The organism is Alloyangia pacifica, from assembly GCF_900116195.1.
Lineage (GTDB): Bacteria > Pseudomonadota > Alphaproteobacteria > Rhodobacterales > Rhodobacteraceae > Salipiger > Salipiger pacificus.
The window spans coordinates 169,646-227,316 of the sequence record NZ_FOZW01000003.1 but is presented as its reverse complement, the minus strand read 5'-3'; the positions used below and the strand labels follow the sequence as shown (position 1 = coordinate 227,316).

The following is a 57,671-nucleotide window of genomic DNA, read 5'->3' as shown; positions in this document are numbered from 1 at the left end:
GGCGTTGGAGGAAGCGGGGTTCGCGCTTCTGAGCGATGATATCGTGCTGCTGTCGCCGCAGGGCGAGGTGTCCGCGCTGCCGTTCCCGGTGACCCTGAAGGAAGGGTCGTGGGCGCTGCTCGGCCATCGTCACGATGAGATCGCGGGTGCGGGCGAACACCTGCGGCCGGATGCTCTCAACGTGCGCTATCTCGGGCTGGTGGGCGATGGCGGCTGGAAGCCGGTGGCCTGGCTGCTGAAACTGGACCGGCAGGAGGACAGCGCGGCCACGATCGCGGATCTGGACCTGTCGGGGGCGTTTGCGGCGCTTTTGGCGGCCGCCTGGTCCGGTGAAGACTCCATGTCGCCCGAGGTTTTCGGAGCCATGGCGGGCTGCCTGCAGGGCGCGCACTACGGCACCCTGACATACTCTGATCTGCCGCGCGCCCTCATCGAGGTGTCGCGGTATTGCGAAGACTGAACGCGGTTCCCCAAGCGGAGGTAGGGTATTAGGAATTCAAGTTTGAAGTGATTTTTTCTAAGTGATTGTTTCACATATTTTTCATCGCCGCGTTCAATTTTCTGTTCGCATTTTGCCGATCTTGCGGCAGCTATTCAGACCGGCACTGGAGCCGCCACATGAGAGCAGGGTTCGCTGCATCTTCGCCGCTGGAAATCCTGGGTCGCGCGCTTTGCGGCGACCTTGGCCATGTGACCGACTGGGAGGGTCTGATAGGGGCCGCGAATGACCAGTTCGTCACCCCGGCGCTGTTTCACAGGCTGCGCCAAGGCGACATCCCGGCCGCTGAACCCGAGGCCATGGCCTATCTCGGAGAACTCGATTCCCTCAATTGCCGTCGGAATCGCGGCCTCTGGTCCATGGTCGCGGAGTGCACGGGCTTGCTCAACGCAGCGGGGATCGTGCCGACCCTGATCAAGGGCGCCAGCGAGTTGGCCCTGCAGGACGACCCTGCCGAGTTCTACCGCCTGATGATCGACGTGGACCTCCTCGTCGAACCCGAAGAGGCGGCAAGGGCGCTGAGCGTGCTGACCGGCGCGGGGTTCACCCGGCTCGAGGAGAGCGAATACGCGCATTCCCCCGGGAGCTTCTGGAAGCAAGGCTGTGTCGGGACGCTGGATCTGCACGCGGGTCTGCAGTCGGACATCGCACGGTTTCTGGCGGCGGACGACTGGCAGCGCCGCCGCCTGCTGTGCGAACGCGACGGGGTGCGGTTCTTCATTCCAGATCCGTCCCTGCGTCTTCTGATCAATGTCAGCCACGACATGCTGCACCATTCCGGGCTGTCGAAAGGCGGCATCAGCCTGCGGTATCTTCTGCCGCTCCGGCAGCAGCTCCAGCAGGCTGATGCCGGACTGGACTGGCCCTGGCTGCTTGGGCTGCGTCGCGACCGCAGGTTCCGCCTCGCCTTCGACTTGCAGATGCTGATGCTCCAGGAGTTGTTCGAAATGCCCTTGCCGGAAGCGGTGCGGCCCGATCTCGCCACCCGCTTCCTGCACCGTCGCCGCCTGATCAAGGCGCGCCACCCCCGGCTGGCGGAGATCGAATGGGCCGTGGTGAAGCCGCTCTACTCACGATTGAACGGTCAGTGATGGATTCTGGACACCACGCGCGGCTGCCTCCCAGATATCATTTTTCTCCGGCATGATGCCAAAAGGTCTCTTGGGGCTAAATCTGCTTTGAGTTGTGAGCCGGAGACGGTAAACCACAGGTATTGTTTTATTATTCTAAGGATTTTTGTGATGAAGATTGCCATTATCGGCACCGGCTACGTGGGGCTTGTCTCCGGGGTCTGTTTCTCGGATTTCGGCCACGAGGTGGTCTGCGTCGACAAGGACCCGCGCAAGATCGAGATGCTCGAGCGCGGCGAGGTGCCGATCTACGAGCCGGGTCTCGACACGCTTATGGCCAAGAACGTCGAGGCCGGGCGGCTGTCGTTCACGCTCGACCTGCAGTCGGCGATCGACGGCGCCGAGGCGGTGTTCATCGCCGTCGGCACGCCGACCCGCCGCGGGGACGGCCACGCCGATCTGAGCTACGTCATGGCCGCCGCCGAGGAGATCGCGAAAGCCGCCGATCACTACATCGTCGTGGTGACCAAATCGACCGTCCCCGTCGGCACCAACCGCAAGGTGCAGGAGGTGGTCGCCGCCGCCAACCCTGGCCTCGAGTTCGACGTCGCCTCCAACCCCGAGTTCCTGCGCGAGGGCGCGGCGATCGACGATTTCATGAAGCCCGACCGGGTGGTCGTCGGCGTCGAGACCGAGCGTGCCGCCAAGGTGATGGAAGACATCTACCGGCCGCTCTACCTGCGCGATTTCCCGATCGTCACCACCGATCTCGAGTCGGCCGAGATGATCAAATACGCCGCCAACGCCTTCCTCGCGACGAAGATCACCTTCATCAACGAGATCGCCGCGCTCTGCGAGAAGGTCGGGGCGAACGTGAAGCAGGTCTCCAAGGGCATGGGGCTCGACGGCCGCATCGGCAACAAGTTCCTGCACGCCGGGCCGGGCTATGGCGGCTCGTGTTTCCCCAAGGATACCAAGGCGCTGGCCCGCATCGGCCAGGAGCACGCGGCGCCGATCTCGATCGTCGAGACGGTGATCAAGGTCAATGAGGACACCAAGCGTCGGATGACCGACAAGCTGCTCGACCTTTGCGGCGGCAGCTTCAACGGCAAGAAGGTCGCGGTGCTCGGTGTGACCTTCAAGCCCAACACCGACGACATGCGCGACGCGCCGGCGCTGACCATCGTGCCGGCGCTGGTGGGCGGCGGGGCGAGCGTGTCGGTGGTCGACCCGCAGGGCCGCCGCGAGGGCGAGGCGCTGCTGCCCGGGGTGACCTGGGAGGAAGACCCCTATGCCGCCGCCGCGGGCGCCGACCTGCTGGTCATCCTCACCGAGTGGAACGAGTTCCGCGCGCTGGATCTGAAGCGCCTGGCGGGCGGCATGGCCACCGCCCGGCTCGCCGACCTGCGCAACATCTACGCCGTGGAGGACGCCGCGGCGGCGGGCTTCACCGCCTATGAGAGCATCGGCCGGGCAGGGTTTTCCGCCGCCTGAGGACGGATCCCCGGACAGCGAAGACGGGCGCGGCAGATGCCGCGCCCGTCTTGCGTTGCGGGTCCGACTGGCCGGCGGGGCTCAGCAGCGCTCCCAGAGCGGGCCGTGCATCTGCGCTTCCTGCGAGCCGAGGATGATCGCGCAGAACTGCGCCGCCTGCTCCACCGAGCCCTCGGGGTGTTTCAGGATCTCGGCGTTCAGCGCCTCGAGATCCTGCCGGGTCGGCCGGCGCCGGAGGGCGATGCCGAAGAGGAAGGTGAGCAGCTGCTCGGCGCTCGCCAGCGAGATGTCGACCATCAGCAGCGGCCCCTCGGGCGCGGCGCCCGGGGCCGAGGTCTTCTGCCACAGCAGCAGCAGCCTGTGCCCGGCGGCCTGCTGCGCCAGGCGGGAGACCTGCTGCTCGGGCGGGCCGCCCTCTGCGGCAGGCTCGGGCAGGCCGAGCTCGCCGCTGGCGATGGCCGGCCAGCCGCGCAGGAAGCTCGCGGCGGTAGGGAAGTACCAGAAGGGCACGCCGAGGAAGTTGTGGGTGTTGCGCGGGGAATCCCGTTCGGCCAGCAGAGTGGAGGCGAAGGCCAGCGCCGCCTCGGCGGCCTCGCGCAGCTCGGCCTCGTCGCGGGCCTGCGCGAGACCGCGCGCCAGGGCCACGTGCTCCGTGCGCAGCAGCTCGCGCAGGAAATCCATCTGGGAGGTCATGGGGGTCTCCTTCTTGTCAGGCTGAAACGTGGAGCCGCGCGAGCTGCCGCAGGATTTCCCGCGTGTAGCTCTCGATCGAGGCGGCCTCGGAGATATGCAGCCGGGCCCGGGCGGCGAGCGCGGCGCGGCGGGAGGGATCGGTCAGCAGGCCCTCGATCTTCTGCGCCAGCTCGGCGGCCACATGCGGCGTGTCCTGCACCTTGACCACCGCGTCGTCGGGCAGCTCGGCGAAGCTGCCGCCGTTGCTCACCACCACCGGCACGCCGATCCGCATCGCGTCGAAGACGACGCCGGAGGATTCGCCATGCGTCGGGTGCCGCAGGTTGATCACCGCGTCGCACTCCGAGATGTGCCGCTCGAAGGCCTCGCTGTCGGCGTAGCCGATCAGCGTGACCTGCTCGGCAAGTGCCATGCGGGTGATCTGCCGCTGCACCGTCTCGGCCTCGTCGCCGAGGTTGCCGACGATGCGCAGCTCCACCGGCAGGCCGCGCAGCAGCAGCTGCTGCAGCGCCTGCAGCACCTGCCCCGGCAGCTTGAAGCGGGTGACATGGCCGAACATGCCGATGGTGAAGCGCCCCGGGTCGGGCGCGGCGCCGGCGCTGCGCGGCGGGGCGGAGCTCATCACCAGCGGCGCGGTGCTGATGCGCGCCGCGGCGGCGGGCAGCTCGCGCAGCAGGCAGCTGCGGGCGAAGCTGCTGTGCAGGTGCAGCCCGCCGGCGTGGCGGGCGATCTGCGACAGGCCGGTGATCTCGAGCACGCCGACCCCGGCGAAATCGCTGGCTTCCAGCCGGCCGATGTCCTCGGCCTCGAAGTGGTTGGCGAGCATCGCCCGGTACTGCGGCACCAGCCGGCCCTGCCGGTGGCCGTGCTGCAGGAAGGGGTGGATGAAGGTGTCATGCACGATGGCCAGGGCGTTGCGGGCGAGCGCGTGGTCGTAGATCCAGTCGTGCATCTCGAGGTTGTTGCCCAGCTGGCAGATCAGCAGCTCGTATTCCGCCGGATCGAAGTCCCCGGCAGAGACCAGGCGCATTCCCCCGGGGGCGGCGGCCTCCTCGGCATTGGTGCAGACGATGGTCAGGTCGAGATGCGGCGCGAGCGCCTCGGCGAGGGTCCTGGCGCTGACCGCGATGCCGCTCCTGTGCGGCGGCCAGGGGGTGAGCATCGCCACCTTCGTGCCCGCCGGCAGATCCGGCAGCTGCCGGTCCAGGATGTCCTGGATGCGCCGCCGGTAGGCGATGCCGGCGCGCTGCCAGGTGAACTCCCGGGCGCGCTGCTGCAGCGCGTCGCGGCCCGGGGTGGCCTGCAGCGCCTGTTCCAGAGCCGCGGCCATGCTCTGTTGGCTGGTGGGATCGAAGTAGACGACGAGATCGCCGCCGATCTCCCGACTCGGGGGGATGTCGGAACAGGCCACCGGCACGCCGCAGGCCATGGCCTCGAGGATCGGCAGGCCGAAGCCCTCGTCCAGCGAGGGCATCACCGCGAGCCTTGCGTGGCGGGTCAGCCGGCCGAGTTCCTGGTCGGACACGTAGCCGGAGATCTCCACCGCCCCAGGATCGCCGTGCCCAGCGAGGATCGTCTCGATTTCGGCGCGGGTCTCCGGGCCGAGTTCGCAGACGATCTTCAGGAGCGCCGTGCCACCAGCCCGTCGCCAGGTGCAGAAGGCACGCACGAAACCGGCGATGTTCTTGCGTGGGTCGTCGCCGCTGACCAGCAACACGTAGTCCGGCCCCACCCCGGCGGCGGCACGCGGCGCGGGTGGGCGGAAGATCGACTGGTTGTAGCCGTTCGCGATGCCCCGGGTCCGGGCGGCGGCCATCGGCAGCAGCGCCGCGACCTGGGTGGCCACCGTCTGCGAGACCGGGGCCAGGAAGACGTTGGAGCGGCGGAAGAAATCGAGGCGGTGCAGGTAGTCCCGCCTGAGCTCCTTCGGCCAATGTGAAAAATACAGATCCTTGTGGGTGAAGGGGATCAGGTCATGCACCGTGAGCAGGCTGGGGAGTGTGACGTGATAGGGGAGGATCTGGTCCGACATCAGCGGGTTCGGGTGCCAGAACAGCGTGGTGTCGCCGGGTCGGTGCAGCGACTCGATCTCGGCCGAATAGGCCGCGGCGCGCGGCGCGGGGGACAGCGACAGGAGGGCCGGATCCACGATGTGAACGCCCACGTGGTCCATGTTCTGCGGAAAGGCGTCGCGCCAGCTCGTGTCCATGCAGGTGACCAGGATGTCGGCCTGGCGGTGGTGGAAGAGGACTTCCCGCAGGAGGCTCTGGAACACGCGTCCGATGCCGCGCCGCCAGGTCGGGGTGGACGCGGTGAGCCCGTCGATGATCAGCTTCATTGTGCGAGCTCCAGCACCTGGGTGAGACGTTCGAGAAAGCGGTCGGGGTCGCAGACCTCTTCGGCGTAGTTGCGGCCGTTCTGGCCAAGGACCCGCCTCAGCGCGGGCTGCTCGAAGCTGTCGATCGCCTTCCTGTATTCCGCCAAGGTACGGCAGGAATAGCCGCCCTTGCCGGTCTCGATATGGTCGCGCATCACCTTGCAGTCGCCGTGCACGATCACCGGCACGTCGTTCTGCCAGGCCTCGAAGAGCACGAAGCTGAAGCTCTCGTTCAGGCTCAGGTTCACCAGCCCCAGTGCATCCGACAGCAATTGCCGCTTGGCCTCGGTGTCGACGTAGCCGAGCTGTTTCACGTGCGGGCTGCGGAAGCCGGTCTCGACGCCCTTGCCGACCATGAGCAGCGGGATCGCCGGCAGGCCGTCGCGCAGCCGCTCCTCGCAGGTCTGGTTGTGCCAGTCCATCAGCTGGCGGATGTTCTTGCCCTCGTCGATGCGCCCGACGTAGAGGAGGTATTTCTCGAACACCCGGCCAAGCAGGCCCGGTGCCTCCTGCCGCCGCGCCGGGGCCGCGTCGATGAAGGGCAGCGAGACCGGCGGCGCCTCGAACTTGGCGCGGGTCATGGCCTCGCCATGGGCGTCGATGGCCAGCTGCTTCTCCGCCTCGGTGAGAAACAGCAGGGATCGCGCGTCGCGCACCAGGCGACCGACCGCGGGAAAGTAGAACGGCGGCTCGTCGTGGAAGGCCGGCATGACGTTCACCCGGCCGGGCAGGGCGGCCACCAGGTTGTGCACCATCGCCTGATAGTAGGGGCCGCCGAGGATCAGCGTCTCCTCCGGCAGCTGGCAGGCCGCCTCGACCAGCGCCGAGCTGGTCATGCCGTAGCGGAAGAACGCCTCCTTGAAGCGGTGCCCCACCGCGCCGCCGGCGAGCGCCTGGCTCGCCGCGGCGAAGCGGTCGTGGCCGGCCTCGTCCACCGGGAAGCGGCGGATGGGAAAGCCCATGTAGGCCTCGGGCCCGTCCTGCGGCGTGTTCTCCAGCCAGCTGCGGTAGGGGGCCATGGATTGCGACGTGTAGACCTCCACGTCGTATCCGCTGTCCCGCAGCGCCTCGCCGATCTTGAGCAGGGCGATCTCGGCACCCCCGGAACTCACCCCGAACCATGGGGCGACAATGACTGCGTTTCGACTCAAATGTCCGTCCCTCGAAAAATCTCCCCGACGCTGCCGGGTTTTTAATTAAATTGTGTCAAATATTTCTTAGGGCCCAATCGTAGAGCTCTTGGTCGGCCTGGTTTCTCGAAATGAGAATGTTTCTTACGTCTTCCGAAATGGCATAGTCCGACCCGACCTTCTTGTCGGGATTTGCGTTCCGGTTCGCCTCGTTGACCAGCGCCGTGCCGAGATGGTCCGACAGGCGCGCCAGGGAGTCCGAGAAGGTCTCGGAGAATCCTATGAAGTTCAGCCGGTCCCGCCCGATCGGGGCGATCATGCGGCTCTGCAGGTTGCTCTGCCCGGGCAGTTGCGCGAACTCCGCGAGGCTCATGTTCCGGGACTTGACCAGCGTCGCCACGTCGCCCGTCACGTCCGGCTTGGTGTGGTAATGGTAGCTGCTGACCACCCTTTGCACCGGGTCCCGCAGGAAGGTGACGATTTTCGTGTCGTCATCGATGATGCCTTTCAGGCGGGACAGGTCGAGGTGCCCGTGAATGACGTCGTATCTCTCCTCCAGGTCTCGTTTCGAGGTCTCGTAGACGATGTCGGGGTGGGCGTTGTGATACAGGGTTCTGGGCCCGAAGGCGCCGCGGTAGGCCGAAACAAGCGTGGATCCTGCGGTCTTGGGAATGTGTAGTGAAAGTATGAGTGCCATTTTCGGTTCCGTTTTGGTTCGCATGGACCCTATGTCGGAGACGGTTAATCCTTTGTTTACCAATAAAACTTGCCGATATTGAAATTCTGGCAGGGTCCATTCCGGCTTGATCAATTCTGGCCGGGCCCATGTTCCGATCAGTATGCGGAACCCGCGCCTTCCGACAAGCTCAACGCAAGAGAAAACCTGTAAGAGACTGCTTTTTGGTCATGCCCGGCACTTCGCCCGGTATCTAAGCTGTGCCGGGAGGCCCGTGGCCGGACCGGGAACGCCTCCGCCGGCCGCCGTGCGAGAGGGCACACGAGGGGATACGCGGAAGGCTGCAGGGGCCGGCGGTGCGAAGATATTTGAAATCCGGAAGCAACCTCTTAAGGTCACCTTGACGCAAGGGCAGTTGGTCTCGGCACGCAGCGGGGGCAGCACATAGATATCGGGTCTGACCGTTCGAAAGGGGCGCGGCTTGCAGGTCTTATATGAAGACGAGGCTACCAAAGTCGCGGCACGCCAAGGCGTCAACGATGAGACCAGTGGTTCGATCTTGCTGTCCTTCACCGGCATCGGCCACGGGATGGGCGGGCTCGACGTCCAGCGCCCCGAGTTCTTTGGCGCCGGTCGCGCTTTCGACAACATCATCTTCATCACCGACAAACGCCGGTCGTGGGGGAACGCCCTGGATTTCGGCGTTATAGCCGACGTCCTGTCGCCCTTCGTCGCCGGCAGGGAGGTCTACTCGATCGGGAACAGCATGGGGGGATTCATATCCATAATTTCGACGAGGTATATCGATACAAAGATTTCCATAGCCTTCGTCCCTCAATACAGCGTCAGTCCAGATCGGGTGCCCTGGGAAAAAAGGTGGCGAGATTACACCGCCAGTATCCAGACATACCGTTTCGAATGCGTGGAGGGATATTTTGCAGAGAGCACCAAGTATTTCATATTCTCCGGCGCAATCGGGGATGACTATCGCCACGCGAGACTTTTCCCGATCGGCGACAATATATTTCACTATGCCTTCCACGACATGGTGCATGAAGTCGCTGCGGATTTCAAACGGAGGAACGTCCTGGACGCCGCGGTGCAAAGCTGTTTCCGGGAGGATGCGCGCATGGATTTGGGGTTGAGCTACGAGAGGCTGAGCCCGCGCTGATCCGGGGGATTCCGCCCCCCTGCGTCTCGCCGCCCGCGGCAAGCGGTGCGCGGCGAGACGGCGCGGGATCACGAGATTGTCTGCACCAGAACCTCCCGGATACGGCCGCGTCCGGGAGGTTCTGGTGGGGTTTATTGAAAATTACGGATTTCATGATGAGGTGACGACCATGGGTAGAGATGAGATAATCGGGGCGTACCGCGGCCTGCTGGGCAGGCTGCCGACCGACGGTGAGGTCGCGTGGTGGCAGAGCGGGGGCGAAGACCCGTCGCAGAGACTGTATCGCGGTCTGCTGGACTCCCGTGAGTTCCGCAGCAAGTACCTGGACCCCAAGGCGGACGTCTACCGTGGCCACACCGAGCGGGACCTCGATGTCCTGGCCGAGATCGGCAGCCGGGTGGGGGAGATCACGCCGCATCCCGAGCGCATCTCGGACTTCCTGGGGGTGACGACCGACCCAGCATATTTCTCGGACAAGTCGCACATGAAGGGGAAGGTGACCCCCATTCCCTTCACCCCGGCCTTCCACGAGGGGATCGAATTTCTCGGCACGGCGCTCGCCGTCCTGCACGAGACGGACAAGCCATTCTGCGCCGTGGAGATCGGTGCCGGATGGGCGCCCTGGCTGGTGACCGGTGCGCGCATGGCCGAGCTCATGGGCCGCGGGATCGGTCGCCTCGTTGCGGTGGAGGCCGACCCCGAGCACGTGAAGTTCTGCGAGCGCCACGTCGCGGAAAACGGCTACGCGGGGTCTTTCACCATCCATCACGGGCTCGCCGGCATCGAGGATGGCACCGGCGAGTTCCCGGTCATCGACCCGCAGAGGCACTGGGGCGCCGGGGGCAACTACGACGGCACCTCCAGCGATCCGCGTCCGATGCAGCCGGTCGCGGTCTTCGATGTCGGGCGGATCTGCGAGGAGATCGCCGCCGAGCACGGCTATGTCGATCTGCTGCACGTCGATATCCAGGGCTACGAGGGCAGGCTGTTCCTCACCCTCGCGGAGCGTCTTGCCAAGACCGTGCACACCGTCGTCATCGGCACCCATGGCCGGCAAGAGGAGGCCGATATCCTGGCCGCGATGAAGGACACGCCGTTCCAGCTCCGGCACGAGAAGCCGGCGCGCTACCAGTGCTTCCCGCAGGAGCCGAAGGTCACCGTCGACGGCACGCAGATCTGGGTCAACACGGCGCTGTAGAGAGGCGCCGGCGCGGGGCAGGGCTCATGGTGCGCAGCATCTGGAGCAATTGCGCTTCGGTCGCTGACCACGTCGCCGCTGCACGCTTGTTCCTGCACCCTCGACGCGCTAGCAGAAGGTCGAAGGTCGAAGGTCGAAGGTCGGACAGAGAAATACGAGCGATGTCGAAAAAGATCGAAGTGCTGGAGGTCGGCGACGTACGGTTCTTGACCACACATCCCACCTTGGCGCTCGTCGCGCGCACATTGAGTGACAGCCTTGCGTCGGTGTCCAAGTCCTTCGGCCCCGTCGACATCTGGCTTGGTGCGCACCGGACACCTCGGGTCCCCCGCACCTCGGGGCGGCGGCTCGTGGTGGTGCAGACCGAACAGATACTGGATGTTGATGGGCGGCAAATCGATACCAGGATGACTCTCAGGCGCATCGCCCGGTTGGCATTGCGGGCAGATCTCTTCGTCGAGTGGAACCCGCACAACCGTGCGTTTTACGGGGTATTGCCGCGGCTTCTGCCACGCCGGTTCCTGTTCGGTCCTTATGTCTTCCCTTCGGACACGCGTACGCAGACCCCGGGCGAGGGACTGTCTTTCGTCGGGCATGTCACGCCAGAGCGACGGGCGAAGCTCGAGAATTTTCCAGACGTGCGATGCCTTCCGACCAAATCGGACATCGAGGAGATTGATCGGACCATCGCCGCGGGAGCCGCGATGCTGAACCTGCACGCCATGCCCGGCACCTATTCGGAGGTGCCGCGGGTGCTGTTGGCCTATCTGGCGGGCAAGCCCCTGGTGTCAGAAGAACTGGCCCCGCCCTTCAGCGCTGGCCATAGCTATCTGTTGCCGGACGCGCCGCGCACGCCCGAAGCACTGGCGCAGGTTTGGCAGGGGCTGAACACCGTGGCGGCCCGCTATCCGATCACCGAGATGCTCCGGTCGCGGTCCCGGCGGGTGCCCGCGGATCACGATGGAAACATGGCGCGACTGGCAGCCAGAAAAACGTGAAGATCGCACCCAGCTCGCGCCAGCACAGGAACGGGCCACGGCAAGGAACAGAGACTTGAAGAAACGCATCAGCATGTTCTGGGCCCAGGGCGAGGCCGGGGCCCCCGAGATCGTCCGGCGCTGCTGGGACGCCTGGGCGCGGCTGAACCCCGGGTGGTCGCTCGAGATCCGCAGCGATGCCGACGCCGGGGCCGCCTTCGACGCGCTCGGGCTGGCGCATGCGCCGGAGACCTTCCAGGGCCGGGCCGACGTGATCCGGGTGCAGGACATCGCCGCGCATGGCGGCGTCTACGTCGATTGCGGCACGATCCCCTGCCGGCCGCTCGACGACTGGCTGGAGCCGCTGATGGAAGAGGGCTTCTTCGCCTTCCACGATCCCTACCGCCGCCGCCCGATCGAGAACTGGTTCCTCGCCGCGACGCCGGGGCATCCGCTGGCCGAGGGCTGGCTGGCCGAAATGCGCCGCTACTGGGACCGGCCGCGGCGGCCGCAGGCGCAGCGCCGCGAGCTCGACCGCGGCGGCAAGGGCGCGCTGGCCTGCAGCCTTGCGGGGCTGCGCGCCGCGCCGCGCAGCAAGCGCGTGCTCGAGCCCAAGGACCGGGTCTGGTCGGTGCATCCCGAAGGCGGGGCGCAGCGGCCGGTGCACCCGTATTTCTGGCCGCATTACCTCTTTGCCCTGCGCCTGCAGCAGGCGCCGGACTTCCGCGAAGCCTGGGCACGGGTTCCCAAGCGTCCCTCCTACGAGAACCTGATGGTCCGCCACTGGAAGCGCGACTACGCCACGATGAGCGACACCGAGCTGCGCAGCCTGCTGGGCGCGCCGATGCAGAAGCTCTCGCTGAAATCGGTGCCGAAGCCGCCGCATCTGGACATGATCTTCGAGGCCGCGGAGCAGGGGTGATCCGGGGCGCCCGCGGGTCCGGTGGCGGCGCGCGGCAAAAATGGATCAGACCATGCGTCCCGAGGGCAGCGGCGGCTGCCAAGGTTGGACAAATTCGCCCCGGACCGCTATGCCGGATCGGACGGAACTTGGGACCCTGTATGCACGTTTTTTTCGAAACTTCCCGGCTTTTCGGCTAGGAAGCCAAGACCATGACCCGCGTAGTGATGAACGTCTCGTGCATGCCATGACAGACGACAGCGAAACCAGACAGGAAGTCGGGACCGGATCGGTCGCCGCGCCCCTCGTGTCCCTCGTGGTCATGAGCTACAATCAGGCCGGGTTCATCGCGGAGACCGTCGCCGGGGCGCTGGCGCAGGATTACCCCAACCTCGAGATCGTCTTCTCCGATGACGGCTCCGGTGACGACACCTTTGCGATCATCGAACGCGCCGTGGCGGGCTACGCCGGGCCACATGCGATCCGGCTCAACCGCAACACCCCCAACATGGGCTTCATCGGCCATCTCAACCACATTTTCTCGCTCTGCCGGGGGGAGCTCATCGTCTACAATGCCGGTGACGACATCTCGCTGCCGACGCGGGTCTCGCGACTGATGGCCGTGGCGCAGGAGACCCCCGCGCTGCTGATCCACTCCGACGCCTTCGAGATCGACGCCGCAGGCGCTCGCACGGGGGCGATCAACAGCCGCCGGGACGCGCTCGACACCATGCCGATCACCCAGGCTGCGAAGGCGATGGCGCTTTGTACCGGGGCGACCTGTGCCTGGCGCCCGGAGCTGATGACCCGATTTGGCCCGATCGTCGAGGCGCCGACCTTCGACGACCTGATCTTCTGCTTCCGGGCCCTTATGACCGGGGGCGTGGCGCATGTGCCCGAGCCGCTGATCGAGTACCGCGTGGGGGTCGGACTGTCGACCATGGAGAGCCTCCGCGACCTGCCGGCCAGTGCCCTGGAGGCGCGCACGCAAAGGCTGCTGAAGAAGCTCGACCTGCGCTCCGCCACGCTGCGCCAGCGGCTGCGCGACTGCCGCACCATCGGCGCTGCAGAGCTGGAAGACGTGGTCGCGGCAGAGCTGGCCAAGGTCGACTACGGCATCCGGATTCTGCGCGATCCCGGCTGTGACCGCTGGTCGCGCCTGCGTTCCTGGGCAGCGCTGCGGGAGTCGATGCGCGTGCGCGCCCGCTTGCGCAAGAAGCTCAATGTCGGGGTATGACAGCGAGAAGAAAAGACGCCGCCCACAGCAGAACTATCCCGCGGCCACCGTGGACGAATTTTGCACCGCCGTTCTCATCGCTCCGCATTCTACGTGAGGCGAAACCGTGGCGCGAGGGGATCATTGCACAAACTGTAGCGACCCGCTTAAACATCAACTGGCAGTGGCCGCGGCGGGATGAATGCTCGGTGTAACTCCACACATTGAGAGCTTCGCAGATACTGGCGTTCGCAAAACAGCAACTCGTTGAGCTTGGACCTGGAAAAAGAGTATGACGAATAAACACAATTCCCACGTAACCGCGAGTATTCCACCGGATGGAGAAAGACATTTGCCAGGGGTATTCTCTGGAACAATTGAGCTTGAGCATTTGCATAGATATCAACTGGCGCGCAGTATTGCGGAAGGCTTGGATGTTCTGGATATTGCCTGCGGAGAGGGGTACGGAACCGATATCTTAGCGACTCGCGCTAAATCGGTGATAGGGGTGGATATCAATGAAATTGCCGTGAAACACGCAAGTCTTTCATACCAAAATCCGCGCGCATCCTTCCGGCAGGGAAGTGCAACGAATATTCCACTGCCAGACGCATCGGTTGATTTGGTTGTATCCTTCGAGACGATCGAGCATCTAGAAGATCACGATCAGATGATGTCCGAGATTCGTCGGGTCCTGCGACCCAATGGGACCTTGATGATTTCAAGTCCCAACAAGTTAGAATACACCGACAAGCCTAAATATAACAATCCTTTCCACGTGCGCGAGCTCTATACAGACGAATTCATTGAGCTCGTTGGGCGAAACTTTTCAAATCACAGACACTATGGTCAACGACTTAGCGCTGCGTCCTTAATTGGAAACGATCAAACCTCAAAATTTCTTATATTTTCCGGTAATAGTGAGTGCGCCGGGGTGCCAGATGCCAGATATGACCTGATTGTAGCGTCAGATGGCGTACTTCCATCAATTCCGAACTCAGCTTTCGAAATTCCGGGCAATCCTTTGGAGCCGTACCTGGCTGAGGTCGAGATTAAAAAGGCTGACTCCGAGATTAAAAAGGCTGAGGCCGAGATTAAACTGGCTAAGGCCGCGATTGAAGAGGTGAAGGAGAGAAGTGCCCTCATTGCAGCGCAAAAGGATCAAACTATAATTCAATTGATCGGACACCTTCTGAACACGACCAAACAAGCAAACGACTTACTCCAAAGTAAATGGTGGCGCCGGACAGGTCCCTTCCGACACTGGTCCAATATCCTGAGGATGCGGCGTGGACGAAAAAAGAAACGTTGGCCAAAGTCGTTCGAAATTCCAGAGTTTGTTAAAAAAATTCAGTCTGATAATGAGCAGCTCAACGTTCTCAGTTCCGAGACGCGGGGAGCGCACGCTCATTTCTTGCCGACAAATGACTACCGTCATCCCGATGTTATTCCACCTTATGGAAAGTATGGTTTCGGAATTGACATGCCTGTAGTCAAGTATTCGGGCATTGAAGAAGGATTTCATGATTACGTGGCCCACGAGACTTTGGAATCGGTGGTTAGGACAATTGCCTTCTACCTTCCTCAGTTTCATCCTTTCCCGGAAAACGATGAGTGGTGGGGAAAAGGGTTCACAGAGTGGACCAACGTTGGAAAGGCAAACCCTCTGTTTCCAGGTCACCATCAGCCTCATTGTCCAATTCATCTAGGGTATTATGACCTACGCGTGCCTGATGTCATGGAAGAGCAAGCGAAATTAGCAAAAAATTATGGGATCTCCGGATTCGCGTATTATTTTTATTGGTTCGCGGGCAAACGTCTTATGGACGGACCCTTGGAAGCCATGCGGGACAATCCAAACATCGACATGCCGTTTTGCATGATTTGGGCTAATGAAAATTGGACGAGACGTTGGGATGGGCTCGACGAAGAGGTGCTGATCGCCCAAGATCATTCGCTCGATGATTCGGCTGCCATGCTGGATTACCTGAAGTCTTTCATGGAAGACCCCAGATATATCAAAATTGACGGAAAACCCTTGTTTATCGTGTATCGAGCACATCTCATACCCGACTTCAAGAAAACCGTTCAAATGTGGCGCGAACAGGCGGAACGTATGAACTTGGGTGGCCTCTACGTTGTGTCTGCTCAAATCTCTGCTGACCTGTCGCCTGAGGAACTTGGTCTTGACGCATTGATGGAGTTTCCACCACATGCAATCAAAGCGTCGAATGTGACCAAAGACGTGGCAGGCCTAAACCCCGACTTTAAGGGTGGAATCTTTGATTACGATGCTTTGGTCGCGAACGAGGTCAGAAAGCCTCCCTCGGAAACCACAGTCTTCCGGACAAGCATGCTTTCTTGGGACAACACGGCACGCCGCGGCTTGAAATCCTCTGTTTTCGAGGACTTTAGCCTTACGCGATATAGTCAGTGGCTTAGTTCTAATATGGAAGCCGCAGCAAAAGACGAAAACCGGACGGACGATGAGAGGATCGTCTTCGTCAATGCATGGAACGAGTGGGCAGAAGGAGCCCACCTTGAGCCTGATCAGAGATACGGATACGGCTATCTCGAAGCAACACGCCAAGTCATTGCGAAATATCCCGCCTCCGCAAAGCCATTTATCTCGCCATGTGTTCCGGAGAAAACCAATAGAAAATACGCTCTGGTTGCTCATATCCATTACGCCGAAACATGGAGCGACATTCAAAATTGCGTGGAAAAATTTTCAGAAGGCACCTTGGACGTGTACGTGACGACAACTAGCGAAGAAGTCGCGACCGTTGTCAAATCTTCGATGCCGGATGCGGTTGTTGAATTGGTGGACAATCGCGGTCGCGATGTACGCCCATTCTTGATGATGATGAAACGGATCGCACACCTGAAATATCGCGCCATCTGCAAGGTACATGGCAAGAAATCAGTTTATCGTGCGGATGGTGACACCCTACGGATTAACATGCTGACAGCGCTTATTGATCCGGATTTGACCGAACGTTTCGAACAAGATGCAAAGTTGGGTATCTTGGCGGCCCAAGATTCGATCGTTGACCACAACACGGCAAACATGTTTCTTAACAAGAGTAATGTTGAGTATGTTTCAGAAAAGATTGGCCTTCATTTCGAAGATGATAAGTTCATTGCTGGTACAATGTTCTGGGTCGATCCCTCAGCCATTTCCCCTCTTCTGACTTTGAAGGATAGTGTATTCGACATTGAGAGAGGGCTAGCAGATGGCACCGTGCCCCACGCAATAGAGCGCATATTTATTAATCTTGTTCGCAGGTCTGGCTATAAGCTAGGCGTTGTGTGACGACGCGACTTTGCGAGCTTAAAAGCTCGGCAGCTGTTGCCGACAAACGTCGGCGGCAGCTACCGGATTGGGCCAGGATTCATGACAAATAGATGAGGGTTTCAGATAGCACGATAACAATGGGGAAGACTATTGGGCAGCGATCGTAACGGCTCGCTACGCGCCTCCGATTCTTGAGCTTACCGAACATGATCTCGGTGCGGTTTTTCCGCCTCCAGCGGCGCTTATCATTTCTGACAGGTGTCTCGCGTGTCTTCAATGCCACCCACCAGCGCCGCCGCTATTCATTAGATGCGCAATGCCCTGGCACATGCTCCTGCCAAGTAGCGCACGGCGGTCGCGGCCATGCTGAAGACGATCTTCGCGAAGGAGACCAAGTCCGACGCCGAGGCGCAATGGGAGGTCGTGGCAGAGGCCCTGCGCGAGAAGAAACCTTCGCTCGGGGCCCGGACAATCCCATAGTCAGGTTGCCCGCCGTGGCAACCTGACAGACCCTGACCTCTCAGAAGGTCGGCGCTCCTACACCACTTAGCGTAATCGCCATGTCCCACCCGCTCCATACCGTGGGCAGGATGACCGCAGCTCAGCGTGTCGCTGAGTAGTGAACATGGAGGCGACGATGAACGTATTTGCGGCACTTGATGTCTCACAAGATCTGACGGCGATCTGCGTGGTCGAGGGCGCGGGAACCGTACTGGCAGAGGCCAACGTGCGGACCTGTCCAGACGCGATCTCGGCGTGGCTCGCAGGGCAACCGGTCGAGATGGAACGGGTAGGCATGGAGACGGGTCCGTTGGCCATCTGGCTCTGGAATGCACTGACCGAGCGCGGGCTGCCGGTCCTTTGCCTCGATGCCCGCCACGCCAATGTCGTGCTCAAAATGATGCCGAACAAGACGGACAGGCTGGATGCCCGAGGCTTGGTGCAGATCGTCCGGACCGGCTGGTTCCGGGCCGTGCAGATCAAGAGCCACGACGCCTATGTGACACGCGCCTTGCTGACTGCGCGGGATACGCTAGTCAGCATGCGCGTCCGGCTGGAGAATGAAGTCCGGGGCCGTTGAAGACCTTTGGCGTGATGTTCGGCAAGCAGGTCGGCGGCTCCAAGCGCCGTGCTGAGGAGATCATCGCACGCGATCTTGCGGTCTCGCCCGAGCTCGTGCCTGTATTCAAGGCCCTGATGCAGGCCCGGCGCGAAATCTTGGTCAGGATCGCCGATCTCGATCGCCGGATCCGTGTGATTGCCAGACGCCATCAGACGGTCCGCTTGCTGATGATCACACCGGGCGTCGGACCGATTACTGCGATGGCAGTCGTCGCGGCGTTCGACGATGCCGGATGGTTCCGTCGCTCGTCGAGTGCCGGGCCTACCTTGGCCTGACGCCGCGCCGTTACGAGACGGGCGAGATCAGCGGGAACGGTCGCATCTCGAAGCGCGGCAATACCTTCACCAGGAAATGCCTCTTCAAGAGGGCAAACGGGATCTACTGTCCGAAGCTCGGTGGCGGGCGCCTCCGCGACTGGGCCAAGGCAATCGCAGAACGCACCGGACCGCAGAAGGCAAAGGTAGCGCTGGCCAGGAAACGGGCTGACACGCTGCACGCCATGTGGCGCGCCGGCACACCCTTCCAGGAGGAAACCACCATCTGAACCAGCCAGATCCACGACGCCGAATTCGCCACACCCGAATGCGTCCAGCCGGGACGCGCGGCGAAGGCAAGATCGCTCCAAGGACAGCGGACTTGACCGCGCGCACCACTTCGATCTGCCCTACCCTGAACGCAAGCATGCGGCACCCATCGCGGTGATCCCGGAGAGAACCCAAGAGCCCGGCACGCAGGAGGACCAGGAATGAGATCAGCACTTGACCAAGGCGATTAGAAAACCTTCTGGGACATCATCGCCGAACATGACAGCGTCCCCCTGCATCAAGTAGCAAACATCAAGTAATAAACCAGACGGTCAGCGAATCTCACTGCCTCAGCGCCTGATTGTTGCTGCGATAGTTCGCGGTCTTGTACGTCATCTTCGCTGTCCTGCTTAGGCAGGCCAGCTACCACGCTGAGTTCACAACGTGGATCTTTCCGGAGCATTTGCGTAACAACGTCGAACAGTGACGGAAGCCTCAATCCTGCGTTGCGGAATATGAACCTGCGTCGCGCGGACCTGTATCGCGAACCACTCAACGCCGTGGTCGTCAGAATTAGCCCTGAGGGTCTTCGGGCACCTGAAACAGCGCGCGGAAGGCCGGGCACTCCTGCATCAGACGGTCTGCCACGTTGAAGCCGGCCACCTGCCCGTCGGCGAGCACGAGCACCCGATCCACATAAGCCAAGGTCGAAGCGCGGTGCGTCACGAAGATCAGCGTCGCGTCCTTCAGTTCCGACACCAGCGCTGCCATCACCGCGCGTTCGTTGGCGCCGTCCAGCGCGCTGGTGATCTCGTCGAAGATATAGACCTTGGCCTGCTTGGCGACACCGCGTGCGATGCTCAGGCGCTGACGCTGGCCGCCAGACAGGGCGCTGCCGTTCGGCCCGACCGGGCTGTCGAGCCCATCCGGAAGGCGCGCGATCAGGCTATCGAGCTGGGCAATCCGGGCGGCGCGCTCGAGCTGCGCGCGGGAGGCGCCGGGGTGGCCGTGGGCGATATTTTCCGCCAGCGAGCCATCAAACAGGAACACATCCTGCGAGATCAGCGCCACCGCATCATGCAGCCCCTCGCGCGACAGCTCCCGCAGGTCGATGCCGCCGAGGGCGACCTGCCCCTGTTGCGGATCGTAGAACCGTTGCAGGATGTCGATCAGCGTGGACTTTCCTGCTCCCGACCTGCCGACGACGGCGATCCGCTCCCCCGGTGCGATCGACAGGCTGACATCGCGCAGGGCCGGCGCTCCTTCACCGTAGCTGAACGAGACGTCGGTCAGGGTGACGGAGGGGGCAGCCCCGTCGAGCGTCCTCGTGCCATAGGGCTTTTCCTGCGGCGCGCGGTCCAGCTGGCCGTACATCTGCCGGACGAACATGAGACTTTTCTGCACCTCCACCCAAACCGCCGAAAGCCGTTCGGCCGGCTTGTAGGCCATCAGGAAGGCGGTGAGGAAGGCGGTGAATTCGCCGGCCGTGCGGTCCGTGCTCGCGATCAGCCAGGAGGCCAGCACCACGAAGCTGCCGATCATCAGCCCACCCAGGAACTCGATGATCGGAACCGTCGAGGCCGTGACCCGGGCAAATTGCAGTCCGCGCTCTTCCAGGGCCTCCATTGCCGTGTTGAACCGGGCCACGGACTTGCGTTCGAGCTGGAAACTTTTAACCGTCTTTATCCCGCGCAGCACCTCTGAACCGACGCTGAAGAACATTGCGGCAAGGCCTGCATCGGTGGTGGCGAGCGTACGAATGCGCTGCGACAGCCGCGAGACCAGCCAGAGGATCGGAGGCACACAGAGGCAGGCAAACAACGCCAGAACGGGGTCCTGCAACACCATGACCGTGAACAGCGCCAAAAGCGTCAGGATTTCGACCGTCATGCGGTTGCAAACGTCGACCACCGCCTGCCCCGCCGACTGACCGAGCATCTGCACCATGACCATTTGCGTCGCGGCATGCTGATTACTGAAGAACCCCAATTCCTGGCGAATGACCGTCGCAAAAAGCTGCTTTTGGTAGCCCACCGAAACCGAGCGTTTCAGGACGACGTTCATCACTTCAGTGAAGTATTGGAAGAAGCTCTTGCCAATAGCGACACCGATGATGATCAAGGCCACCCGCAGCGCGGCACCCTGATGACCGGCACCGAAGACATCGTCCACCACGAGCTTTGTCGAATTTGCCAGAGCCCCGGTAAAACCGGACACGCCGACGACACACAGGAGGGTCAGCGCGATGGCCTTCCAGCGCAGGGGCACGACTTCGCGCAGGAGCCGGGTGCCATGGCGCAGCGCCTCCCGAGTGGAGATCGGCACGTCTTTGGCGGGTTGCGCGGGTGCAGGGCTTTCGGGGAGGTCACTCATCCGGCATGTCCTGGCGTGGTGTCTTCGAACAAGCTGTTGAACGCGGGGTTGTCTTGCGCCAGCGCCGCGGGCGTATCACTCGCCACCAGCCGGCCTTCCGACATGACGATGACCCGCTCCACATAGGCCAGCGTCGACGGCCGGTGGGTCACGAAAATCAGCGTGGCCCCATCGAGCGCCGCGATGACCGAGGCCATGATGGCGCGCTCGTTCTCCGGGTCCAGGGCGCTGGTGATTTCGTCAAAGATGTAGATGCTCGCCTTCTTGGCGATGCCCCGCGCGATTGCGAGCCGCTGCCGCTGGCCGCCCGACAGCGCCTGTCCATTCGGCCCCACCGGGCTGTCGAGCCCCTTGGGCAGGGTCGCAATGACGTCCTCCAGGCAGGCGCGCCGGGCCGCCTGTTCGATATCCTCCCGCGAGGCATCCGGATTCCCGTCGGCGATGTTCTGGGCGAGCGTGCCGTCGAACAGGAAGACGTCCTGCGAAATGAAGGCGATCGAGCGGTGCAGGGCCTCGTGGCTGATGTCCCTGATGTCCGTGCCATCCAACGTGACCTTCCCCTCCTGCGGGTCGTAGAACCGCTGGAGGATGTCGATCAGCGTGGTCTTTCCCGCGCCGGAGGAGCCGACCACCGCCACGCGTTCGCCTGCGGGGATCACCGTGCTGACTCCCGTCAGAGCGGCCGCGTCCTCGCCATAGCGAAACGACACATCCTGCAGCGCGATCTCCGGGGTATGGGCGCGGGGCAGGTCGGCCGTGCCATAGCGCATCCGCACCGGTTCCCGATCAAGCACATCGTACATCTGCGTGACCAGAACCATCTGTTTCTGCATGTCCACCCAGATCCTGGACAGGCGTTCCGCCGGTTGGTAGGCCATCAGGAAGGCGGTGATGAAGGCGGCGAATTCTCCCGGCGTGCGGCTGCCGTCTGCTGTCTGCCAGGCCCCATAGACCACGAAAAGCCCGATCACCAGACCGCCCAGGAGCTCCATCATCGGCACGGTGGTGGCACTGATACGCGCCACATGCAGCACGCGTTTCTCCGCCTTGTCGACAGCGGCATCGAACCGCGCGATGGAGGCCTCTTCCATCTGGAAACTCTTGACGGTTTTGATTCCGTCAAAAATCTCCGATCCGACCTCGAAATAGCGCCCGGCAAGCTTCAGCTCGCGCTTGGTCGCGCTCCTGATCTTTTTCGAAAGGTGCGACACCAGCCAGAAGATCAGCGGAAACACGACGCCGCACAACAGCGTCATGCCGGGATCCTGCATCACCATGACGCCCAGCAGCGCAATCAGGGTCAGCACCTCGACAACTGCCCTGTTGCACACGCCCATCACCACGCGGCCCGCGGAGCGCCCGATTTGCATCAGCACTGCCATCTGGCGCGGCGGATGCTCACGGGCCAGATAGGCCACGTCCTGGTTGAGGATATGTTCGAACAGCTTCTTCTGGTAGGTGATCGAAATCGACCGGTTGAAAATGGCCGCGATCAGCGCGCTGCCATAGGTCATGAGACTTTTCGCGGCAGAGATCGCGATCACCAGCCCGGCCACGCGCCAGGCCGCACCGGGTGTGGCATCGACAAAGACACCATTCACGATGGTCTTTGTCGAATTCGCCAGCGCCCCGGTAAAGAAGGCCACGCCGACCATGCAGACGACCGAGATCGCATAGGTCTTCCAGAGGGGAGGCAGCGCTTCGCGGATGACCCGCCAGCCGTTGGAAAGGGCTTCCAGCGAAGAGATTTCCCTGTCATCCAACATCGTCTGACCTGAACTCCCTGTCGCGCATCGCTCGCGTCTTAATCAGGTTCGTTCCAAAGTCGCAAGCCTTAGCTGGACGTGCCCTCGTGCTCCGACATTCGCGCAACCACCGGGGGGCACAGATTGGTGGCTTTCGAGTGTGTGCGCTACTTGAAGCGCGATTCCCATTACTTTCGACGGTAGGGACGTCGGCCGATTTCCTCCATGATCTTTTCGCGAAAGGCCTCGGCAGGAGTCCTCCAGCCGAGGCACTTACGGGCGTGTTGTTGAGCTGGTCGCAGAGCTGCTTCCGCTCGAGCTCCGTCATGGCAGCGACGTCACGCTGCCTTGGAAGCCAGCGGCGGAGCCGGCGGTTGGTGTTCTCGACTGTGCCTTTCTGCCAGGGCGAGGAGGGGTCGCAGAACCACGTTTGGGTTCCGAGCTGAGCCTGCAGGTGCGGCCATGAAACGAATTCCGTGCCGCGGTCGAAGGTGATTGACCTGCGGCCCGCCACAGGCAGATCCCGCACCGCCTTCACGATCTCGGTCATGACCGGTTTCGTACGCCTGTTCGCGTTCTTCAGCAGCACAGTGAAGCGGCTGACACGTTCGACGAGAGAGGTCACGTTGGTCTGGCCAAGCGATTGTTTGAACAGCATCAAATCGCCTTCCCAGTGACCGAATTCCCTGCGGTGTGCGACGTCGTCCGGGCGGAACAGGATACTGACATCACGGTCGAATTTTGGCGCGCGGCGCTTGCGGGCTCGGCGCGGACGGCGAGCCCTGCGGTGCTCGGGCAGGTACCACCAGAGCTCCTGCGCCATACCTTCCTTAAAGTAGATGTACCGGTAGATCGTCTCCTGGCAGACCCGGAGCGTCGCACCTTCGTGGATCAAGCGGTTGCCGATCTGCTCGGGGGTCCAGCCGTTCTTGATGCGCTCAACGACCTGATTTCGAAGCTGCGGATGCCGGATCAGCTTGCGCTAGCGGGCGCGCCGATCGGTGGCCTGCCGATGCGCAGCGGCGCCATAGTAGCCATCATAGCCCGGCAGGCACTCATCGCTGAACCAGTTCCGCTTGATCTCGCGGTAAATGGTGGCTTTCGAGCGCTGCAGCACGCGGGCCATCTCCCGAACAGGGACCTTTGCCAGCTTCCAGCGTTCGATCTGGACACGTTCCTTGACGCTCAGTTGCGCGTAAACCGCTCCCATGGCAGACTCTCTCCATTAGATAACCATCTGTTTTCTAATGGGAGTCGCACTTGAGGGTAGCGCGCACCCCTTACACAAATAAATCTGATAGTCAATATTATGTTATATATTGATGCGTGACGGACAAACCCACCCCCACAACACCTCCGAATAATCCCCAACCCCGTTCTTTGTTTCCGGTTGATCGCGGGATACGTAGTGCTGCAAGTGCGCCTGCGCTCGGGGAAGCCACCAGTTGTCGTATGTAGGACGTGGAAGACGGTGATGTAGGCGATCTACTTGCATGACCCTAGGTCAGACCTATTTCAGGACTGCCGAACCGTGCAGAACGCCCGGCGTCCCGTGCCCACCCGTCCCGTCACGACCTCTCAAGACATCGGCAAAGACAGCGGTCGCGCCGGGCCCCGCCACGGGCACCCGGAGCCGGGCGGCGCGGCGCGTTGAAACCGGGGATGCACGCCCTCGCGGTGCCGAGTACGAAGAGAATGACCACATGAAGAAGACCCCTTCCCAGTCCCCGGAAGAACCCGAGGCGCTCGACAGCATCGGCGCACCGCTGCACGTGCATACCGACAGGATCGACGAGGCGATGCACGCGTTCGTCAGCACCGGCGGCACCGTGCACTGGCTCGGCGCCTCGCTGCAGTGCGACGCGCGCCGGCAGCGCTTCGTGATGCAGAGCCACGAGGGCGGCGAGCACAGCGTCTCGCAGCAGGATACCGATTCCGCGCGGCTGCAGGCGCATTGGCGCGCCTTTCTGCAGCGCCACCTGATCGTCGTCGAAGAACTCTACGGCCGCTCTGACTGAGACCCTAGAGGATCCCGCGATCGCTGGCCCGCTTGGGTGTCTTGCCAGTCTAGGTCCAGGCGATGATTGCTTGGCGCTGCCGCGCCCAGCGACCTTCTCCGAGAGCCATTTCCGCGCAATTACCCGGGATGACGCGACCAACGCTTTCGCTGTGCCTCGGCGACTTGCGCGCGGCCTGCGGTGGTTTTGGGTCCTGTCGAGGCACCACCATGAAACCGGCAGCGCCGCTTGCCCGCGACAACCGGCCAGCGACACGCCCCGTCCGCGCGGGTATTCGCGCCGCATCTGGGGCGCTTCGAGGGCGGCAACGGCGTGCCCTGCTTGTCGAGCCCGATTTCATGCATCTTGCGACAAGACGTCTCGGAGCAGTCGTAGCAGGCCAGCGCACGCTTTTTTCCCATGAATTGGGGGTAAGGGCAGATCGGAATGGGCGGAAACTTGAAACGTTCCACGGCTTCTCGGTAGCTCCGCTCCACGGCTTCTTGGTAGCTCCGCTCCAGGTCTTTGAGGTAGCGGTTGAATTTTCTACTCACCGACCAAAACCTTACCAAATGTCAGCATTAGCCTAAGACCCCATGGAAGTTGGGCATGGCGACTGAGGCGCAAGGCGGAGATAGCGACAGAAATTGGTCCATTTGGCCTCGTCGGTCTTCTGCTAGGTGGGGACTTCCGGAACGACGCTGCCCAGCGCGGTCCCGCTCGCTCGTCAGCCATCGTCCTGCCTGTCTCGGTCTCCGTGCAGTCAAGAGCCTAGGTCCCCGACACCGAGGGATCACCCGTCGCTGAGTTGTAGCCATAGGTGCTCCAGGTGGGCCGGTAGTCGTCCTCCGCCTGGTTGCCCCAGACAGTCCAACCTTCACGCCGGCCTCGGCCAAAGAGCTCGAGATAGGGTCCCCAGCTGCACTGCTCGATGATCGGGTACTGCTCGTCCGGTTTGCGGCTGTGTTCGCGTTTGCGCGTCGCTATCAGATCGCCGTCCGGCAAGGGGAGATACTCTTTCGGCGACCCCGGCGGAATAAAGTTCACCTGGCTCCGGGCGGGCGCCAGGGTCCGCACGTTCTTGCCCCGGGTCCCGAAGAGGAGGAGCTCGGTGACATTCCGGAAGTAGAACCCGACACCGCGCCCATCCGGGCCACCGTCTTTGCGCACCTTCTGCCAAACGATGTTGCTGGTGTACTTGAACCCCCAGGCATCGAGAACCTGCAAGCCCTCCGGAAGCAGAGCGTTGGGCACCCAGAGATAGCAATGCGCACGCTCCTCGAGATGCTCTGCCACCGGCAGGGCGCAAATCTCATCCAGATCGAGCGTCGGGTAGCGCGCCAGCCGCTTGTGCTCAGGCGCTACCTTCCCCGTCCGGTTCTGGAAGCGCCAGGGCGGGTCCGCCATGATGCATCCGAAGGTTTGCCCTTCCAGGAAAGCGCGCAGGTCAGCTGCCGCGCTCACGGCTTTGTTCATGTGTCGTACCTTGAGTTCTTTGTGGAGATCGGACTGGGGACGCCGCCCATGGCGGGCGACTGTCCGCTCCGTTCCGATGATGGCTGAGTTGCCGAGCAAGCCAGTCCCTTTTCTCGGCAACCGTGAGTTATCCACAGGCATCTCCTTCAGAGTGAGGCGCTGCGGTACTATCGTTTCTTTCTCTTTCTCTTTTTCTTTCTCTTTTCCTTTCAGGCGGAACGGAAATTCCGGAAAAAATGGAGCGCGACCGTCATAGAAAGCAGAGATACACGGACTATTCCGTGTTCCTCCGTTTCAGTTTCGTGACGTTCCGGGACTTTCTGTGACGGTAACAGAAAGTCTCGGAACGAGAGCCCCCGTTATGGAGACATTTTCAACTGGTAGTCGCTCAGCGCCCGATGAATGAAACCCTCAGTTCGCCGCACCCCGGGATAATGCTCCTCGAGCCATGCGTTGAACGCTTCGAGAAAGCCCGGCACGCGCAGCACTTGCGGTGCTTTGATCCTGTGCTCGATCATGTCGCCTAGGTCTTTCAGGCGCTTCGCATAACGACGCTGCTCCATGTCATCCAAGCTCTTCCGCCGAGAATTCAGCGCCTTGAGAGCGACTTCCTGCACAACTGGATGCGCGTATCTGATTTCGCCATTATCGCAGCGCACAAAGTACCAGTTGTGCAGCGGGGTAATGTCCCGCTTACAAAGCTGCCGCCAGCGATCGAGGCTCACACCTACTGCTTCGGTCAACAGGCGTTCATCCGTCGGCAGCGTCCCCACCGGTGTCTCGTCATGCGCCTCACAGATCAGCTGGAAAGCGTACCAGCCCACCTCGGGCTCCGCCAACCGGCGAAGAACACTCTTCCGCCAACGCTTCAGGTTCCACGAGATGAAGAAATGCGAGTCCAACCGATCACTTGCCGAGATTGGATATTCGGGCAAGTCATCCGTATCGACTGGTCTGGGCATGGGCTGTCCGGGCATCAAATGACCTCGTCGGCGTTGGCGGCGTCACGAAGCGAAGAAAGGCCCACTACGCTTGGATGAGGCATCGCGCAGCATGCGCTCCTTTTCTTCGAATGCCGTGCGGCGGTTGGATCGTGCGCGCAGCCCAGCGCACGAAGATCGCCCCTTTGAACACAGGCCATCAGCCAACAGCCCCATGTGGAGCACACTCGACACTGCTCCTCACAAACGGGGGCGGAAGCAGGATGATCGCAGGAAACGGTCTCAGAATTTTCCATGCTCCGGTACATCCAAGGTAACCCACACCCGCAGCAGACAGACGGATCGGCAGCTCTGTGGTGGTGGCTAGACGTCTTCAAAGGGTGTCTTGTGGCGCGCGGTCCTGCTTTGATTGCGTACGGCATTCGCGCCCAGCGCAGTGTTCCATATGTGTGCGATCCCGGGGGCACCGCTGGGACGCCGAACATCCTTTGAAGGAGCACGAAAGATGGAGCCAACTCCGAAAGCCAGGAGGGTGGGATGCTTCGTCTTGATATCAACTTCTTTTCTCTCGTCTGACGACCGATGCATGCGTCGAGCATAGCTAGGCCAGTCCCGCTTTCGACTGAGAGCGGGGTGTTTGCGTTTTCATTGCGGGTAAAACGGCAGGTCAGCTCGCGCCATATCTGCTTTACGGCTGGCTCGCCAATCTAGGTAAATCTAACAACGTCGTGCCATATTGGGCGCGGCGAGAAGTCCCTAGACTTCGTAAAAATTTGAGTCAACACATTGGATTCATTGTCCATTTGGCCACTAAGAATTAGCTTTCCTCAAAAAAATGGCCATTTGGCCAATGAGTGACCTCAACGCAAAGTGAGAGATGGAGCCCTCCAAAACAGATTGCTTCATATCCTCAGGCAGTTGAGATGAATTCTTTGTCTAGCGTTGAAGATTTATATTTCCCTAGGGGAACTTAGTTCCCTGCGATGCCGGTGAGGATATTTCCACTCGTCCGCCGCCTGATTACGTAACGGAAACTAGGTCAAAATACATTCTTTAGTTGTCTTATGATAAGATGTGTAAACCTGAGGTCGCCATAGGGGAGTGTGGGCAGCCGCTCAGCCCCACCACACCCCGCTCTCCAGCACCCGGCGCAGCACGCCGGTCTGGCCGCGCACGCCCATGCGGGCGAAGACCTGCTTGGAGGTGCTGCGCGCGGTCTCCTGGGTCCAGCCCAGCTCGTCCGCCGCCTCGGCGAGGCTGAGCCCGTCGCAAAGGCAGGCCACCAGCCGCGCCTCGCTGCGGCTGAGCCCGAAGCCGGCGGCGAGCCGGCCCGGCGGCAGGTCGCGCGCCGAAAGCCCGTGGCGCAGCCGGCCGACCAGCTGGGTCTCGCCGCCGAAGCTCTCGGGTGACAAAAAGAGCTCCACCGCCGGCTCGGCCGAGAGCATCACCCGTCCTGGCGCGCCCCCTACCCCATCCCTTGCCGTCCCGTCCCGCGCTGCCGTCGTCAGCGCCTGGCGCAGCGCCTGCGCCGACGGCTCGGAAAGCGACAGCCGCCCGTCCGGGCGCAGCGCGATGCCGGCCAGCGCCTCGAGCTGCGCTGCCAGCCCCTCGGCCATGGCCAGCACCTGCCCCGAGGGCGCGAAGAGCAGCCAGCCCGCCCCCAGCGCCGCCGCCAGCTGCCGGTCGAGCGCGGCGCGGGCCCGCGCCTGCTCGAGCTGCCGCCAGCCGGTGAGCGCGACGCCGAGATAGGGGGTGAGATTGGCCAGCTGCAGCCCGTCGACGGCGCGGAAATCCTCGCCGCGGCGGCGCAGCGCGATCAGCACCCGCGCCTCGCGGCCGATGCGCCAGCGCAGCGCCCGCAGCGGCATCGCGCCGCGACCGTCCACCGCAGCCGGCCCCGCCAATCCGGCCGCCGCCCCGACACCGGGAATGTCCACCTGCGAGTAGACCCGGCCGCTGCGCATGCGCTCGACCACCGCCTCCTCGACCCCCTCCCAGGGCGCGCCGATCTGCCAGCCCTGCACCGGACGCCCCGGCCAGGCGAGGCGCAGCAGCGCGCTCTCGGCATGGGTGGCGGCGGCGAGCCGGGCGAGGAATCCCTGCCACAGCGCCTCCCCCGAGGTCGCCGGGTCCTCGGGGTCGCTGCCCAAGGATGCGGCAAACAGCGCCGCCAGGATCTCGCTTTCGTCCGACATTCGCGATTTCTTCCGGATTTACCCCCCATATGGGGGGTTATTGGCGCGAAACGCAAGGTTAGCTCTCGGGATCAGTACAGTTCTGACCAGAGATTTCCCGATGGACACAAAGACCCTCACCCACCTGCAGCGCCTGGAAGCGGAAAGCATTCACATCCTGCGCGAGGTTGTCGCCGAGGCCGAGAACCCGGTCATGCTCTACAGTGTCGGCAAGGACAGCGCCGTGATGCTGCACCTGGCGAAGAAGGCCTTCTACCCCAGCCCGCCGCCCTTCCCGCTGCTGCATGTCGACACCACCTGGAAGTTCCAGGACATGTACAAGCTGCGCGACAAGGCCGCCAAGGACGCGGGCATGGAGCTGCTGGTCTACCAGAACCCCGAAGCGAAAGAGCGCGGCATCAACCCCTTCGACCACGGCGGGCTGCACACCGACATGTGGAAGACCGAAGGTCTGAAGCAGGCGCTCGACAAGTACGGCTTCGACGTGGCCTTCGGCGGCGCCCGCCGCGACGAGGAGAAATCCCGCGCCAAGGAGCGCGTCTTCTCCTTCCGCTCGGCCAACCACCGCTGGGATCCGAAGAACCAGCGCCCGGAGCTCTGGCGGCTCTACAACGCCCGCAAGACCAAGGGCGAGAGCGTGCGGGTCTTCCCGATCTCGAACTGGACCGAGCTGGACATCTGGCAGTACATCCACCTCGAGAACATCGAGATCGTGCCGCTGTATTTCTCGCAGCCGCGCCCGACGGTGGAGCGCGACGGGCTGCTGCTGATGGTCGATGACGAGCGCTTCCCGCTCAAGGACGGCGAGGAGCCGCAAATGCGCTCGATCCGCTTCCGCACGCTGGGCTGCTACCCGCTGACCGGCGCGGTGGAGAGCGAGGCGCAGACCCTGCCGGAGGTGATCCAGGAAATGCTGCTGACCACCACCTCGGAACGCCAGGGCCGCGCCATCGACCACGACCAGGCCGCCTCGATGGAGAAGAAGAAGCAGGAAGGCTATTTCTGAGCGCCGCGCGCCGGAACCCACCCTCCCCTTCCAGCCCCAGTTTTCAGGGACATGCCATGACCACCCAGGACCCCATCTACAAGACCGACGCGCTGATCGCCGAGGACATCGACGCCTATCTCGAGGCGCACCAGCACAAGACCATGCTGCGCTTCATCACCTGCGGCTCCGTCGATGACGGCAAGTCGACGCTGATCGGCCGGCTGCTCTACGACAGCAAGATGATCTTCGAGGATCAGCTCGCCGCGCTGGAATCGGATTCCAAGCGCTCGGGCACGCAAGGCGAGGAGATCGACTTCGCGCTGCTCGTCGACGGGCTTGCCGCCGAGCGCGAGCAGGGCATCACCATCGACGTCGCCTACCGCTTCTTCGCCACCGAGAAGCGCAAGTTCATCGTCGCCGACACCCCCGGCCACGAGCAGTACACCCGCAACATGGTGACCGGCGCCTCCACCGCCGATCTCGCGGTGATCCTGATCGACGCGCGCAAGGGCGTGCTGACCCAGACCCGCCGCCACAGCTACCTGGTGAAGCTGCTCGGCATCCGCCACGTGGTGCTGGCGGTGAACAAGATGGACCTCGTCGGCTACGAGCAGGAGACCTTCGAGCGCATCGTCGCCGACTACCGCGCCTTCGCCGAGAGCATCGGCATCGAGGAATTCACCGCGATCCCGATCTCGGGCTTCAAGGGCGACAACATCACCGGCCCGAGCCAGAACACCCCCTGGTACGACGGCACCGCGCTCTTGCCGCTGCTGGAAGAGGTCGAGGTCGAGGACAGCCGCGACCAGGCCGGCCCGTTCCGCATGCAGGTGCAATGGGTGAACCGCCCCAACCTCGACTTCCGCGGCTTTGCCGGGCTCATCGCCTCCGGCCAGATCCGCCCGGGCGATCCGGTGCGGGTGCTGCCCTCGGGCAAGACCTCGACCGTGGCGCGCATCGTGTCGCTGGGCGGTGACAAGGATCTCGCCGTGGCGGGCGAGTCGGTCACCATCACCCTCGCCGACGAGATCGACTGCTCGCGCGGACAGGTGATCGTGGCGTCGCAATCGCCGCTCGAGGTCGCCGACCAGTTCGAGAGCACCATCGTCTGGATGGACGAGAACGAGCTGGTGCCGGGCCGTGCCTACTGGCTGAAGATCGGCACGCAGACCGTCTCGGCCACCGTCGCCGAGCCCAAGTACGAGGTCAACGTCAACACCCAGGAGCACCTGGCGAGCAAGACGCTGGATCTCAACGCCATCGGCGTGGCGAACATCACCACCGACCGCGAGATCCCCTTTGCCCCCTATGCCGAGAACCGCGACCTCGGCGGCTTCATCCTGATCGACAAGCTGACCAACCACACGGTCGCCGCGGGCCTGCTGCACTTCGCCCTGCGCCGGGCGCAGAACGTGCATTGGCAGGCCACCGACATCGGCCGTGATCACCACGCCTCGATGAAGCACCAGAAGCCGGCAGTGCTCTGGCTCACCGGCCTCTCGGGCTCGGGCAAGTCGACCATCGCCAATATCGTCGAGAAGAAGCTGGCGCGGATGAACCGCCACACCTTCCTTCTCGATGGCGACAACGTGCGCCACGGGCTGAACAAGGACCTCGGCTTCACCGAGGCCGACCGGGTGGAGAACATCCGCCGCGTCGGCGAGGTGGCCAAGCTGATGACCGACGCCGGTCTCATCGTGATCACCGCCTTCATCTCGCCGTTCCGCTCGGAGCGCGACATGGTGCGCGGCATGATGCAGCCGGGCGAATTCGTCGAGGTCTTCGTCGACACGCCGCTCGAGGTGGCCGAGAGCCGCGACGTGAAGGGGCTCTACGCCAAGGCGCGCTCGGGCCAGCTGAAGAACTTCACCGGCATCGACAGCCCCTACGAGCACCCCGAGTCGCCGGAGCTGCGCATCGACACCACCGAGATGACGCCCGAGGAAGCGGCGGATCTGATCATCGCGCGGCTGATCCCGTAAGGGGCGGCTGCCGCGAAAACCCAAAACGGGCCGCGCAACAGCGCGGCCCGTTTTTCATCTGCCGGCGGGGGCATCCGTGGCAAGGCGGCCAGACCCCCGCCACGGGAGGGACCGGCGGGCGCCCCCCGGCCAGGCGTCTCAGACGGCCGGTTGCTCTCCGGCAAGCTCCCTCAGCTTCTCCTTGCCTCCGAGCGCCACGGTAATGCGGCGGCGCGCATCGGGACGCGCCGCGAAACTCGCGTAGCTCCGTTCCAGCATGACCCGGAGATCGAACTCTGTGCCGGCCCCCTTGGCCGCGCTGCTTCTCCAGCGCGTCTTACAATTGGACAGGGCAAGACGCTCCGCGATCTCCGGGTAGACGGGCCAGATGATGCCCCGCGCGAGGTAGTCTTCAAAGCCCGCCCGGCTCTGCGCGACGAAGCCCGGCTCCCTTCCGGTCACGATCCCCTTGCCCGCCAGCGCCTTGTGCAGGACATCGAAGAGCAGGCGGGTTTGCGGATGGCTCGGGGTGTACATGAAATCCCCGTAGCCCCTCCAGGCTTCGAACTCCTCCTCGAGGTCGACCCCGAAAGGCCGGTAGGAGTCGAGCAGCTGCCGGCGGCTGCCCGCGTAGCTGTCGAAATACCCGAGCGCCTCGAAGTGACGCGCGCAATAGAGCGCCGCCGCCTCCTCGACGCTCTTGCCGGCCACGAAGGCCGCGGCGGCAATTCTGGAATGGATCACGCCGACTCTCGTGGCCGATGTGATGCCCGCCAGCAAGACGCAATCCGGCCTGCCGCCCATGAAGATGAACGAGGGCAGGAGCACCTGCACCGCCGCCTTGTTGAGATGCTTCGGGAACAGCTTCTCGTGGCTCTCGGGAAGGCCGATGAAGACATCCACCTCGGACAGGAACTCCAGGAATTTCTCGTGCCCCGATGCGATCCAGGCGTCGGCCTCGGTCTTCAGGACATAGCGCGTGTCCCAATCCGGAAACAGCGCCGCGAGATAATTGTAATAGGCCTTGGCGTTGCAGTTGGAGACGATGACGGCCTTCATCAGAACCCGACGCTTCTCTCGATTTCCACGTCTTCGCAGATCGCCTCGGCCGCCTCCCCGAACGGGTCTGCCGCGCCCCGGGTTCCGGAGCCCTCGTCGAGGTACAGCTTCTCGAAGAACGTCATGACCTTTTCGATGGCCGCGGGATCGACCTCGCGCAGATTCTCCGGGGCGTAGGCCGTCGCCCCGACATAGGCGTTGGAGATCATCTCGTAGGACGGGAAGTAGAAGACAGCGTCGTGGGCCTGGACCATCTCGCTGCAGATGACGCGCAGCACGGACTTGCTGTGCATGGTCGCCACCAGCACGTGGTCCTCGGTGTAGGTGGCCGTCAGCGGCACCGGCGAGACGGTCAGCAGGACCTTCACATGCGGATTGAGGGCTGTCAGCTTTTCGAGAAAGCTCTCCATCGCCTGGCGGATCTCGGAGAAGCTGTAGTTCTTGAACTCGAAGGCGCGCGCCGCGTCATCCGAGTAGACCCCGGGGCAGATCGGGAAGACGCGGTCTCCGCCGGGGGACACCCAGGCTTCGGTCAGCCCCAGGGTGAAGATCAGGATATCCGCCTGGGAAAAGGCCAGGCGCACCGCCTCGAGATGGCTGCGCCGCGCCTCGAGGACATCCTGCGCCCGCGCGAAGCCGTCCTTTTCCATGTAGGGGCGGTTGATGTCCACGAAGCGGCCGTCGCGCCGCCGTATCGCGCATTCGGGATCGACATCGCCGCTCATGCATTCGTCGAAGATCTGCAGGAGCTGATGCGCGGTATAGATGTTGCCGTAACGCGCCGAGAAGACCGGCTCCCCCTCGCGGAGGGGTTCGGCGGTGTAGAAGCTGATATCGTCCCGCTTGCGCAGGTGGAGGGCGACGTTCTGCGCAAAGCAGCTGCCGGCCGTCATGATCCTGTCGCTCGGAGCGATGTGGAAGACCTTGCTCACACGCGGCTCGATGGCGTCCCTTGCGGCAAAGACCCCGGTCTTCCAGAAGTTCTGGTCGGGCAGGCTCTCGTATGGGTTCGACATGTTTCATGCTCTCCCTGTTGGCGCCGTTTGGCAGGATGTGCCGGCATCAGGATTTCCCGGCATCAGGCTAAACCATCCTTCCTTGTGCACGAAGGTTTTAATCCAGGTTTAATCATCCTGCGGCGTGAAACCGGGACCGAGCGCCCGGTTTTCGGGACCCGGCGTGACCGCCCGGGTGCGCATGTGCGAGATGGTCTCGGCGACATTGGCATGGCCGAAGCCGTTGAATTCCACGCTGTCCCAAGCGTCCAGCTGCCGCACCCGGCCGCTCCCCTTGTCGGCGGGATCGAAGACAAAGGCATCCACCACCGCGCCGCCGTAGACTGCGCCATCCCCCTCCAACCCCTCGGAGTGACCGTCGCTGGCGCGCAGGTTGCTGCTGTCGCGCACCACGGTGCCGCTGAGCAGGTCGGCGAGAAGGTGAAGGCCTCGATCCGCGAGGAGCCGATGGCCTCGACCGAGACCTGTGCCACGCTCTGCCGGCGGCGAAGGTCACCCGGCCGTAGAGCCACCGATAGTCGCGGCCTGTCAAAGCCGTCCCACCGCCCGTTTCGCAGCGAAACATTTGCCGCGGAGGCGCGCTCAGCCGCGTCCCTGAGTCCCGCCGCCCTGCGCCTTCACCCAGCCGAGGAAGGCGGCGTCGGCGCGGCCGAGGCGGGGGCGGCCGGTCTCGTCCCACCAGGCGCGCCAGCGGGCGGCCAGCGCGTGCACGTCCTCGCCCGGGCGCAGCGCGCGGGCGGCGTCGAGCGCCTCCTCCGAGAGCTGCGGGCCGCTGCCGGGGGCGCGCACGGGGCGCAGCCGCTCGATGACGATCATGTCGCCGGGTGCCTCGCGCAGTGCGTAGTCGGGCAGGTTGGCCTCGGCGATCATCTTGCGCAGCGCGGCGCGGAACACCCGCACCGGCGCGGTCGAGCCGGACTTCTTGTGCAGGATGGCGACCGAGACCTGCCAGCTCGCCTGCCGGCCGCAATGCTTGCGCGCCAGCTCGTAGACCCGCCGCTCCAGCGGCTTGCGCAGGCGGAAGTAATCGCGGCTGAGGGTCAGCACCGAGTTCGCCAGCACCGCGCGGTAGAGCCAGTCCGAGAGCGTCACCGTCACCGAGATCATCCGCCCGCCGCGGGCGCGGCGCACGATCTCCCAGCTCTCGATCAGCCCGAAGCCGCGGGTGGTCTCCAGCCCGCCGGTCTCGAGGTTGGTGGTGATGCGCGTGCCGGCGAGCCGCTCGAAGGCTTCCTTGAGCCGCGTGTAGGCATCGCCCGAGGTGTCGCGGTTGGTGGCGACCAGCAGATCATGCGCCTTGATCTGCAGCGTGCGCGAGACCTCGCGCCCGGCGTTGAGCCCGGCCATCAGCTGGCTGACGCAGTAGATCAGGATGTCCTTGTCGTGGATCGTCGCGCGGCCCTTCACCGAGGGGGTGACCTCGATCGTCGCGCCGTTGTGCGCGTAGCTCAGCACCCGCCGGTCGGGCCGGGTCGAGAGCGAGAAGATCGGGTGTTCCATCGAGCCGAGGTCGTCCTTGGGCGCCGGATCGAAGATGTCGCAGACGAAGAAATCCGCCGTGCTGCCCGGCCCGGATTGCCCGGATGATCCGGGGCCACCCCCCTCGGCGGGGTCCTGCCCCGGCCTGTCTGTCGCTGCGCTCATGCGTCTCTGCCCCTACCCTGCCCCCGGGTTTTTCCAGCGTCTTTTCCAGCGGATCTGCGCCCGCCCGCTATCGGGGTTTCAGTGACGCCCAGCCTAGATTTATCCACAGCGCCCGTCCAGCCCGACTTCGGGGGATCGGAGTCGCATTGCCGGGGGATCAGAGTCGGGCAAACGTGGTATCAGAGTCACCTATGTCCAGTGCGACACGATTTTTCACTGTAATATCAGATGTATATCTTTGCCCTTCCGGAGCCGTAACGAATAAACTAACAAAAAATAACAACACATCGGATGCGGCAGCCCCGGAAATCCCGGCCGAGCCCCTGCCCCAACCTCCCGAATCTGCAAAGAAATTCGCCTTGTGTTGAGCTTTTCCTTCCATGTACGACGTTTTTGAGTATCATCAGGAAAACGCCACACATAGAAGGCAGAGCAGGGACATGAAGCCCGAGAGCAAGACCGAGCTCCCCCCCTATTTCAACATCGATCCCGACGCCGCGCTGAGCGCCCTTGGCGGGCCCTTCGAGACCGGCGGCTTTGCCGCCATCTCGCGGGCCTGCGAGGCGGGCCGTGCCGATCTCGCCGGGCGCGGGCTGGAGGAGAACGGCGGGCGCAGCCTGCGGCTCTTCTCGACCTGGGAGATCACCCGCTATCTGATCCCCGTCGCGGTCGGCCATTTCCGCCGGGTGCTGAAGCAGAACCCCGAGCTGCCGCAGGGCCGCTCGGAGACCGAGGGCGGCGCCAAGTGGTTCACCTTCGAGGAGGTGCTGCGGCTGCGCGCGCATTTCGCCGCCGGCGGGTCGAAGACCAAGAACTACCTGCCCTGGCGCCCCGAGGGTCTGCCGGCCAAGATGGTCGCCGTCGCCAACTTCAAGGGTGGCGTCGGCAAGACCTCGACCTGCGCGCATCTGGCGATGTCGGCGGCGCTCGACGGCTACAAGGTGCTGGTGATCGACCTCGACAGCCAGGGCTCGATGACCTCGATCTTCGGCGGCAAGGTCGAGGATGAATGGCAGACGGTCTTCCCGCTGCTGGCGCGCCATTACGCCCGGCACCTGCGCGGCGAGAACCAGCGCCGCATGGACCGGGGCGAGGCGCCGCTGCCGCTCGACGAGACGCTGACCGAGGCGCTGGAGGCGCGGGCGCCCGACCTCGTGCAGAAGACCCACTGGCCGAACATCGATCTCATCGGCGCGCAGCTCAACCTCTACTGGGCCGAGTTCCAGATCCCAGTCTGGCGCATGCAGGCGCGCGGCTGGAAGCTCTGGGACGCGCTGACCGAGAGCCTCGAGGAGGACGGGCTGCTCGATCAGTACGACGTGATCTTCCTCGATACCCCCCCTGCCCTCGGCTACCTGACGATCAACGGGCTCGCCGCCGCCGACATCCTGCTGGTGCCGCTCGGCGCGTCCTTTCTCGAGTTCGACTCCACCGGGCGCTTCTTCGACATGCTGCATTCGACCTTCTCCTCGATCGAGGAGGCGGAGAACATGGCGGCGCGGGCGCTGGGGCGTGACGGCCTGTCGTTCCAGTGGGACGCGGTGCGCGCGGTGATCACCCGCTACGACGGCACCCAGCAGGCCGAGCTGGCGGCGCTGATGCAGGCCTACCTCGGGCCGGTGCTCTCGCCGCACCGGCAGGATTTCACCGCGCTCATCGGCCAGGCCGGCGAACAGGTGCGCGGCATCTACGAGGCGGACTACCGCGACTTCAACCGCGAGACCTACGCCCGCGGCCGCGAGACCTTCGACGCCACCTATGCGGCTCTGAAGCAGCTGCTCCTGGGCAGCTGGCGGCGCGACGAACAGGCTCTGCGGGCGGCCGAATGAGACTCTGTTTCGCAGCGAAACATTTTTCCGCGCGGCGGGGTCACCCCGTCTTAACCATGTTCGGGTCGGCTCTGTGCCGGACCCCTTGCTGACAGGAGCAGACGAATGGCCAAGCGCAAGAGACTGACCCCGCTCGGACCCGCGATCGCCGGCAGTGACGTCGGAGGCGAGATCGGCGCGGAGACCGGCGTCGCCGCCCCCGAGACGAAATCCATGTTCGGCGGCCCCGCGCGGCGGGCGGCGCCGATCGCCGACGTGGCGGCCGGAGCGGCGGCCAGCGCGGCGCTCGAGGAGCTTTCGGAGCGCTGGGAGAGCGCCCGGCGCGAGGGCAAGCTGGTGCTGGAGGTGCCGCTCGAGCAGATCGAGATGAACCACCTGGTGCGCGACCGTGTCGCCGAGGACCCCGAGGAGGCCGAGGCCCTGCGCGAGAGCCTGCGGGCGCGCGGCCAGCAGACCCCGATCGAGGTGGTCGCCCTGCCCGGCCGCGCCGCCTACGGGCTGCTCTCGGGCTGGCGCCGCTGCCGCGCGCTGGCGGCGCTGCACGAGGAAACCGGCGAGGCGCGCTTCGGCACGGTGCTGGCGCTGCTGCGCCGTCCCGAGGACGGGCATGCGGCTTACCTGGCGATGATCGAGGAGAACGAGATCCGCGCCAACCTCAGCCATTACGAACGCGCCCGCATCGTGGTGAAATCCGCCGAGCGCGGCGTCTTCGCCTCCGAGAAGGATGCGCTGGCGACGCTCTTCGGCGCGGTGCCGCGGGCGCGGCGCTCGAAGATCGGCTCCTTCATCGGCATCGTGAAGAGCCTCGACCGGGTGCTGCGCTTCCCCGAGGCGCTGAGCGAGCGTGCCGGGCTCGAGCTGGCGCAGCAGCTGCGCGAGCGGCCGCGGCTGGCGCAGGAGATCGCGCAGGCGCTGAGGGCGGCGCCCGCCGCCGATGCGGCCGCCGAGCGGGCGGTCCTCACCGCCTGCATGAGCGCCGCCCCTGCCCCGCTCGATGAGGCTCGAACCCCTTACACAGAGCCGAAAACCGAGCCGAAATCCGCCCCCGAGACCCTGGCCCGATGGCCGGGTCTGACCCTGCGCCGCAGGGGCTCCCGGCTGGAGCTCGACGGCCCCGCCGCCGACACCGAGCTTGGCGCCGATCTGGCCGCCTGGCTGGCAGCGCGGCTGGAGGGCTGACCTGCCCCTGCCGGGCGCGGATCGCGCGCCCGGCAGGCCGTGCCCGCGGCAGTGTTTCGCAGCGAAACATTTTGCGGCAGGCGGCCGCCGGCGCGCCGCGCCCTGCGTCTTGCCGCAATGACCAACGCGACGTAATCCTAGGGTGTTAGCTCAGGCGGGAGGCGCCATTGCTCGGTCAGCTCAGTCGCATTTTCCGGCGCTACGCGGAGATGAACCTCGCGCTGGATCGTCCCGGCGTCACGCTGACCGACCCGCAGGGCAGGGCCTATGGCGAGATCACCCGCATCGCCCTGCGCCGCCACCGCATCCACGTCGAGGGCTGGGCCGAGGCCGAGCGCGTCGGGCTTTCGGTGAACCGCACCCGCGCCTGGACGGTGCCCGCTGTCATCGACGGCGGCAGCGCGCGGCGCGGCTTTTCGCTCGACATCCCCTGCGAGGCCGGGCCGCTCGACCTGCTGGCCGAACGCGCCGCCGGCCAGCCCGCCAGCCGCCAGAGCCTGCCCGGCTTCTCGCGCGCCGGCCTGCTGCGGGCGCGGCTGCCGCTGGCGCTGCGCTTCGCCCGCAGCCTCGCGGTGCTGGCGCCGTTGATCCACCGCTGGAAGTGGCAGGGCGATCTCGGGGCGCGCGAGACGGTCAAGGAGCGGCTCGGACTGGTGCCGCGCTCGGAGGCGGTGGAGATCGAGGCGGCGCTGCTGCCGGAAACCCCGCCCGCCGCCCCGCCCGAGCGCGCCGCGACGCTGATCCTGCCGGTCTACAATGCCGCCGACCTGCTGCCCGAGACGCTGGCGCGGATCGCCCGGAACTCGGGCGACGCCTGGCGGCTGCTGCTGATCGACGATGCCTCGCCCGACCCCAGGGTGCGACCGCTGCTGCGCGACTGGGCCGCGGGACGTCCGCAGGTCACGCTGCTGGAGAACCCTGCCAACCTCGGCTTCATCGGCACGGTCAACCGCGGCTTCGCCGAGGCGCGGGCGCGCTGGCCCGGAGACCCGGTGGTGCTGGTCAACTCCGACGCCATGGTGCCGCCAGGCTGGCTGCCGCGGCTGCTGGCGCCGCTCGGCGAGCCCGATGTCGCCTCGGTCACGCCGATGTCCAACGACGCCGAGATCTTCACCGTGCCGGTGATCTGCCAGCGCAATGATCTCGCGCCCGGCGACGGCGACGCGCTCGACGCGGCGGCGGCGGGGTTCGACCCGCGCGCCGGTCTCGCCGAGGCGCCCACCGGCGTCGGCTTCTGCATGGCGCTGGCGCCGCGCTTTCTCGCGCAGGTGCCGGAGTTCGACACCACTTTCGGCCGCGGCTACGGCGAGGAGAACGACTGGTGCCGCAAGGTGGCGGCGCTTGGCGGGCGGCATCTCTGCGCGTCCAACCTCTTCGTCGAGCATCGCGGCGGGCAGTCCTTCGGCAATGCCGACAAGCAGCGCCTGCTCGAGCGCAACCTGAGGGTGATCGCTGCGCGCTACCCGGAATATGACGCCGAGGTGCAGGAGTTCATCCGCCGCGACCCGCTGGCCACCGGGCGGCTGGCGCTGGGGTTGGTTCTGGCGGCGCAGAGACAGGCGCAGATGCAGGCCCAGAGTCAGGCGGGCCCGGTGCCGGTCTATCTCGCCCATGCGCTCGGCGGCGGCGCCGAGAGCTACCTGCAGGGGCGCATCGCCCAGGCCACCCGGGCCGGGCAGTCGGCGCTGGTGCTGCGGGTCGGGCAGGGGCACCGCTGGAAGCTGGAACTGCACGGGCCCAGCGGCGCGACCCGCGGGCTGACCAATGATTTTGCGCTGGTGGCGCGGCTGGTGGCGCTGCTGCCCGAGCGCCGCATCGTCTATTCCTGCGGGGTCGGCGCGCGCGATGCCGCGGCGCTGCCCGGGCAGCTGCTGCAGCTGGCGGGGCAGGGCGGCGAGGTGGAGGTGCTGCTGCACGACTTCTTCCCGATCAGCCCCTCCTACACGCTGCTCGGCGACGACGGCGCCTATCACGGCGTGCCGCGGGCCGGGCAGGGAGAGGTTCGGGCACAGAACAGGGCCCAGAACAGGGCACAGGACCGGGTGCACCGCTACCAGGGGCCGGACGGGCGGGTGACGCCGCTGGCCGAATGGCAGGAAAACTGGGGCCGGCTGCTGGCGGCGGCGCGGCGCATCGAGGTCTTCTCCGGCTCCAGCCGCGATATTCTCGCCGAGGCCTACCCGCAGGTGGCGGCGCGCATCGCGGTGGTGCCGCACGCGCTGCCGGCGGTGCCGCCGCGCATCGCGCCGGGGACGGGCGAGGGCGGGGCGCCGGTGATCGGTGTGCTGGGCAATATCGGCGCGCAGAAGGGCGCGGCGCTGCTGCAGGAGATGAGCCGCGCGCTGGCCCGCTCCGGCGCCGCGCGGCTGGTGGTGCTGGGCCAGCTCGACCCGGCCTACGCGCTGGCCGCGCCGAGCCTCGTGCACGGCAGCTACGAGCTGCGCGACCTGCCGGGACTGGTGGCGCGCTACGGGATCTGCGGCTGGCTGATGCCCTCGATCTGGCCCGAGACCTTCTCCTTCACCACCCACGAGATGCTGGCCACCGGCCTGCCGGTGGTGGCCTTCGATCTCGGCGCCCAGGGCGAGGCGGTGGCCCGCGCCGCGGCGCAGGGCGCACCGGCGGCGCTGCTGCCGCTGCGCGGCGATGCAGCGGCCGCGGCACGCGGGACTCTCGCGGCCCTGCGCGACCTGCAGGCGGCCCGGGGAGCGGCATGAAGGGCCCCTAGGGCGCGCCGCCGGTGCCTGTCCCGGTCTCGACGGGCGAGAAGAGGTCCTCGTCCAGCCCCGTGAAGCGCCGGGCGTGGTGGCCCCAGGTCGCGGCCTTGTCGGGCAGTCCGGTGCGGTGGGAGAGCAGCCCCTGGCGGGGCAGGGCGTTGCGGTTGTCGAAGAAGGCCTTTTCAGGCTGGTGCTGCCGGTCTTGTGCTGTCCGCGTGCAGAAAGAGCGTGGGCATGGGGCTCCGGTCGGTCAGGCAGCGGGGCAGGGGCCGCTCAGCGGGTCAGGATCTCGGCGTGGTAGCGCCAGAGCAGCAGCAGCCCGAACACCAGGCTTATCAGGGCGACCGACAGCACGTAGACCGGCGAGACATAGGTGGCGTCATAGGTGGGGTAGAAGCCCTCGCGCATCATTCCGACCACATGCACCAGCGGGTTGTACCACAGGTAGGTGCTGTAGGGTTCGGGAACGGTCTCGAAGAGATAGAAGACCCCGGAGACCAGGAACAGCGGCTTGGTGACGATGCCCCAGGCCTGCTGGGCGAGCGGGAAGCGGGTGAAGACGTAGCAGGTCAGCGTGCCGAGCCCGAGCCCGAGCAGCGCCGCCATGCCGAAGGCCTCGAGGATGCGCGGGAAATCCAGCGTCACCCGCGTCTCGGTGAGGATCATGATGCCGCCCAGGACGATGTAGCTGACCAGCAGCTTGGTCATCACCCCGAGGACGAAGCGCCCGAGGATGGCGTCGAGGAAGGTCACCGTGGGATAGGCGAGCAGCGGCTTGGAGAAGTTCAGCGCGCTGGCGATCTTGCCCTGCAGGTCGCCGTACATGATGAAGGGCATCATGCCGGTGGCGTAGAACATCGCGAAGCTGACCCCCAGCGCCGGGTTGCGCAGGAAGGCCGAGAAGGCCAGAGACAGCATCACGATGCCGCCGATCGGCTCGAGGATGGCCCAGATGTAGCCGCCCGGAGAGCGGCCGTAGCTGGTGGCCATCTCGCGCAGCACCAGCGCCGCCACCGCGCGCGCCCCGGGCAGCGAGCGGCGGGCCGCGACGCTGGGGGTCTGGGCGGGACTCTGGCCGGGACTCTGGGGGGGCGGGGCAAAACCGTCGCTGCTCATGCGGAGCCTCCGGAAAGGGTATCTTGACCTAACGGCATGTATTAGCATCCTGCAAAGATAAATGACATTCCCATGGGGTTCATTTGACACAGCCGGCCCAGGACAAGTCCGCCGCCCCCGCCGGGGGCCAGCCGCAGCAGGGAGGCGCCGAGGGCGCTCCGGCCCGCAGCCCCGAACAGAAAGCCCCGCCGGGCCCGCCCCGTCCCGCGGTGGTGCCGCCGTCCGGCCCGCCGCAGCCCGGCCCGAAACAACCGGGCCGCCAGCCGCAGCCTCGCCGGGTCCAGCCCCCCGCGGCCCCTGCGACGCTCCCTGCGGCTGCCGAGGCACCCAGCCGGCCACCGGCCGGGGCCGCCCGTCCGCGGCGGAGGCACCGGCTGGTGCTGCTGAGCTTCTTCGGCACAGTGCTGCTGCCGGCGGTGCTGACCGCGCTCTACCTCTGGCTGGTTGCTGCCGATCAATATGCCTCGCGGGTCGGCTTCACCGTGCGCCAGGAGGATGCCGCCTCGGCCATCGAGCTGATCGGCGGGCTGTCGAGCCTGTCGAGCTCGAGCTCCTCGGACACCGACATCCTCTACGAGTTCATCCAGAGCCAGAAGCTGGTCTCCGACATCGACGGCAAGATCGACCTGCACGCGATCTGGACCCCGGCCGAGCGCGACCCGGTGTTCGGCCTGGCCGAGAACGCCTCGATCGAGCAGCTGCTGGCCTATTGGGGACGGATGGTGCGGATCTCCTACAGCGCCGGGCTGATCGAGGTCGAGGTGCGCGCCTTCGAGCCCGGGGATGCGACGCGGATCGCCCAGAACCTGCTCGACGAGAGCTCGGAGGTGATCAACGAGCTCAGCGCCGTCGCCCGCGCCGACGCGATCAGCTACGCGCGCGACGAGCTCGACGAGGCGGTGGAGCGGCTCAAGGAGGCGCGCAGCACCGTCACCCGCTTCCGCAACGAGAACCAGATCATCGACCCGCAGATCGACCTGCAGAGCCAGGCCGGGCTGCTCGGCAACCTGCAGGCCCAGGAGGCCGAGCAGATCATCGAGCTCGACCTGCTGCGCGAGACCTCGCAGCAGAACGACCCGCGCGTCGCCCAGGCCGAGCGCCGGCTCGAGGTGATCCGCGCGCGCATCTCCGCCGAGCGCCAGAAGCTCGGCTTCGAGGGCAGCGGCCAGGCCGGCAGGGTCTTCGCCGACCTGGTGGGCGACTACGAGCGACTCTCGGTCGACCGCGAGTTCGCCGAGCGCGCCTATCTCTCGGCGCTGGGGGCCTATGACACGGCGCTGGCCGATGCCAAGCGCAAGAGCCGCTATCTTGCGGCCTACATGCAGCCGACCAGCGCCGAGACCGCGGAATACCCGCAGCGGGTGACCCTGCTGATGGTGGTGACGCTGTTCCTCTTCCTGCTCTGGTCGACCGCCGTGCTGGTGGTCTACTCGGTCAAGGACCGCCGCTAGGAGCCCGGGTCGTGATCCGCTTCGAGAATGTCACCAAGACCTTCGTCATGGAGGGCAAGCGCAAGACCATCATGCGGGACGTCTCGATGACCTTCCCGAGCGGCCGCTCGGTGGGGCTGCTGGGGCGCAACGGCGCGGGCAAGTCGACGCTGCTGCAGATGATCGCCGGCACCATGCCGCCGAGCTCGGGGCGGATCAGCTCCTCGGGGTCGATCTCCTGGCCGGTGGGCTTTGCCGGATCCTTCCACCCGGAGCTGAGCGGCGCGCAGAACTGCCGCTTCATCGGGCGGATCTACGGTGTCGACACCGACGAGCTGATCGCCTTCGTCGAGGAGTTCGCCGGGCTCGGGGTGCATTTCCATCTGCCGCTGAAGACCTATTCCTCGGGGATGAAGTCGCGCCTCGCCTTCGGCGCCTCCATGGGCATCGCCTTCGACACCTACCTGGTGGACGAGGTGACCGCGGTGGGCGACGCGGCGTTCCGGGCGCGCAGCGACGCGCTGTTCAAGCAGCGCATGCGCAGCGCCGGCTCGGTGGTGGTGAGCCACGCCATGGGGCAGATCCGCCAGCTCTGCGACGCGGTGGTGGTGCTCGAGGACGGGCACCTGACCTTCTACGACGACGTCGAGCAGGGCATCCGCGACCACGAGCGCAACATGCAGCGCGGGGGGTGATGGGGGCGATCGGGCGGCTTTCGCCCGGTTTAGAGCCTGCTCAGACCCGCCCCAGCGCCGCCGCGAGGTAGAGGCTGGCGGTGGTCAGCCGGGTCTGCCGGTGCAGCCCCAGCCGGCGGAAGGCCAGCGGCCGGGCCAGCCCGGGGCGCGGCGGCGCGGCGCAGAGCGCGGCGACCAGCGCGCGGTTCTCCGGGGTGAGCAGCCGGCCGACCCGGTCGAGCGCCGCGAGGTTGGTGGCGATCCAGCCGGCGTAGGTCCGGCCCAGCACCTGCCGCGCGCGCTCCAGCCGCGGCGTCAGCCCGCGGTGCGCGCCCATGGCGTTCTGCCGGTGCTGGCGGTAGTTCAGCACCCGCGCGCGGTCGATCACCACCTCGCCGCCGGCGCCGCTGACCAGCTGATAGAGCCACCAGTCGTGGTAGGGGATGCCCGCCGGCACCCCGGCGCGGCGCACCAGCTCCAGCGCCCCGGCGCTGAGCACCGCGCTGTGGCCGCTGACCACGTTCTGGGTCAGCGCATTGCAAAAGCAGGGCCTGCCGCGGGGGATGCGCGAGCGGCCGATGCGGCGCAGCGCGCCATCGGTGTGGAAACTCTGCGCACCGTAGAGCGCCACCGGCCCGGCGTCTCGCAGCGCGCCGAGCGCCAGCGCCAGCTTGCCGGGCAGCCAGACGTCATCCTGGTCCGAGAGCGCCACCGGCCCGGCGGGCAGTTCGGGGTGGCACAGCAGTGACAGGAAATTCGCCGCGTGGCCGCGCCGCGGTCCCTCGACGATGCGCACCTCGCGGCGCGGTCCCTCGGCGGCGCGGAAGGTCTCGAGGATCTGCCGCGTGGCATCGCCCGAGCCGTCGTCGCTGACCCAGAGATCCCAGGCGTCATGGGTCTGCGCGCGGTAGGAGTCGAGCTGCTCCTGCAGGTGCGCCGCGCCGTTCCAGGTGGTCAGGAGGATGGTGATCCGCGGCAGGCGCGCAGGCTGGGATGTCGGCTGCGATGTCGGCAGGGATGCGGACAGGGGAGGAGGCTGGTGCGGGGGCTGGGACTCGGGCAGGGACGGCGGCTGGGACGGAGGCTGAGACTCTGAAAGGGACGGAGGCTGGGACTCGGGGGCGTGCATGGCGGGCTCCCTGCCGGGGTTGCGGAAAACACTGCCTCACAAAACCTAACGTCACCTTATCTCATGCCGGAGCGCCGCCTGCCGCGCAACTGTCCCGTCGCGCCGCCGGGCCGGACGGGGGGATGGTGGTCGGTTTTCTGCTCATTCGAGACAATTGCGGTGCAGATCCTGCGCGGTTCGCGGCCCGTCGTTTACCCGCCCGCCAGCGCCGCGGGGGCATAGAGAGCGTGCAGCAGCGAAGCGGGGCGCGATGGGATCGATCAGCCATGTGAGCACGCAGGTGGCCGGGGAGATCTCCGGAGCGATCTCCGAACAGGTCTCGGCGCAGATGGTGGCGCTCTCGGCGCTGCTGCCCTGGCTGGACGATGCGGGACGCGGGACCGATCTGCTGCGGCTCTACAGCGCCGGCGCGACGGGGGTGCTTGGCTGGAGCGCCGGGCTGACGCCACTGGACAGCGGCACCTCCGCCGCCTCCGCCGGGCTCGCCGCGCCGCGCGGGCTGGTCCGGGTGGAGATCGCCGGCGCGGATCTGTTGCTGGTGCCGGGGCGTTTCGGCGCCGGGATCGAGGGCTGGCGCATCGCCCCCGGCGGCGGGCTCGGGGAGCGGGTCTTCCTGCCCTATGACGACGGCGCGGCGCGGGCGCTCACCGGGCTGGCGGCGCTGCAGATCGGCGGGGCGGATCTGCTGGTCAGCGGGGCGCGGACGCAGGGCGGCACGGCACAGGACGGGACGGGGCCGGAGCTGGAGGTCTGGCGCGCCGGGCCGGAGGGGCTGACCGCGCTGCCGCAGGCGCTGCACGGGGGGGCGCAGGCGCTGGCGGGGCCGGGCGGGCTGACCGCCGTGGCGGCCATGACGCAGGGGGCATCGGGCCGGATCCTGGCGCTCTCGGGGCAGGAAAACAGTCTCTATTGCTGGGATATCTCGGAGGAGGGGCAGCTCTCGCAGCCGCGCCGCCTCGGCGTCGCCGACGGGCTTTTCCTCGAGACGCCGACCCGGCTCGAACTGCTGCGGCTCGCCGGGCAGGACTACGCGCTGGTCGGCGCGGCAAGCGGCGGGCTGGCGGTGGTGGCATTGGCGGCGGATGGCACGATGCGGGTCACCGACCTCGTGGGCGACGATCTGGCGACGCGCTTTGCCGGGGTCACCGCGCTCGAGACGATCACCGTTTCGGGGCGCGTCTACCTAGCGGCGGCGGGGGCCGACGACGGGCTCAGCCTGATGACCCTGCTGCCGGGCGGGCGGCTGCTGCATCTCGCCACGCTGGCGGGGGATGCGCGCATGGCGCTGAGCAACCCGGCGGCGCTGGCGCTGGTGGCGGAAGCCGCGGGGCTCGGCATCTACGCCGCCGGCGGCTGGCTCGGCGGGCCCGGCGCGGGCATCAGCCGGCTGCGCGCCGGGCTCGGCCCGATCGGCGTGACGCTGCAGCTCGGCGCCGGCGCCGACAGCCGCGACGGCGGCGCCGGTGACGACCAGATCCACGGCGGCGCCGGCAATGACAGCCTGCGCGGCGGCGCGGGCGACGACGTGCTGATCGACGGGCCGGGGCAGGACCTGCTGACCGGCGGCGCCGGGGCGGATGTCTTCGTCTTCAGCGCCGACGGTCAGGCCGACCGGATCACCGACTACCAGCCGGGGGTGGACCGGCTCGACCTCTCGGCGCTGGGGCGGTTCTACACGGTGGAGGCGCTGGACATCCGCAGCACCGCGGGCGGCGCGCGCATCACCCTCGGCGGCGAGCTGCTGCAGGTGGACAGCGCCGCGGGCACACCGCTCACCGCGGCGGATTTCGACATCTCCGAGCTGCGCGACCTCTGGCACATCGACACCGGCCCGCTGCCCGAGGTGCCGCTGTCGCTGGCGGGCGGCGCCGGGGCCGACCTGCTGGAGGGGGGCGGCGCGGCGGACCGGCTCGCCGGCGGTGCCGGCGCCGACACCCTGCGCGGCGGTGGCGGCGACGATCTGCTGCTGGGAGAGGCCGAGGACCCCGTGTTCGACCCTGTTTCGGCGCAGCTCTACCGGCTCTACCGCGCCACGCTGGGCCGCGATCCGGATCCCACCGGGCTGCTCGGCTGGAGCGCGCGGCTGCTCTCGGGGGCGCAGGATCTGCCCGGGGCGGCGGCCGCCTTCGCCGCCTCGGCCGAGTTCCGCGCCAGCTACGGCGGGCTCGATGACGCGGAATTCGTCACCCTGCTCTACGGCAACGTGCTGGGCCGGGGGCCGGATGCGGTGGGGCTGGCGGGGTGGCTGGCGCGGATCGACGCCGGCATGAGCCGGGCGCGGGTGGTGCTGGGCTTCTCGGAAAGCGCCGAGTTCACCGCCGCCAGCGTCCCCGGCGCGGCGGGATTTTCCCGCACCGCGCTGCAGCAGGACTGGAGCGACGACGTCTACCGGCTCTATCGCGCGGTGCTCGACCGGGGCCCCGATCTCGGCGGGCTGCTCGGCTGGACCGCGCGGCTGGCCGGGGAGTGGTCCTATCTCGACGCGGTGCGCGGCTTCACCGAGTCGGCCGAGTTCCGCAGAACCTACGGCGGGCTCGACGACAGGGCCTTCGTCACGCTGCTCTATGGCAACGTGCTGGGCCGCGGGCCGGATGCCGGGGGGCTGGCGGGCTGGCTGGCGCGGATCGACGCCGGCATGAGCCGCGCCGAGGTGGTGCAGGGCTTTGCCCAGAGCGCCGAGTTCCGCGCGGCCACCGCGCCGGGGCTGCTGGCCTTCATGCGCGGGCGGGGGCTGGATGACCGGCTTGAGGGCGGCAGCGGCGACAACCTGCTGATCGGCGGCATGCTGGCCGACACCTACGTGATCCGCGCCGGCGAGGGCGGGCGGCACGAGGTGGTCGGTCTCGAACGCTGGGACATGCTGCATTTCGAGGGGTTTGGCTACGGCTCCGCCGCCGAGGTCCGGGCGCATCTGGCGCCGGGCGCGGATGCGCTGGTCTTCGCCGATCAGGGCAGCCGCGTCGTCCTGCATGGAGCCTCGCTCTCTGCTATCCATGACGACATGCTGCTGTTCTAGCACCCGCCCCGAAACCCGCCCCGAAACCAATTCCCGAACCCGGGGCCGGGGGACCGCCGGAGGCGCCGGGACAGACCTGAAAGACGCGTTTTTCGCTGTTTTCGTCACCGTTTCCGAGGAGAGGCAGAATGCCGACGTCCAGCCAGACCCCCACCGCCTTCGAACAGCAGATGCTGGACTACATCAACCGCGCGCGGCTCGATCCCTCGGGCGAGTTCGACGCGCTGATCGCCGACGCCGCCAGCGGCACCGCGGTGCAGGCCAACATCACCTCGGCGCTGCGCTACTTCGGGGTCGACCTCGCGCTCTTCCGCGACCAGCTCGCGGCCCATGACCCGGTGGCGCCGCTGGCCTGGAACCGCGCGCTGGCCGCGGCCGCCGGGGCGCATTCGCAGGTGATGATCGACACCCGGACCCAGGGGCATCAGATCGGCGACGAGCCGTCGTCGCGCCGCTGCGCCGTTGCGCGGGGCGCGCGCGCTGCGGCAGGCTTTGCCTAACCCGTGCGCCGCTACCCTGCCGCCCTGATCCGCTGCGCAGGGAGGCCGCCCATGCCCGATCTCATCTCCGATCTGTCCGCCAACCTGTCGCTGCCCTACCTGGCGCCGGCGCAGGCGCAGAAACACGTCACCCACAACGAGGCGCTGGCGCTGCTCGACGCGCTGGTGCAGCTCGCCGTGGCGAGCCGCAGCGCCGCCGCCCCGCCCGCCGATCCCGCCGCCGGCACGCGCTACCTGCTGCCCGGCGCCGCCAGCGGTGCCTGGGCCGGGCAGGCGGAGGGCCGTCTGGCGCTCTGGGACGGGGGGACCTGGCGCTTCCTCGATCCCGCCCCCGGCTGGCGCGCCCTGGTGCTCGACGAGGGGCGCGCGCTGTTCTGGGACGGCGCCGCCTGGCAGGAGATGCCGCTGCCGGCGCAGGGGCAGACCGCGCTGCTGGGGGTGAACGCCGCGCCCGATGCCGGCAACCGGTTTGCCGTCTCCTCCCCGGCCACGCTGCTCAGCCACGAGGGCGCCGGCCACCAGCTGAAGATCAACAAGGCCGCGGCGGGCGAGACCGCCAGCCTGCTGTTCCAGACCGGCTGGTCGGGGCGCGCCGAGCTGGGCTGCGCCGGCGCGGATGATTTTGTGCTGAAGGTCTCGGAGGACGGCGCCTCCTGGGTCACGGCGCTGAGCGTGGCGGCGGCGTCGGGCATGGCGCATCTGCCGCAGGGCGCGCGCGTCGACGGCGCACTCACCGGCACGGCGGTGGTCGGCACGGTGGCGCAGGTGGCGGGCGGGAGCAGCGGGGCACTGCTCGAACAGGGCAGCGGCGCGACGGGCGCCTACCTGCGGCTCGCCGACGGCACGCAGATCTGCTGGCACGGGCTGACCAGCAGTGCCTCGGGGGCCACGGGCTGGAGCTTCCCGGCGAGCTTCGCCGCGCCGCCCATGGTGCAGGCGAGCTGCACCGCGGGCAGCGCGCACCTGGTCTCGGCGGGGGCGGTGGCGGCGGCATCGGCGGAGATCTCGGCCTGGGATCTCACCGGCGCCCGCGCCGCGGTGAGCTGCGCGCTGCTGGCGCTGGGGCGCTGGGTCTAGGGGCGCTGGGTCTAGGGGCGGGCAGGGCAGCGGCCACCGCCCGCCGCCCCGGGCAAATCTGGCAAATCAGGGCAGGTCAGGCGAAATAGGCGGTCTTGCAGATCTCGTAGAAGGTCCTGTCCCAGCGGGTGAAGGTCTCGAAAATCTCTTTCTGGCGGCCGGTCAGACCCTCGAGGATCGGCGCGATATCGGTCTTTTCCGGCGCCGTGTTCAGCCGGGCATCGCTGTAGTGCGAGATGATCTTGCGGCGTGTCAGCCGATCCAGGAAATCGTCGAAATGCTCGGTGAGCCCGTAGACGACATCTTCCGAAAAGATGTTGTGCAGGGCCTGCCGGAACAGTTGATCCTCAGTGCCGAGGCTGTCGATCCGGGCCCCGAAGCCGGCCAGCCGCCGGACCTGGCCGTTGTCGGGCTCGAGCCGGGCGACCGGCGTTGCGGCGGCATATTCCAGGAAATCGCCGAAGTTCATCTGCTTTTGCGAGACCGGACCGTGCAGCGGATGATCCGTGACGCGCTGGATGTAGCGGAAATAGCTCAGCAGCCGGGTTCCGGGCTCGCGCAGGACGGTGATGTAGGCGCAGTCCTGCGGCAGGAGACGTCCGACGCCATAGGACAGGTGGCCGAACACGAAGCGCAGCTCGCTGCGCCGCTGCTGCGGCAGGACCTTGAGGCGCTGCAGATCGTTGTCGCTGATCGTCATGCGGCCGGCCTGGGGGCAGGTCGGGGCCAGGATCGAGGTCAGCGTGCTGCCCGCCGACTTCGGCACATGCAGGTGGATGAGCGTCTTTGCCCGTTCGGGAGCGGTGGCATTCGCGCCGGGCCCGGGCCGCTGGACGTTCCCGGCCTTGCGCTGGAATTCGGCAGAGCTCATGAACACCCTGCGCAGGCTGTCATGGGTGTGCCCGCGCGCCAGCATATGGTCGAGTTCGGCGGGATTGGCCTGGCGGCCGAGCAGCAGCCGGTAGGCGCAGTCGATCTCGGCGCGGCTCAGTTTCTGGTCTTTGGTGTCCGTCATGGGCGTGGCCTTCTGGGAGGTATGTCCCGGTGAGAAAATGTCCCGGTGAGAAAATGTCTTGGGTCTGCCCTGCTTTGCGGAGGGGGCGTGAAAATTGGGTCCGATGCCTGCTGCCGGGGCCATTGCTGGGGACGGGCGGCCTCCGGGGATGTCCCGGGCGCGGGTCAGGGGATGACCTCCTCCATGTCCGGGTTGCGCCAGAGCTGCACGCCGTCGATGGCGATGTGCGGCCTGCCGGCGTGCAGCGGCATCAGCGCCGGGCGCTCCATCTCCATGATCCAGCCGGCCTCGAGGAAATGCGCGCTCAGCTGGCCCTCGATGATGCGGCTGTGGGTGCCGATCAGCACCCGGCGCACGTGGCTGGAGATATCGGCCATGCTGCCGGTGACGAAATCCACCTCGGCGCCCTGGATGTCGATGTGCAAAAGGTCGATGACCGCGCCGTCCGACAGCGCCTTCAGCGGCATGCAGTCGAGCACCTGCACATCGGGATCGCGCCTGGCCCGGGCCAGGGTGGCGGCGTCGGGAAAGAAGATCGCCTCGCCGCCCCAGCCGGTGGTCTCGGACTTGCTGTCGGGAAAGATCGCCTTGCCGGCGCGCGGCCCGGCGATGCCGTGGTGCAGCCTGTAGTCCCCGGGCGTGAAGCCGTTCATCTGCAGCACCTCGGCGGCGCGCGACAGGTGGCCGGCGTCGCCCTCGATGCCGATCAGCGCGACGTCGAGCCCGCGGGCGCGGGCGGCGGTGCCCATGTTGACCAGCCAGCAGCCCCAGCCGCAGCCGATCTCGACGATCCGGTAGCTGCCCCGGGCGCGCACCACCGACAGCAGCGCGGCGGCCCATTCGGCGATATCGGCGTGCCAGTTGCCGGGATCGGGCGGGCCCTCGAGCTTGCCCTCGAGCGCGGTCAGCACCGGCGGGAAGACCTTGACCGGCACCTTCACCCCGAGAAAGTTGGTCGAGGCGCCCGGCGTCGGCTCGAGATCGTCGCGGGCGAAGGACCGGATCAGCCCGACCGCGTCGAACTCGCAGCTGTAATGGTAGAGCGCGTCGAGCGAGGGCTGCGACCGGGTCATCGGCTCTGCTCCTGCAGGATCTCGCGCAGCCGCCCGCCGTAGCGCCGGGCGATCGCCTTTGCCGAGAAATTTTCCCGGATGTGGACATAGGCCGCCTCGGCCCTGGCGGCGCGGGCCTGCGGGTCGTCGTAGGCGGCGCGCATCTGCCGCGCAGCGTGGTCGACCGAGGGTTCGGCCCAGGCCGAGCCGGGGCGCACGAAGATATAGTCGCCGTGCTGCAGCTCGGTCATCTCGTAGTCCACCAGCCAGGCGGTCGCGTCGGAGCAGAAGTCCATGTTGCCGGAATAGGCGGTGCAGACCACCGGCACCTTCAGCGCCATGGCCTCGATCATCCCGAAGCCCCAGCCCTCGGACTTGTGCAGCGAGATGTAGCAGTCCGAGCCGGCCTTGAGCTGCAGAAGGTCGCGGTAGCTCAGCGTCTCGTTCATCACCACGATGCGCGGGTCGCGGCTCCGCATCGCATCGACCCGGTCCCAGAGATTCACCTGGATCGGGTCGAAGACGCTGTCGCGGTTCTGCGTCTTCACCACCAGCCGCGCCTCGGGCACCCCCTCGAAGGCCTTCTGGAAGGCCTGCAGCACCGCCACCGGGTTCTTGCGCTGCACGAAGGAGAAGCTGTCGAAGGCGACGAGGCAGACGTAGTGGCTGTCGTCGAAGCGGAAGCGGCGGTTGACGAAGGCGCGGGCCGCCGCGCGGGTGATGTCGGGGTGCTCCTCGTAGCACATGCCGACGTTGACCACCGGCTTGCCCTTGGCGTCGGGCTGGTACATCTCGACGCCGTAGTCGGTCGAGACCCAGATCTCGTCGAGCAGCTCCATGCCGAGGTAGTGGCAGTAGGCGGGCTTGTCGAGTTCCCAGAAGAAGTAGCCGATGTTGTAGGCCCCCGAGAAGACGTCGGGCTGGTAGGCGAAGGCCAGCGGGGTGGATTCCGCGTTGAGGTGGATGAGGTTGATCTTCGCCGGGCCGTAGTCCTCGATCAGCGTCTCCGAGGAGAAGCCCTCGGGCGCCGGGTTGTCGAGATCGAAGTCGACGCCGCGCACGTTCAGCCCGGTCTCGCGCAGGATGGCGGCCGAGAGCCGCGTCGCCTGGCCGAGGCCCGAGGCCTTGGCCAGCGGGCCGATCAGCTGCACGTCCACCGTCTCGCGGTCCGGCGCGGGGATCGGCAGGGCGGCGGCCTCGAAGCGGTTGCCGTCGCGGTCGCGGGTCAGGAAGCTGTAGCTGTCGAGATCGAAGAACTTCGCCCGCAGCGCCGCGGCGAAACGCTCGCGGGGCAGGGCGATGCGACCGGGGCCGGCCTCTTCGTCCGCCGTCTCGCCGCCCTCGTCGGGCGGCACATTGGCCAGGCCGGTGACGAAGAGCTCGAAGTCCGAGGCGCCGTTCTCGTTTTCGGGATTTTCTCCCAGCAGCTTGTTGAGCTGCGTGCGCGGCAGGTAGCGCAGCAGGTCCGGGCGGCTGGCGGCGCTCAGGATCAGCGAGAGCATCAGCATCTTGCGGCCCTCGGCGGTGCCCGGGTCCAGGAAGTGCAGCTTGGGGCTGTCGAGGAAGTAGCGCTCGGAGAAATAGCTCAGCGGGAAGGCGTCGAGCCGCCGCGAGGGGTGTACGCCGCGCAGCGCGTCTGCGAAGCGGTCGGGCACCAGGCAATCTTCGAAATACATGTGGGGGGCGTCCTGGTGGGTCCACCAGAACAGCGTGTCCATGTAGCTGTCGCGGTCGTTGAGGTTGAGCTTGCCCATCAGGTCCGGGCGCCCGGCGAGGCGCCACCAGAGGACGCGGCTGAGGCTGTAGCTCTGGCCGGCCATGACCATCGGCGCGTTGAGATGGTCGATCTGCGCCGCCGAGAGCGGGGTGCGGTGCTTTTCCTGGCCGCGGTAGGCGGTCAGGTACCAGTAGAGGTAGCGGTCCTCGCTCTCGAGCCCCTTCTCCACCAGGTAGTGCTGGTCCATGCGGTAGCGGTAGCGCACGTAGTCGAGATAGGCCGGCTGGCCGCTCTCGGGGATCTCGGGGATCAGCGGCGCGGTGTCGAACAGCCGCCCGTGGCGCTCGAAGGGCGGCTGCACGATCGCCGGCAGCGGCCCCTCGGGCACCGGGGTCTCGTCGAGCAGCGCGAGCAGCGCCGCCAGCTCGCTCTTCAGCGCGAAGCGGCAGCGCGCCAGGTGGTCGCTGCCGATCCGCGGGTTGCCGGCGTCGGCGGCGAAGCTCAGCGTGCCGAGCTCGACGCTCTCGGCGCCCTCGGTGCGGATGCTCAGCCGGCCGCCGGCGCGGGCGATCTTCTGGTAGGAGGCGTCGGACAGGCCGAACTGGAAGCCGCAGGCGGATTCGCCGCCGGTGGCCACCCGCACGTCCTCGCGCAGCACCTCGGCGATGCCGGCGTCGATCAGCGTGTCGCCGGCGTAGAGCGCCACCGGCACCCGGCCCTTCTTGGTGGCGGTGTGGATGACCCAGCCGCGGATCACCCCCTCCTCGTTGAGACCGTCCACGACGCCCCGGTAGGGGCCGTGGAACTGGCGGCTGGCGAAGGGGGCCAGCCGGTTCCGCACGCGGCGCGCGGCGGCGCGCAGCTTCGACGGCATGGGGAAATCGGAAAGGCTCATGGCGCTGACCCGTCTGCTGTGGCGATGGGATCAGGCGAGCGCGTCGTAATCCGACTTGGCCATCATGCCGGCCAGGCCGCGCACGTCGACCGAGGCCTTCCAGCCCAGCTTCTCCTGCGCCTTCGAGGCATCGCCGATCAGCAGCTCGACCTCGGCGGGGCGATAGAACTTCGGGTTCACCTTCATCACCAGCTTGCCGCTCTTGCGGTCGGTGGCGGTCTCGCCCTCGCCCTCGCCCTCCCAGGCCAGATCCATGCCCAGCTCCTCGGCGGCATAGGTGAAGAAATCGCGGATCGTCGTGGTCACCCCGGTGGCCAGCACGTAGTCGTCGGCCACGTCCTGCTGCAGCATGCGCCACATGCCCTCGACGTAATCGCCGGCAAATCCCCAGTCGCGCCGGGCGTCCATGTTGCCCAGCTCGATCGGCGCCTCGCCGCCGCGCGCCAGCTCCGCCAGGCCGAGGGTGATCTTGCGGGTGACGAATTCCTTGCCGCGCAGCGGGCTCTCGTGGTTGAACAGGATCCCCGAGCTGGCGTGCAGCCCGAAGCTCTCGCGGTAGTTCATCGTGATGTAATGGCCGTAGACCTTGGCCACGCCGTAGGGCGAGCGCGGGTAGAGCGGGGTGGTCTCGCGCTGCGGCACCTCCTGCACCAGGCCGAACATCTCGGAGGTCGAGGCCTGGTAGAAGCGCGCCTCGGGGCGCAGGGTGCGCAGCGCGTCGAGGATCTTCACCACCGCCATGGCGTCGACCTCGGCGGTATAGACCGGCACCTCCCAGGAGGCGCCGACGAAACTCTGCGCCGCGAGGTTGTAGAACTCGTCCATGTCGATCTGTCGGATGATGCGGAAGATGTTGTTCTGCTCGATCAGGTCGAACTCGTGCAACTCCACCTGGTCGGCGATCCCCAGCAGCTTGAGCCGCGTGGTTTCGGGCTGGGAAATGCGCCGGACACCGCCGTGGACCTTGTAGCCTTTCTCGAGAAGAAGCTTCGCGAGATAAGACCCGTCCTGCCCGGTAATGCCGGTAATAAACGCTGTTTTCATTAACGTATCTCTTGGTTTGAAAAAAACTCTGCCACCACGATGCCCACGATTGCCGCTGGGTCAAGTGACCACTGCCGCGAAGGGGCCGGAACCGTCCCGTGACCCGGCGCGGGGCTGCTCCTGGGGCGCAAAAGACAATTCCCGGGGACATTCCGTGGCGCGAGTCGGGGGCTCGTATTGACCTTCATGATGGGGAAAGATTTAACGCCGGTAAATTTGGGGACGGGTCAAAGGGGACAGCAATGGAGATCGAGACAACGGCGTTGCCCGGGGTGGTCATTCTGGTGCCGCAGCGCCATGGCGATGCGCGCGGCTTCTTCAGCGAGAGCTGGAACGCGCGGCGCATGCGCGAGGCGGGGCTCGACTACGACTTCGTGCAGGACAACCATTCGCTCTCGGCACAGACCGGCACGGTGCGCGGGCTGCACTTCCAGGCGCCGCCGCATGCCCAGGCCAAGCTGGTGCGCTGCGGCCGCGGGTCGCTGCGCGACGTGGCGGTGGACATCCGCCGCGGCTCGCCGACCTACGGTCGCTGGATCGCCGTCGACCTGAGCTTCGAGAACGGCAGGCAACTGCTGATCCCCGCGGGCTTCCTGCACGGCTTCGTCACGCTCGAGCCGGACACCGAGATCATCTACAAGTGCACCGATTACTACGCCCCCGAGTGCGACGGGGCAGTGCGGTTCGACGACCCTGATATCGGCATCGACTGGGGTGTGGACACCAGCGGCGCGGTGCTGTCGGGCAAGGACGCGGCGGCGCCGCTTCTGCGCGACATCACCAGCCCCTTCATCTGGACGGGAGAGCCGGCATGAAACTTCTGATCACCGGAGGCGCCGGCTTCATCGGATCGGCGGTGGTGCGCCTGGCGGTGGCGCGCGGCCATGAGGTGGTGAACCTCGATGCGCTGACCTATGCCGCCTGCCTCGAGAACGTCGCCGCTGCGGCCGAAAGCCCGCTCTACGCTTTCGAGCAGGCCGACATCCGTGACCGCGCGGCGCTCGACCGGATCTTTGCCGCGCACCGCCCCGACGCGGTGATGCATCTCGCCGCCGAGAGCCATGTCGATCGGTCGATCGACGGGCCGGGCGATTTCATCGAGACCAATATCACCGGCACCTACAACATGCTCGAAGCCGCCCGCGCCTATTGGGTGGCCGAGGGCAAGCCCGAGGCGTTCCGCTTCCACCACATCTCCACCGACGAGGTCTTCGGCTCGCTGCCCGCCGATCCGTCCGTGCAGTTCACCGAAGAGACGCCCTACGATCCGCGCTCGCCCTATTCGGCCTCGAAGGCCAGCTCCGACCACCTGGTGCGCGCCTGGCACGAGACCTACGGGCTGCCGGTGGTGCTGACCAACTGTTCGAACAACTACGGGCCCTACCACTTCCCGGAAAAGCTCATCCCGGTGGTGATCCTCAATGCGCTGGCCGGCAAGCCGCTGCCGATCTACGGCACCGGCGAGAATATCCGCGACTGGCTCTACGTCGAGGATCACGCCGACGCGCTGCTGCTGGTGGTGGAGAAGGGCGCTCTGGG

The 57,671-nt window shown here is 66.1% G+C and carries 45 protein-coding genes and 3 pseudogenes (2 of these 48 running past the window's edge); 26 read left to right on the top strand and 22 right to left on the bottom strand.

What is annotated here, in order from left to right; translation table 11 throughout:
• The 3 genes from BM397_RS08320 to BM397_RS08310 form a co-directional block, all read left to right on the top strand.
• A protein-coding gene (locus BM397_RS08320; protein WP_143187058.1) for a hypothetical protein crosses the window boundary here: on the top strand, positions 1-460 show its end. Its footprint begins 542 nt before the window's first position; only the last 460 of its 1,002 coding nucleotides appear in the window; its start codon lies beyond the left edge, outside the window; the stop codon is at positions 458-460.
• Between the two features lie 230 nt (positions 461-690).
• On the top strand, positions 691-1,590 hold the full coding sequence (locus BM397_RS08315) for a nucleotidyltransferase family protein (RefSeq protein ID WP_176806555.1): 900 nt from the start codon (positions 691-693) through the stop codon (positions 1,588-1,590).
• Positions 1,591-1,740: 150 nt separating this feature from the next.
• On the top strand, positions 1,741-3,063 hold the full coding sequence (locus BM397_RS08310) for a UDP-glucose dehydrogenase family protein (protein WP_092567379.1): 1,323 nt from the start codon (positions 1,741-1,743) through the stop codon (positions 3,061-3,063).
• Between the two features lie 81 nt (positions 3,064-3,144).
• Here BM397_RS08310 and BM397_RS08305 read toward each other — a convergent pair whose 3' ends face one another.
• From BM397_RS08305 to BM397_RS08290, 4 genes are read right to left on the bottom strand one after another with little or no spacing between them, the layout of a single operon-like run.
• Complete coding sequence (locus BM397_RS08305; RefSeq protein ID WP_092430732.1) at positions 3,145-3,756, bottom strand: hypothetical protein; 612 nt, start codon at positions 3,754-3,756, stop codon at positions 3,145-3,147.
• Positions 3,757-3,772: 16 nt separating this feature from the next.
• Entirely contained in the window at positions 3,773-6,094 is a 2,322-nt protein-coding gene (locus BM397_RS08300) for a glycosyltransferase (protein WP_092430734.1), read from the bottom strand.
• Positions 6,091-7,284 (bottom strand): glycosyltransferase family 4 protein, encoded by a 1,194-nt coding sequence (locus tag BM397_RS08295; protein WP_143015446.1) that lies wholly within the window; start codon positions 7,282-7,284, stop codon positions 6,091-6,093. The genes BM397_RS08300 and BM397_RS08295 overlap by 4 nt, the downstream gene beginning before the upstream one ends.
• A gap of 55 nt (positions 7,285-7,339) precedes the next feature.
• Positions 7,340-7,960 (bottom strand): sulfotransferase family 2 domain-containing protein, encoded by a 621-nt coding sequence (locus BM397_RS08290; RefSeq protein WP_176806942.1) that lies wholly within the window; start codon positions 7,958-7,960, stop codon positions 7,340-7,342.
• Positions 7,961-8,420: 460 nt separating this feature from the next.
• Here BM397_RS08290 and BM397_RS08285 point away from each other — a divergent pair, with 460 nt between their 5' ends.
• The 6 genes from BM397_RS08285 to BM397_RS08260 all read left to right on the top strand — a co-directional run bounded on the left by BM397_RS08285 (position 8,421) and on the right by BM397_RS08260 (position 16,718).
• Complete coding sequence (locus BM397_RS08285; RefSeq protein ID WP_092430740.1) at positions 8,421-9,110, top strand: hypothetical protein; 690 nt, start codon at positions 8,421-8,423, stop codon at positions 9,108-9,110.
• Between the two features lie 169 nt (positions 9,111-9,279).
• On the top strand, positions 9,280-10,308 hold the full coding sequence (locus tag BM397_RS08280) for an FkbM family methyltransferase (protein WP_092430742.1): 1,029 nt from the start codon (positions 9,280-9,282) through the stop codon (positions 10,306-10,308).
• Positions 10,309-10,469: 161 nt separating this feature from the next.
• On the top strand, positions 10,470-11,306 hold the full coding sequence (locus tag BM397_RS08275) for a hypothetical protein (protein ID WP_092430744.1): 837 nt from the start codon (positions 10,470-10,472) through the stop codon (positions 11,304-11,306).
• Positions 11,307-11,361: 55 nt separating this feature from the next.
• Positions 11,362-12,207 carry a glycosyltransferase family 32 protein gene (locus BM397_RS08270; RefSeq protein WP_092430746.1) on the top strand — a complete coding sequence of 282 codons (846 nt, stop codon included), beginning with the start codon at positions 11,362-11,364 and terminating at the stop codon, positions 12,205-12,207.
• Between the two features lie 226 nt (positions 12,208-12,433).
• Complete coding sequence (locus BM397_RS08265; protein ID WP_176806945.1) at positions 12,434-13,423, top strand: glycosyltransferase; 990 nt, start codon at positions 12,434-12,436, stop codon at positions 13,421-13,423.
• A gap of 271 nt (positions 13,424-13,694) precedes the next feature.
• A complete protein-coding gene (locus BM397_RS08260) occupies positions 13,695-16,718 on the top strand; it encodes a glycoside hydrolase family 99-like domain-containing protein (protein ID WP_092430750.1) in 3,024 nt (1,007 codons plus the stop codon).
• Between the two features lie 79 nt (positions 16,719-16,797).
• Here BM397_RS08260 and BM397_RS29660 read toward each other — a convergent pair.
• A pseudogene (locus BM397_RS29660) lies at positions 16,798-16,974 on the bottom strand (IS5/IS1182 family transposase); the annotation flags it as partial.
• Here BM397_RS29660 and BM397_RS08255 point away from each other — a divergent pair.
• The 4 genes and pseudogenes from BM397_RS08255 to BM397_RS29645 form a co-directional block, all read left to right on the top strand.
• Positions 16,967-17,165: pseudogene (locus BM397_RS08255) on the top strand (transposase); the annotation flags it as partial. The pseudogenes BM397_RS29660 and BM397_RS08255 overlap by 8 nt on opposite strands.
• A gap of 160 nt (positions 17,166-17,325) precedes the next feature.
• The gene (locus BM397_RS29655; protein ID WP_245696250.1) at positions 17,326-17,781 is read left to right on the top strand and encodes an IS110 family transposase; all 456 of its coding nucleotides are present in this window, start codon (positions 17,326-17,328) and stop codon (positions 17,779-17,781) included.
• 14 nt (positions 17,782-17,795) lie between these two features.
• Positions 17,796-18,098, top strand: a complete 303-nt coding sequence (locus BM397_RS29650; RefSeq protein ID WP_245696251.1) for a hypothetical protein — start codon at positions 17,796-17,798, stop codon at positions 18,096-18,098.
• Positions 18,056-18,367 carry a transposase gene (locus tag BM397_RS29645; RefSeq protein ID WP_245696252.1) on the top strand — a complete coding sequence of 104 codons (312 nt, stop codon included), beginning with the start codon at positions 18,056-18,058 and terminating at the stop codon, positions 18,365-18,367. Before BM397_RS29650 ends, BM397_RS29645 begins: the two co-directional genes overlap by 43 nt.
• Before the next feature lie 553 nt (positions 18,368-18,920).
• On the opposite strand, the gene BM397_RS08245 is transcribed toward BM397_RS29645, so the two are convergent.
• The 3 genes and pseudogenes from BM397_RS08245 to BM397_RS08235 all read right to left on the bottom strand — a co-directional run bounded on the left by BM397_RS08245 (position 18,921) and on the right by BM397_RS08235 (position 23,675).
• A complete protein-coding gene (locus tag BM397_RS08245) occupies positions 18,921-20,720 on the bottom strand; it encodes an ABC transporter ATP-binding protein (protein ID WP_092430752.1) in 1,800 nt (599 codons plus the stop codon).
• Positions 20,717-22,486: an ABC transporter ATP-binding protein gene (locus tag BM397_RS08240; RefSeq protein WP_092430754.1), complete on the bottom strand. Its 1,770-nt coding sequence runs from the start codon at positions 22,484-22,486 to the stop codon at positions 20,717-20,719. The genes BM397_RS08245 and BM397_RS08240 overlap by 4 nt, the downstream gene beginning before the upstream one ends.
• A 167-nt stretch (positions 22,487-22,653) precedes the next feature.
• Positions 22,654-23,675: pseudogene (locus BM397_RS08235) on the bottom strand (IS30 family transposase).
• 493 nt (positions 23,676-24,168) lie between these two features.
• On the opposite strand from BM397_RS08235, the gene BM397_RS08225 reads away from it, so the two are divergent.
• On the top strand, positions 24,169-24,483 hold the full coding sequence (locus tag BM397_RS08225) for a hypothetical protein (protein ID WP_092430756.1): 315 nt from the start codon (positions 24,169-24,171) through the stop codon (positions 24,481-24,483).
• Between the two features lie 119 nt (positions 24,484-24,602).
• On the opposite strand, the gene BM397_RS29905 is transcribed toward BM397_RS08225, so the two are convergent.
• The 4 genes from BM397_RS29905 to BM397_RS08205 all read right to left on the bottom strand — a co-directional run bounded on the left by BM397_RS29905 (position 24,603) and on the right by BM397_RS08205 (position 29,074).
• Positions 24,603-24,827 carry an HGGxSTG domain-containing protein gene (locus BM397_RS29905; RefSeq protein WP_281241978.1) on the bottom strand — a complete coding sequence of 75 codons (225 nt, stop codon included), beginning with the start codon at positions 24,825-24,827 and terminating at the stop codon, positions 24,603-24,605.
• Between the two features lie 406 nt (positions 24,828-25,233).
• On the bottom strand, positions 25,234-25,938 hold the full coding sequence (locus tag BM397_RS08215) for an MT-A70 family methyltransferase (RefSeq protein ID WP_092430760.1): 705 nt from the start codon (positions 25,936-25,938) through the stop codon (positions 25,234-25,236).
• A 359-nt stretch (positions 25,939-26,297) separates the two neighbouring features.
• The gene (locus tag BM397_RS08210) at positions 26,298-26,900 is read right to left on the bottom strand and encodes a hypothetical protein (RefSeq protein WP_245696253.1); all 603 of its coding nucleotides are present in this window, start codon (positions 26,898-26,900) and stop codon (positions 26,298-26,300) included.
• A gap of 1,094 nt (positions 26,901-27,994) precedes the next feature.
• The gene (locus tag BM397_RS08205; RefSeq protein WP_092430764.1) at positions 27,995-29,074 is read right to left on the bottom strand and encodes a helix-turn-helix transcriptional regulator; all 1,080 of its coding nucleotides are present in this window, start codon (positions 29,072-29,074) and stop codon (positions 27,995-27,997) included.
• Positions 29,075-29,174: 100 nt separating this feature from the next.
• Here BM397_RS08205 and cysD point away from each other — a divergent pair, with 100 nt between their 5' ends.
• Positions 29,175-30,080 (top strand): sulfate adenylyltransferase subunit CysD, encoded by a 906-nt coding sequence (cysD, locus tag BM397_RS08200; RefSeq protein ID WP_092430766.1) that lies wholly within the window; start codon positions 29,175-29,177, stop codon positions 30,078-30,080.
• A 56-nt stretch (positions 30,081-30,136) separates the two neighbouring features.
• Positions 30,137-32,044, top strand: coding sequence for a sulfate adenylyltransferase subunit CysN (cysN, locus tag BM397_RS08195; RefSeq protein WP_092430768.1), 1,908 nt, complete (start codon positions 30,137-30,139; stop codon positions 32,042-32,044).
• 138 nt (positions 32,045-32,182) lie between these two features.
• Here the strand turns inward: cysN and BM397_RS08190 are convergent, their stop codons facing one another.
• The 4 genes from BM397_RS08190 to BM397_RS08175 all read right to left on the bottom strand — a co-directional run bounded on the left by BM397_RS08190 (position 32,183) and on the right by BM397_RS08175 (position 35,742).
• Positions 32,183-33,082 carry a WcbI family polysaccharide biosynthesis putative acetyltransferase gene (locus BM397_RS08190; protein ID WP_092430770.1) on the bottom strand — a complete coding sequence of 300 codons (900 nt, stop codon included), beginning with the start codon at positions 33,080-33,082 and terminating at the stop codon, positions 32,183-32,185.
• A complete protein-coding gene (locus tag BM397_RS08185; protein ID WP_092430772.1) occupies positions 33,082-34,098 on the bottom strand; it encodes a GSCFA domain-containing protein in 1,017 nt (338 codons plus the stop codon). The genes BM397_RS08190 and BM397_RS08185 overlap by 1 nt, the downstream gene beginning before the upstream one ends.
• A gap of 108 nt (positions 34,099-34,206) precedes the next feature.
• Entirely contained in the window at positions 34,207-34,488 is a 282-nt protein-coding gene (locus tag BM397_RS08180) for a hypothetical protein (protein ID WP_092567377.1), read from the bottom strand.
• Positions 34,489-34,680: 192 nt separating this feature from the next.
• The gene (locus BM397_RS08175; RefSeq protein ID WP_092430776.1) at positions 34,681-35,742 is read right to left on the bottom strand and encodes a replication initiator protein A; all 1,062 of its coding nucleotides are present in this window, start codon (positions 35,740-35,742) and stop codon (positions 34,681-34,683) included.
• A 440-nt stretch (positions 35,743-36,182) separates the two neighbouring features.
• Here BM397_RS08175 and BM397_RS08170 point away from each other — a divergent pair, with 440 nt between their 5' ends.
• From BM397_RS08170 to BM397_RS08160, 3 genes are all read left to right on the top strand, one after another.
• The gene (locus BM397_RS08170; protein WP_092430778.1) at positions 36,183-37,571 is read left to right on the top strand and encodes an AAA family ATPase; all 1,389 of its coding nucleotides are present in this window, start codon (positions 36,183-36,185) and stop codon (positions 37,569-37,571) included.
• A 105-nt stretch (positions 37,572-37,676) separates the two neighbouring features.
• Entirely contained in the window at positions 37,677-38,750 is a 1,074-nt protein-coding gene (locus BM397_RS08165) for a ParB/RepB/Spo0J family partition protein (RefSeq protein ID WP_092430780.1), read from the top strand.
• Between the two features lie 167 nt (positions 38,751-38,917).
• A complete protein-coding gene (locus tag BM397_RS08160) occupies positions 38,918-41,467 on the top strand; it encodes a glycosyltransferase (protein WP_092430782.1) in 2,550 nt (849 codons plus the stop codon).
• Positions 41,468-41,740: 273 nt separating this feature from the next.
• On the opposite strand, the gene BM397_RS08155 is transcribed toward BM397_RS08160, so the two are convergent.
• Positions 41,741-42,583: an ABC transporter permease gene (locus BM397_RS08155; protein WP_092430784.1), complete on the bottom strand. Its 843-nt coding sequence runs from the start codon at positions 42,581-42,583 to the stop codon at positions 41,741-41,743.
• 377 nt (positions 42,584-42,960) lie between these two features.
• Here BM397_RS08155 and BM397_RS08150 point away from each other — a divergent pair, with 377 nt between their 5' ends.
• Positions 42,961-44,034 (top strand): KpsE/RkpR family capsule polysaccharide export protein, encoded by a 1,074-nt coding sequence (locus BM397_RS08150; protein WP_092430786.1) that lies wholly within the window; start codon positions 42,961-42,963, stop codon positions 44,032-44,034.
• A gap of 11 nt (positions 44,035-44,045) precedes the next feature.
• The gene (locus BM397_RS08145) at positions 44,046-44,708 is read left to right on the top strand and encodes an ABC transporter ATP-binding protein (protein WP_092430788.1); all 663 of its coding nucleotides are present in this window, start codon (positions 44,046-44,048) and stop codon (positions 44,706-44,708) included.
• A 40-nt stretch (positions 44,709-44,748) separates the two neighbouring features.
• On the opposite strand, the gene BM397_RS08140 is transcribed toward BM397_RS08145, so the two are convergent.
• Positions 44,749-45,816 (bottom strand): glycosyltransferase, encoded by a 1,068-nt coding sequence (locus BM397_RS08140; protein WP_092430790.1) that lies wholly within the window; start codon positions 45,814-45,816, stop codon positions 44,749-44,751.
• 250 nt (positions 45,817-46,066) lie between these two features.
• Between BM397_RS08140 and BM397_RS08135 the strand changes: the two genes are divergently transcribed.
• The 3 genes from BM397_RS08135 to BM397_RS08125 all read left to right on the top strand — a co-directional run bounded on the left by BM397_RS08135 (position 46,067) and on the right by BM397_RS08125 (position 50,409).
• A complete protein-coding gene (locus BM397_RS08135; protein ID WP_092430792.1) occupies positions 46,067-48,832 on the top strand; it encodes a DUF4214 domain-containing protein in 2,766 nt (921 codons plus the stop codon).
• A gap of 128 nt (positions 48,833-48,960) precedes the next feature.
• Positions 48,961-49,332, top strand: a complete 372-nt coding sequence (locus BM397_RS08130; protein ID WP_092430794.1) for a hypothetical protein — start codon at positions 48,961-48,963, stop codon at positions 49,330-49,332.
• Positions 49,333-49,383: 51 nt separating this feature from the next.
• Positions 49,384-50,409, top strand: coding sequence for a DUF2793 domain-containing protein (locus tag BM397_RS08125; protein ID WP_245696254.1), 1,026 nt, complete (start codon positions 49,384-49,386; stop codon positions 50,407-50,409).
• Between the two features lie 76 nt (positions 50,410-50,485).
• Here BM397_RS08125 and BM397_RS08120 read toward each other — a convergent pair whose 3' ends face one another.
• From BM397_RS08120 to gmd, 4 genes are all read right to left on the bottom strand, one after another.
• On the bottom strand, positions 50,486-51,424 hold the full coding sequence (locus BM397_RS08120) for a sulfotransferase family 2 domain-containing protein (RefSeq protein WP_092430796.1): 939 nt from the start codon (positions 51,422-51,424) through the stop codon (positions 50,486-50,488).
• Between the two features lie 164 nt (positions 51,425-51,588).
• Positions 51,589-52,497: a class I SAM-dependent methyltransferase gene (locus BM397_RS08115; protein WP_245696255.1), complete on the bottom strand. Its 909-nt coding sequence runs from the start codon at positions 52,495-52,497 to the stop codon at positions 51,589-51,591.
• Positions 52,494-55,088 carry a glycosyltransferase gene (locus BM397_RS08110; protein ID WP_092430798.1) on the bottom strand — a complete coding sequence of 865 codons (2,595 nt, stop codon included), beginning with the start codon at positions 55,086-55,088 and terminating at the stop codon, positions 52,494-52,496. Before BM397_RS08110 ends, BM397_RS08115 begins: the two co-directional genes overlap by 4 nt.
• Before the next feature lie 30 nt (positions 55,089-55,118).
• Positions 55,119-56,132, bottom strand: a complete 1,014-nt coding sequence (gene gmd, locus BM397_RS08105; RefSeq protein ID WP_092430800.1) for a GDP-mannose 4,6-dehydratase — start codon at positions 56,130-56,132, stop codon at positions 55,119-55,121.
• A gap of 242 nt (positions 56,133-56,374) precedes the next feature.
• Between gmd and rfbC the strand changes: the two genes are divergently transcribed.
• Both rfbC and rfbB read left to right on the top strand, forming a co-directional pair.
• Positions 56,375-56,947 carry a dTDP-4-dehydrorhamnose 3,5-epimerase gene (gene rfbC, locus BM397_RS08100; protein ID WP_092430802.1) on the top strand — a complete coding sequence of 191 codons (573 nt, stop codon included), beginning with the start codon at positions 56,375-56,377 and terminating at the stop codon, positions 56,945-56,947.
• On the top strand, positions 56,944-57,671 hold the 5' portion of the coding sequence (gene rfbB, locus BM397_RS08095) for a dTDP-glucose 4,6-dehydratase (RefSeq protein WP_092430804.1). Its footprint extends 328 nt past the window's final position; only the first 728 of its 1,056 coding nucleotides appear in the window; it begins with the start codon at positions 56,944-56,946; its stop codon lies beyond the right edge, outside the window. The genes rfbC and rfbB overlap by 4 nt, the downstream gene beginning before the upstream one ends.

Excerpts from the sequence above, each read along its gene's own strand:
- BM397_RS08130 (WP_092430794.1), top strand. The coding sequence starts at position 48,961 with ATGCCGACGTCCAGCCAGACCCCCACCGCCTTCGAACAGCAGATGCTG.
- BM397_RS08140 (WP_092430790.1), bottom strand. The coding sequence starts at position 45,816 with ATGCACGCCCCCGAGTCCCAGCCTCCGTCCCTTTCAGAGTCTCAGCCT.
- BM397_RS08110 (WP_092430798.1), bottom strand. The coding sequence starts at position 55,088 with ATGAGCCTTTCCGATTTCCCCATGCCGTCGAAGCTGCGCGCCGCCGCG.
- cysD (WP_092430766.1), top strand. The coding sequence starts at position 29,175 with ATGGACACAAAGACCCTCACCCACCTGCAGCGCCTGGAAGCGGAAAGC.
- BM397_RS08275 (WP_092430744.1), top strand. The coding sequence starts at position 10,470 with ATGTCGAAAAAGATCGAAGTGCTGGAGGTCGGCGACGTACGGTTCTTG.
- BM397_RS08190 (WP_092430770.1), bottom strand. The coding sequence starts at position 33,082 with ATGAAGGCCGTCATCGTCTCCAACTGCAACGCCAAGGCCTATTACAAT.
- BM397_RS08175 (WP_092430776.1), bottom strand. The coding sequence starts at position 35,742 with ATGAGCGCAGCGACAGACAGGCCGGGGCAGGACCCCGCCGAGGGGGGT.
- BM397_RS08120 (WP_092430796.1), bottom strand. The coding sequence starts at position 51,424 with ATGACGGACACCAAAGACCAGAAACTGAGCCGCGCCGAGATCGACTGC.
- BM397_RS08165 (WP_092430780.1), top strand. The coding sequence starts at position 37,677 with ATGGCCAAGCGCAAGAGACTGACCCCGCTCGGACCCGCGATCGCCGGC.
- BM397_RS08125 (WP_245696254.1), top strand. The coding sequence starts at position 49,384 with ATGCCCGATCTCATCTCCGATCTGTCCGCCAACCTGTCGCTGCCCTAC.
- BM397_RS08155 (WP_092430784.1), bottom strand. The coding sequence starts at position 42,583 with ATGAGCAGCGACGGTTTTGCCCCGCCCCCCCAGAGTCCCGGCCAGAGT.
- cysN (WP_092430768.1), top strand. The coding sequence starts at position 30,137 with ATGACCACCCAGGACCCCATCTACAAGACCGACGCGCTGATCGCCGAG.
- BM397_RS08245 (WP_092430752.1), bottom strand. The coding sequence starts at position 20,720 with ATGAGTGACCTCCCCGAAAGCCCTGCACCCGCGCAACCCGCCAAAGAC.
- BM397_RS08240 (WP_092430754.1), bottom strand. The coding sequence starts at position 22,486 with ATGTTGGATGACAGGGAAATCTCTTCGCTGGAAGCCCTTTCCAACGGC.
- BM397_RS08300 (WP_092430734.1), bottom strand. The coding sequence starts at position 6,094 with ATGAAGCTGATCATCGACGGGCTCACCGCGTCCACCCCGACCTGGCGG.
- BM397_RS29655 (WP_245696250.1), top strand. The coding sequence starts at position 17,326 with ATGGAGGCGACGATGAACGTATTTGCGGCACTTGATGTCTCACAAGAT.
- BM397_RS08290 (WP_176806942.1), bottom strand. The coding sequence starts at position 7,960 with ATGGCACTCATACTTTCACTACACATTCCCAAGACCGCAGGATCCACG.
- BM397_RS08205 (WP_092430764.1), bottom strand. The coding sequence starts at position 29,074 with ATGTCGGACGAAAGCGAGATCCTGGCGGCGCTGTTTGCCGCATCCTTG.
- gmd (WP_092430800.1), bottom strand. The coding sequence starts at position 56,132 with ATGAAAACAGCGTTTATTACCGGCATTACCGGGCAGGACGGGTCTTAT.
- BM397_RS29650 (WP_245696251.1), top strand. The coding sequence starts at position 17,796 with ATGTTCGGCAAGCAGGTCGGCGGCTCCAAGCGCCGTGCTGAGGAGATC.
- BM397_RS08260 (WP_092430750.1), top strand. The coding sequence starts at position 13,695 with ATGACGAATAAACACAATTCCCACGTAACCGCGAGTATTCCACCGGAT.
- BM397_RS08280 (WP_092430742.1), top strand. The coding sequence starts at position 9,280 with ATGGGTAGAGATGAGATAATCGGGGCGTACCGCGGCCTGCTGGGCAGG.
- rfbC (WP_092430802.1), top strand. The coding sequence starts at position 56,375 with ATGGAGATCGAGACAACGGCGTTGCCCGGGGTGGTCATTCTGGTGCCG.
- BM397_RS08310 (WP_092567379.1), top strand. The coding sequence starts at position 1,741 with ATGAAGATTGCCATTATCGGCACCGGCTACGTGGGGCTTGTCTCCGGG.
- BM397_RS08115 (WP_245696255.1), bottom strand. The coding sequence starts at position 52,497 with ATGACCCGGTCGCAGCCCTCGCTCGACGCGCTCTACCATTACAGCTGC.
- BM397_RS08185 (WP_092430772.1), bottom strand. The coding sequence starts at position 34,098 with ATGTCGAACCCATACGAGAGCCTGCCCGACCAGAACTTCTGGAAGACC.
- BM397_RS08170 (WP_092430778.1), top strand. The coding sequence starts at position 36,183 with ATGAAGCCCGAGAGCAAGACCGAGCTCCCCCCCTATTTCAACATCGAT.
- BM397_RS08210 (WP_245696253.1), bottom strand. The coding sequence starts at position 26,900 with ATGCCCAGACCAGTCGATACGGATGACTTGCCCGAATATCCAATCTCG.
- BM397_RS08265 (WP_176806945.1), top strand. The coding sequence starts at position 12,434 with ATGACAGACGACAGCGAAACCAGACAGGAAGTCGGGACCGGATCGGTC.
- BM397_RS08215 (WP_092430760.1), bottom strand. The coding sequence starts at position 25,938 with ATGAACAAAGCCGTGAGCGCGGCAGCTGACCTGCGCGCTTTCCTGGAA.
- BM397_RS08225 (WP_092430756.1), top strand. The coding sequence starts at position 24,169 with ATGAAGAAGACCCCTTCCCAGTCCCCGGAAGAACCCGAGGCGCTCGAC.
- BM397_RS29645 (WP_245696252.1), top strand. The coding sequence starts at position 18,056 with ATGGTTCCGTCGCTCGTCGAGTGCCGGGCCTACCTTGGCCTGACGCCG.
- BM397_RS29905 (WP_281241978.1), bottom strand. The coding sequence starts at position 24,827 with ATGCATGAAATCGGGCTCGACAAGCAGGGCACGCCGTTGCCGCCCTCG.
- BM397_RS08305 (WP_092430732.1), bottom strand. The coding sequence starts at position 3,756 with ATGACCTCCCAGATGGATTTCCTGCGCGAGCTGCTGCGCACGGAGCAC.
- BM397_RS08135 (WP_092430792.1), top strand. The coding sequence starts at position 46,067 with ATGGGATCGATCAGCCATGTGAGCACGCAGGTGGCCGGGGAGATCTCC.